This is a genomic window from Streptomyces sp. NBC_01003 (assembly GCF_045162695.1).
Classification (GTDB): Bacteria; Actinomycetota; Actinomycetes; order Streptomycetales; family Streptomycetaceae; genus Streptomyces.
Genome location: NZ_CP108707.1, coordinates 6,951,327 through 7,006,330 on the forward strand (window position 1 = coordinate 6,951,327; position 55,004 = coordinate 7,006,330).

At 71.5% G+C, this 55,004-nt stretch carries 57 protein-coding genes and 1 other RNA gene (2 of these 58 cut by a window edge); 21 read left to right on the forward strand and 37 right to left on the reverse strand.

Annotated features, from left to right (window positions below; all coding sequences use genetic code 11):
• Both OG698_RS31650 and OG698_RS31655 read left to right on the forward strand, forming a co-directional pair.
• Positions 1-357: the 3' end of a lipid-transfer protein gene (locus OG698_RS31650; RefSeq protein WP_399980381.1), read on the forward strand. It extends 834 nt beyond the left edge of the window; 357 of the gene's 1,191 nt are visible here — the last part of the coding sequence; its start codon lies beyond the left edge, outside the window; it ends in the stop codon at positions 355-357.
• A gap of 75 nt (positions 358-432) precedes the next feature.
• Positions 433-1,872, forward strand: coding sequence for a DHA2 family efflux MFS transporter permease subunit (locus OG698_RS31655; RefSeq protein WP_406107063.1), 1,440 nt, complete (start codon positions 433-435; stop codon positions 1,870-1,872).
• A gap of 15 nt (positions 1,873-1,887) precedes the next feature.
• On the opposite strand, the gene OG698_RS31660 is transcribed toward OG698_RS31655, so the two are convergent.
• From OG698_RS31660 to OG698_RS31675, 4 genes are read right to left on the reverse strand one after another with little or no spacing between them, the layout of a single operon-like run.
• Entirely contained in the window at positions 1,888-2,520 is a 633-nt protein-coding gene (locus OG698_RS31660) for a response regulator (RefSeq protein ID WP_399980568.1), read from the reverse strand.
• Between the two features lie 38 nt (positions 2,521-2,558).
• Positions 2,559-3,839, reverse strand: coding sequence for a sensor histidine kinase (locus OG698_RS31665; protein ID WP_406107064.1), 1,281 nt, complete (start codon positions 3,837-3,839; stop codon positions 2,559-2,561).
• A gap of 18 nt (positions 3,840-3,857) precedes the next feature.
• Positions 3,858-4,574, reverse strand: coding sequence for an ABC transporter permease (locus tag OG698_RS31670; RefSeq protein WP_406107066.1), 717 nt, complete (start codon positions 4,572-4,574; stop codon positions 3,858-3,860).
• On the reverse strand, positions 4,571-5,566 hold the full coding sequence (locus OG698_RS31675; protein ID WP_406107069.1) for an ATP-binding cassette domain-containing protein: 996 nt from the start codon (positions 5,564-5,566) through the stop codon (positions 4,571-4,573). The genes OG698_RS31670 and OG698_RS31675 overlap by 4 nt, the downstream gene beginning before the upstream one ends.
• Before the next feature lie 296 nt (positions 5,567-5,862).
• Between OG698_RS31675 and OG698_RS31680 the strand changes: the two genes are divergently transcribed.
• From OG698_RS31680 to OG698_RS31690, 3 genes are read left to right on the forward strand one after another with little or no spacing between them, the layout of a single operon-like run.
• Positions 5,863-6,717: a MaoC/PaaZ C-terminal domain-containing protein gene (locus OG698_RS31680; RefSeq protein WP_399980370.1), complete on the forward strand. Its 855-nt coding sequence runs from the start codon at positions 5,863-5,865 to the stop codon at positions 6,715-6,717.
• Between the two features lie 36 nt (positions 6,718-6,753).
• Entirely contained in the window at positions 6,754-7,830 is a 1,077-nt protein-coding gene (locus tag OG698_RS31685; protein WP_406107071.1) for a Zn-dependent alcohol dehydrogenase, read from the forward strand.
• Between the two features lie 19 nt (positions 7,831-7,849).
• A complete protein-coding gene (locus OG698_RS31690) occupies positions 7,850-8,800 on the forward strand; it encodes a 3-oxoacyl-ACP reductase (RefSeq protein ID WP_406107073.1) in 951 nt (316 codons plus the stop codon).
• 55 nt (positions 8,801-8,855) lie between these two features.
• Here the strand turns inward: OG698_RS31690 and OG698_RS31695 are convergent, their stop codons facing one another.
• The gene (locus OG698_RS31695; protein WP_406107075.1) at positions 8,856-9,014 is read right to left on the reverse strand and encodes a hypothetical protein; all 159 of its coding nucleotides are present in this window, start codon (positions 9,012-9,014) and stop codon (positions 8,856-8,858) included.
• Positions 9,015-9,060: 46 nt separating this feature from the next.
• Positions 9,061-10,608, reverse strand: coding sequence for a hypothetical protein (locus tag OG698_RS31700; protein WP_406107077.1), 1,548 nt, complete (start codon positions 10,606-10,608; stop codon positions 9,061-9,063).
• A gap of 219 nt (positions 10,609-10,827) precedes the next feature.
• Here OG698_RS31700 and OG698_RS31705 point away from each other — a divergent pair, with 219 nt between their 5' ends.
• The 4 genes from OG698_RS31705 to OG698_RS31720 all read left to right on the forward strand — a co-directional run bounded on the left by OG698_RS31705 (position 10,828) and on the right by OG698_RS31720 (position 14,866).
• Complete coding sequence (locus OG698_RS31705) at positions 10,828-11,889, forward strand: ABC transporter substrate-binding protein (RefSeq protein WP_406107079.1); 1,062 nt, start codon at positions 10,828-10,830, stop codon at positions 11,887-11,889.
• A gap of 129 nt (positions 11,890-12,018) precedes the next feature.
• Positions 12,019-12,876 (forward strand): Nif3-like dinuclear metal center hexameric protein, encoded by an 858-nt coding sequence (locus OG698_RS31710; RefSeq protein ID WP_406107081.1) that lies wholly within the window; start codon positions 12,019-12,021, stop codon positions 12,874-12,876.
• Positions 12,873-13,616, forward strand: coding sequence for a C4-type zinc ribbon domain-containing protein (locus tag OG698_RS31715; RefSeq protein WP_327580215.1), 744 nt, complete (start codon positions 12,873-12,875; stop codon positions 13,614-13,616). The genes OG698_RS31710 and OG698_RS31715 overlap by 4 nt, the downstream gene beginning before the upstream one ends.
• Positions 13,617-13,627: 11 nt before the next feature.
• Entirely contained in the window at positions 13,628-14,866 is a 1,239-nt protein-coding gene (locus OG698_RS31720; RefSeq protein WP_399980564.1) for a bifunctional RNase H/acid phosphatase, read from the forward strand.
• 24 nt (positions 14,867-14,890) lie between these two features.
• Here the strand turns inward: OG698_RS31720 and eda are convergent, their stop codons facing one another.
• Positions 14,891-15,511 carry a bifunctional 4-hydroxy-2-oxoglutarate aldolase/2-dehydro-3-deoxy-phosphogluconate aldolase gene (gene eda, locus OG698_RS31725; protein ID WP_406107083.1) on the reverse strand — a complete coding sequence of 207 codons (621 nt, stop codon included), beginning with the start codon at positions 15,509-15,511 and terminating at the stop codon, positions 14,891-14,893.
• A gap of 75 nt (positions 15,512-15,586) precedes the next feature.
• The gene (gene yaaA, locus OG698_RS31730; protein WP_406107085.1) at positions 15,587-16,393 is read right to left on the reverse strand and encodes a peroxide stress protein YaaA; all 807 of its coding nucleotides are present in this window, start codon (positions 16,391-16,393) and stop codon (positions 15,587-15,589) included.
• Between the two features lie 173 nt (positions 16,394-16,566).
• On the opposite strand from yaaA, the gene OG698_RS31735 reads away from it, so the two are divergent.
• The 3 genes from OG698_RS31735 (at position 16,567) to rnpB (ending at position 19,178) form a co-directional block, all read left to right on the forward strand.
• Positions 16,567-18,015: an RNB domain-containing ribonuclease gene (locus tag OG698_RS31735; protein WP_406107087.1), complete on the forward strand. Its 1,449-nt coding sequence runs from the start codon at positions 16,567-16,569 to the stop codon at positions 18,013-18,015.
• 120 nt (positions 18,016-18,135) lie between these two features.
• Complete coding sequence (locus OG698_RS31740; RefSeq protein ID WP_406111402.1) at positions 18,136-18,714, forward strand: Uma2 family endonuclease; 579 nt, start codon at positions 18,136-18,138, stop codon at positions 18,712-18,714.
• Positions 18,715-18,758: 44 nt separating this feature from the next.
• Positions 18,759-19,178, forward strand: an RNA gene (rnpB, locus tag OG698_RS31745) — RNase P RNA component class A.
• Positions 19,179-19,245: 67 nt separating this feature from the next.
• Here the strand turns inward: rnpB and OG698_RS31750 are convergent.
• The 19 genes from OG698_RS31750 to OG698_RS31840 all read right to left on the reverse strand — a co-directional run bounded on the left by OG698_RS31750 (position 19,246) and on the right by OG698_RS31840 (position 35,856).
• On the reverse strand, positions 19,246-20,049 hold the full coding sequence (locus OG698_RS31750; RefSeq protein ID WP_406107089.1) for a hypothetical protein: 804 nt from the start codon (positions 20,047-20,049) through the stop codon (positions 19,246-19,248).
• Positions 20,050-20,100: 51 nt separating this feature from the next.
• Positions 20,101-20,547, reverse strand: coding sequence for a hypothetical protein (locus OG698_RS31755; RefSeq protein WP_406107091.1), 447 nt, complete (start codon positions 20,545-20,547; stop codon positions 20,101-20,103).
• A gap of 71 nt (positions 20,548-20,618) precedes the next feature.
• Positions 20,619-21,908: an MCE family protein gene (locus tag OG698_RS31760; protein ID WP_406107093.1), complete on the reverse strand. Its 1,290-nt coding sequence runs from the start codon at positions 21,906-21,908 to the stop codon at positions 20,619-20,621.
• A complete protein-coding gene (locus tag OG698_RS31765) occupies positions 21,905-23,182 on the reverse strand; it encodes an MCE family protein (RefSeq protein WP_406107094.1) in 1,278 nt (425 codons plus the stop codon). The genes OG698_RS31760 and OG698_RS31765 overlap by 4 nt, the downstream gene beginning before the upstream one ends.
• Entirely contained in the window at positions 23,179-24,276 is a 1,098-nt protein-coding gene (locus tag OG698_RS31770; RefSeq protein WP_406111404.1) for an MCE family protein, read from the reverse strand. The genes OG698_RS31765 and OG698_RS31770 overlap by 4 nt, the downstream gene beginning before the upstream one ends.
• Before the next feature lie 23 nt (positions 24,277-24,299).
• A complete protein-coding gene (locus OG698_RS31775) occupies positions 24,300-25,325 on the reverse strand; it encodes an MCE family protein (protein WP_406111406.1) in 1,026 nt (341 codons plus the stop codon).
• Between the two features lie 236 nt (positions 25,326-25,561).
• Positions 25,562-26,599, reverse strand: a complete 1,038-nt coding sequence (locus OG698_RS31780; protein WP_326776029.1) for an MlaD family protein — start codon at positions 26,597-26,599, stop codon at positions 25,562-25,564.
• The gene (locus OG698_RS31785; RefSeq protein WP_406107096.1) at positions 26,596-27,840 is read right to left on the reverse strand and encodes an MCE family protein; all 1,245 of its coding nucleotides are present in this window, start codon (positions 27,838-27,840) and stop codon (positions 26,596-26,598) included. Before OG698_RS31785 ends, OG698_RS31780 begins: the two co-directional genes overlap by 4 nt.
• A gap of 5 nt (positions 27,841-27,845) precedes the next feature.
• Complete coding sequence (locus OG698_RS31790; protein WP_406107097.1) at positions 27,846-28,649, reverse strand: MlaE family ABC transporter permease; 804 nt, start codon at positions 28,647-28,649, stop codon at positions 27,846-27,848.
• Positions 28,650-28,652: 3 nt separating this feature from the next.
• Positions 28,653-29,423 carry an MlaE family ABC transporter permease gene (locus tag OG698_RS31795; RefSeq protein ID WP_406107099.1) on the reverse strand — a complete coding sequence of 257 codons (771 nt, stop codon included), beginning with the start codon at positions 29,421-29,423 and terminating at the stop codon, positions 28,653-28,655.
• A complete protein-coding gene (locus OG698_RS31800; protein WP_406107101.1) occupies positions 29,420-30,364 on the reverse strand; it encodes an ABC transporter ATP-binding protein in 945 nt (314 codons plus the stop codon). The genes OG698_RS31795 and OG698_RS31800 overlap by 4 nt, the downstream gene beginning before the upstream one ends.
• A gap of 115 nt (positions 30,365-30,479) precedes the next feature.
• Positions 30,480-31,505 carry an RNA polymerase sigma factor gene (locus OG698_RS31805; RefSeq protein WP_406107102.1) on the reverse strand — a complete coding sequence of 342 codons (1,026 nt, stop codon included), beginning with the start codon at positions 31,503-31,505 and terminating at the stop codon, positions 30,480-30,482.
• A gap of 238 nt (positions 31,506-31,743) precedes the next feature.
• The gene (locus OG698_RS31810) at positions 31,744-32,019 is read right to left on the reverse strand and encodes a DUF1876 domain-containing protein (protein ID WP_326776035.1); all 276 of its coding nucleotides are present in this window, start codon (positions 32,017-32,019) and stop codon (positions 31,744-31,746) included.
• 87 nt (positions 32,020-32,106) lie between these two features.
• Positions 32,107-32,961 carry a glycosyltransferase family 2 protein gene (locus tag OG698_RS31815; RefSeq protein WP_406111408.1) on the reverse strand — a complete coding sequence of 285 codons (855 nt, stop codon included), beginning with the start codon at positions 32,959-32,961 and terminating at the stop codon, positions 32,107-32,109.
• Positions 32,962-33,092: 131 nt separating this feature from the next.
• Positions 33,093-33,683, reverse strand: a complete 591-nt coding sequence (locus tag OG698_RS31820) for a GrpB family protein (RefSeq protein WP_406107103.1) — start codon at positions 33,681-33,683, stop codon at positions 33,093-33,095.
• Positions 33,683-34,240: an MOSC domain-containing protein gene (locus tag OG698_RS31825; RefSeq protein ID WP_406107105.1), complete on the reverse strand. Its 558-nt coding sequence runs from the start codon at positions 34,238-34,240 to the stop codon at positions 33,683-33,685. The genes OG698_RS31820 and OG698_RS31825 overlap by 1 nt, the downstream gene beginning before the upstream one ends.
• Positions 34,241-34,394: 154 nt before the next feature.
• Positions 34,395-34,910, reverse strand: a complete 516-nt coding sequence (locus OG698_RS31830) for an AAA family ATPase (RefSeq protein WP_399980339.1) — start codon at positions 34,908-34,910, stop codon at positions 34,395-34,397.
• Positions 34,907-35,272: a MazG-like family protein gene (locus OG698_RS31835; protein ID WP_100592035.1), complete on the reverse strand. Its 366-nt coding sequence runs from the start codon at positions 35,270-35,272 to the stop codon at positions 34,907-34,909. The genes OG698_RS31830 and OG698_RS31835 overlap by 4 nt, the downstream gene beginning before the upstream one ends.
• A 23-nt stretch (positions 35,273-35,295) precedes the next feature.
• Positions 35,296-35,856 (reverse strand): DoxX family protein, encoded by a 561-nt coding sequence (locus OG698_RS31840; protein ID WP_406107107.1) that lies wholly within the window; start codon positions 35,854-35,856, stop codon positions 35,296-35,298.
• A 214-nt stretch (positions 35,857-36,070) separates the two neighbouring features.
• Between OG698_RS31840 and OG698_RS31845 the strand changes: the two genes are divergently transcribed.
• Complete coding sequence (locus tag OG698_RS31845; RefSeq protein ID WP_399980334.1) at positions 36,071-36,394, forward strand: nuclear transport factor 2 family protein; 324 nt, start codon at positions 36,071-36,073, stop codon at positions 36,392-36,394.
• An 8-nt stretch (positions 36,395-36,402) separates the two neighbouring features.
• Here OG698_RS31845 and OG698_RS31850 read toward each other — a convergent pair whose 3' ends face one another.
• The 3 genes from OG698_RS31850 to OG698_RS31860 all read right to left on the reverse strand — a co-directional run bounded on the left by OG698_RS31850 (position 36,403) and on the right by OG698_RS31860 (position 38,748).
• Positions 36,403-37,281, reverse strand: a complete 879-nt coding sequence (locus OG698_RS31850) for a PhzF family phenazine biosynthesis protein (RefSeq protein WP_406107109.1) — start codon at positions 37,279-37,281, stop codon at positions 36,403-36,405.
• Positions 37,282-37,401: 120 nt separating this feature from the next.
• A complete protein-coding gene (locus OG698_RS31855; protein ID WP_406111409.1) occupies positions 37,402-37,863 on the reverse strand; it encodes a lamin tail domain-containing protein in 462 nt (153 codons plus the stop codon).
• A gap of 105 nt (positions 37,864-37,968) precedes the next feature.
• A complete protein-coding gene (locus OG698_RS31860) occupies positions 37,969-38,748 on the reverse strand; it encodes an SDR family oxidoreductase (RefSeq protein WP_406107111.1) in 780 nt (259 codons plus the stop codon).
• 134 nt (positions 38,749-38,882) lie between these two features.
• On the opposite strand from OG698_RS31860, the gene OG698_RS31865 reads away from it, so the two are divergent.
• Positions 38,883-40,532 carry an alkaline phosphatase D family protein gene (locus OG698_RS31865; protein WP_406107112.1) on the forward strand — a complete coding sequence of 550 codons (1,650 nt, stop codon included), beginning with the start codon at positions 38,883-38,885 and terminating at the stop codon, positions 40,530-40,532.
• Positions 40,533-40,680: 148 nt separating this feature from the next.
• Here OG698_RS31865 and OG698_RS31870 read toward each other — a convergent pair whose 3' ends face one another.
• On the reverse strand, positions 40,681-41,679 hold the full coding sequence (locus OG698_RS31870) for a Gfo/Idh/MocA family protein (protein WP_406107113.1): 999 nt from the start codon (positions 41,677-41,679) through the stop codon (positions 40,681-40,683).
• Positions 41,680-41,803: 124 nt separating this feature from the next.
• Here OG698_RS31870 and OG698_RS31875 point away from each other — a divergent pair, with 124 nt between their 5' ends.
• The 4 genes from OG698_RS31875 to OG698_RS31890 all read left to right on the forward strand — a co-directional run bounded on the left by OG698_RS31875 (position 41,804) and on the right by OG698_RS31890 (position 46,995).
• Positions 41,804-43,117: a multidrug effflux MFS transporter gene (locus OG698_RS31875; RefSeq protein WP_406111411.1), complete on the forward strand. Its 1,314-nt coding sequence runs from the start codon at positions 41,804-41,806 to the stop codon at positions 43,115-43,117.
• Complete coding sequence (locus OG698_RS31880) at positions 43,051-44,241, forward strand: serine hydrolase domain-containing protein (protein WP_406107115.1); 1,191 nt, start codon at positions 43,051-43,053, stop codon at positions 44,239-44,241. Before OG698_RS31875 ends, OG698_RS31880 begins: the two co-directional genes overlap by 67 nt.
• 31 nt (positions 44,242-44,272) lie before the next feature.
• A complete protein-coding gene (locus OG698_RS31885) occupies positions 44,273-45,289 on the forward strand; it encodes a small ribosomal subunit Rsm22 family protein (protein ID WP_406107117.1) in 1,017 nt (338 codons plus the stop codon).
• Positions 45,290-45,792: 503 nt separating this feature from the next.
• Complete coding sequence (locus OG698_RS31890) at positions 45,793-46,995, forward strand: IS110 family transposase (RefSeq protein WP_406103479.1); 1,203 nt, start codon at positions 45,793-45,795, stop codon at positions 46,993-46,995.
• A 35-nt stretch (positions 46,996-47,030) separates the two neighbouring features.
• Here the strand turns inward: OG698_RS31890 and OG698_RS31895 are convergent, their stop codons facing one another.
• Positions 47,031-47,213, reverse strand: coding sequence for a DUF6243 family protein (locus OG698_RS31895; RefSeq protein ID WP_399968634.1), 183 nt, complete (start codon positions 47,211-47,213; stop codon positions 47,031-47,033).
• A gap of 166 nt (positions 47,214-47,379) precedes the next feature.
• Here OG698_RS31895 and OG698_RS31900 point away from each other — a divergent pair, with 166 nt between their 5' ends.
• Positions 47,380-48,006: a TetR/AcrR family transcriptional regulator gene (locus OG698_RS31900; RefSeq protein ID WP_406107118.1), complete on the forward strand. Its 627-nt coding sequence runs from the start codon at positions 47,380-47,382 to the stop codon at positions 48,004-48,006.
• Here OG698_RS31900 and OG698_RS31905 read toward each other — a convergent pair.
• The gene (locus OG698_RS31905) at positions 47,993-48,838 is read right to left on the reverse strand and encodes a glycerophosphodiester phosphodiesterase (protein ID WP_406107119.1); all 846 of its coding nucleotides are present in this window, start codon (positions 48,836-48,838) and stop codon (positions 47,993-47,995) included. The genes OG698_RS31900 and OG698_RS31905 overlap by 14 nt on opposite strands.
• 180 nt (positions 48,839-49,018) lie before the next feature.
• Between OG698_RS31905 and OG698_RS31910 the strand changes: the two genes are divergently transcribed.
• Entirely contained in the window at positions 49,019-49,744 is a 726-nt protein-coding gene (locus OG698_RS31910; RefSeq protein WP_406111413.1) for a bifunctional DNA primase/polymerase, read from the forward strand.
• Positions 49,745-49,774: 30 nt separating this feature from the next.
• Here OG698_RS31910 and OG698_RS31915 read toward each other — a convergent pair whose 3' ends face one another.
• The 4 genes from OG698_RS31915 to efeO all read right to left on the reverse strand — a co-directional run bounded on the left by OG698_RS31915 (position 49,775) and on the right by efeO (position 54,167).
• The gene (locus OG698_RS31915) at positions 49,775-50,761 is read right to left on the reverse strand and encodes a hypothetical protein (protein WP_406107120.1); all 987 of its coding nucleotides are present in this window, start codon (positions 50,759-50,761) and stop codon (positions 49,775-49,777) included.
• 69 nt (positions 50,762-50,830) lie between these two features.
• Positions 50,831-51,688 (reverse strand): iron uptake transporter permease EfeU, encoded by an 858-nt coding sequence (gene efeU / locus OG698_RS31920; protein WP_406107121.1) that lies wholly within the window; start codon positions 51,686-51,688, stop codon positions 50,831-50,833.
• 7 nt (positions 51,689-51,695) lie between these two features.
• Positions 51,696-52,979 (reverse strand): iron uptake transporter deferrochelatase/peroxidase subunit, encoded by a 1,284-nt coding sequence (gene efeB / locus OG698_RS31925; RefSeq protein WP_406107122.1) that lies wholly within the window; start codon positions 52,977-52,979, stop codon positions 51,696-51,698.
• Between the two features lie 30 nt (positions 52,980-53,009).
• Positions 53,010-54,167, reverse strand: a complete 1,158-nt coding sequence (gene efeO / locus OG698_RS31930) for an iron uptake system protein EfeO (RefSeq protein ID WP_406107124.1) — start codon at positions 54,165-54,167, stop codon at positions 53,010-53,012.
• 207 nt (positions 54,168-54,374) lie between these two features.
• On the opposite strand from efeO, the gene OG698_RS31935 reads away from it, so the two are divergent.
• Positions 54,375-55,004: the 5' portion of a PhzF family phenazine biosynthesis protein gene (locus OG698_RS31935; protein WP_406107125.1), read on the forward strand. Its footprint extends 12 nt past the window's final position; the window shows 630 of its 642 coding nt (coding positions 1-630); its start codon is at positions 54,375-54,377; its stop codon lies beyond the right edge, outside the window.

Below are 55,004 nucleotides of genomic sequence, written 5' to 3' on the forward strand. Positions count from 1 at the left end.
TACGAGGACTCCGGGCTCGGCATCGAGGACGTCGACGTGATCGAGCTGCACGACTGCTTCTCCGTCAACGAACTGCTCACCTACGAGGCGCTCGGCATGTGCGCGCCGGGCGCCTCCGGCAAGCTCGTCGAGGAGGGCGCGACGACGTACGGCGGACGCTGGGTCGTGAACCCCTCCGGCGGCCTCATCTCCAAGGGCCACCCGCTCGGCGCGACCGGCATCGCGCAGGCGGCCGAACTGACCTGGCAGCTGAGGGGCGAGGCCGGCGCGCGCCAGGTCGCGGACGCCCGCGTGGGGCTCGCCCACAACATCGGACTGGGCGGCGCCGCCGTCGTGACCATGCTGCGCAGGTCCTAGTCCCGGCGTAGTCCCAGGGGACCAGTACCGGGTGCGCCGAAATCCTGATGTACGGACCGGCAGTGGGCTGAGACCATGACACTCATGCTCGAAGCCCCTGCCGACATCGCCATATCCCGCAAGGCCGCGCCGCCCACCTGGCTCATTGTGGCGGCCGCCTGCGCCGGACAGTTCCTCGTCGTCCTCGACGTCTCCGTCGTCAACGTCGCCCTGCCGTCCATGCGCGCGAACCTGGGGCTCAGCGCCACCGGGCTGCAATGGGTGGTCAACGCCTACTCGATCGCGTTCGCCGGGTTCATGCTGCTCGGCGGGCGGGCCGGCGACCTGTTCGGGCGCAAGCGGATGTTCCTCGTGGGGCTCGGGCTCTTCACGCTCGCCTCCCTCGCGGGCGGCCTCGCGCAGGAGGGCTGGCAGTTGCTCGCCGCCCGCGCCGTCCAGGGACTCGGCGCCGCGGTCCTCGCGCCGTCGACGCTCACCATCCTGACGTCCGCAGTCCCGGAGGGCGCCGCCCGCGCCCGGGCCATCGCGACCTGGACCGCCGTCGGGGCGGGCGGCGGCGCGGCCGGCGGCCTCGTCGGCGGCGTGCTCACCGAGGGCCTCGACTGGCGCTGGGTGCTGCTGATCAACGTCCCCCTGGGCGCCCTGGTGCTCACGGCCGCCGCCCGCTGGATCCAGGAGTCGAAGGCCGGCGGCGAGCGGCGCCTCGACCTGCCGGGCGCTGTCCTCGTCACGGCGGGCACCGCGACCCTCGCGTACGGGGTCGTGCAGACCGAGGCCGAGGGCTGGGGCGCCGCCGCGACCCTGGTGCCGCTCGGCGTCGCCCTGGCGCTGATCGTGACGTTCCTCGCCGTCGAGGCACGCACACGGCTCCCGCTGATGCCGCTCGGCCTGTTCCGGGTCCGTGCGGTCGCGGCGGCCAACGCGGCGATGTTCGTGTGCGGCATGGGCAGCTTCGCGATGTGGTTCTTCATGACCCTGTACGCGCAGAACGTCCTCGGCTACACCCCGATCGAGGCCGGCCTCGCTCTCGTGCCCAGCTCGCTCGCCGTCGTCGCCGGATCCAAGATCGCCCCGCGCCTGATGCGCGGCGCCGGCGCACGGGCCGTCGCCGTGTCCGGCGTCCTCATCACGGCCGCCGGGTTCACCTGGCAGTCGACGATGGGCCCGCACGGTGGTTACGTCACCGGGATCATGCTGCCGGGCATGGTGATGATGGCGGGCGCCGGACTCGCGATGACGCCCCTGGCCTCGCTCGCCACCTCGGGCGCCGCGCCCGGGGACGCCGGTCTGGTGTCCGGACTCGTCAACACCTCGCGGACGCTGGGCGGTTCGCTGGGCCTCGCGATCCTGTCCACCGTGGCGGCCGGCCGCTCCGCCGGGGGAACCGGGCCCGAGGACCTCACCAACGGGTACGCGGCCGCGTTCCGGTGGGGTGCGGGCATCCTCCTGGTGGCGGTGGTCCTGCTGGTGACGTGGATGCCGCGCGCGAAGGAAACCCGGCAGCCCGCGAGTTGAGCGGGTCGGAGGCCGTCACAGCCACCCCTGCTGGCGCGCCTCCCGCAACGCCTCCATGCGGTTACGGGTCCCTGTCTTGCCGATGGCCGAGGACAGATAGTTGCGCACCGTCGACTCCGACAGATGCAGCTTGCCCGCGATGTCGGAGACCGTCGCACCGTCCACCGACGCCTTCAGGACGTCGCACTCGCGGGCCGTCAGCGGGTTCGGGCCCGCGCTCAGCGCGGCCGCCGCGAGCGCCGGGTCGATGACCGTCTCGCCGCGCAGGACCCGCCGGACCGCCTCCGCGAGATCCTCCACCGGACCGTCCTTGACCAGGAATCCGGCCGCGCCCGCCTCCATCGCCCGGCGCAGATAGCCCGGCCTGCCGAACGTCGTCAGGATCAGGACCCGGCAGTCCGGGCACTCCTCACGCAGGTCCGCCGCCGCGTCCAGGCCGCTGCGGCCCGGCAGTTCGATGTCGAGGAGCGCCACGTCGGGCCGCGTCTCCAGCGCCGTTCCGACGATCGCGTCACCCCTCGCGACCTGTGCGACGACCTCGATGTCCGCCTCCAGGCCGAGCAGCAGCGCGAGAGCGCCCCGCATCATGCCCTGGTCCTCGGCGAGGAGCACTCGTACGGACTTCGCGGGGCGGTGGTCCTGGGGCATCTCGTTCACGGGCCCAGGGTAGAGCGCCCCGCGCGCCGTCACCCCGCGCGTTCCGGCTCCAGCATCGCGTCCGGCTCCGCTTCGCCCGGCAGGGCCGGGAGTTCGGCCGTCACCGTGAAGCCGCGCGCGGCCGGGCCCGCCTCCAGGGAGCCGCCGGCCGCGCCGAGCCGCTCGGTCAGGCCCCGCAGGCCCGTACCGCCGAGGCCCGGCTCCGGTGGCTCGGCGGCGGCGCCGCGGCCGTTGTCGTGCACGCGGAGCCGTACGTGTTCCGGGGTGCCGTCCACGGAGATCTCGCAGCGCGCCGCCCCGCTGTGGCGCACCGCGTTCGTGACCGCCTCCCGCACCACCCAGCCGAGCAGCGCCTCCGTCTGCGCGGCGAGCGGCGGGCCCGACTGGCGTACGACGGGCTCGATCCCGGCCGCCATGAGCGCCGAGCGGGCGCGGTCGAGCTCGGTGGTGAGACTGCCCTCGCGGTAGCCGGTGACGGCCTCGCGGATCTCGGTCAGCGCCTGCCGGCCGACGGACTCGATGTCCGACACCTGCGTGAGCGCCGCGTCGAGATCGCGGTGCGCGAGCCGGCGGGCCGCCTCCGACTTCACCACGATCACGGAAAGCGTGTGCCCGAGCAGGTCGTGCAGATCGCGGGAGAACCGCAGCCGCTCCTGCTCCACCGCGCGGTGCGCCAACTCCTCGCGGGCGGCGCGCAGTTCACGTACCGCCTCGGCCAGGGAGAGGATCGCGGCGGTCACCATCGTGGACAGGAACGTGCCGTACGCGATGTTGAGCGCGTCCCAGCCCTCCTCGAGACCGCCGATGGTCCCGGCGAGCGCGCTCAGGCCGAGGGCGACCTGGCCGAGACGGCGGCCCCGCACGACCGCGCCCGTCGCCAGGCCGAGCAGCGGGAAGAACATCAGCCAGCTGCCGCCGTAGGTGATCGCGAGCCCACAGGTGAGCAGGCCCATCGCGATCAGCGCCAGGAGCGTGTAGCGGGCCTCGCGCCGCCTCTTGTCGAATGCCTGGAACACGACCGAGATGTACAGGCTGTTGAAGACGAAGAGGCCGATGCCGCCGATCCAGGGGTTGGCCGTCTTGCCCTGGAGGAGGTTCGAGAAGGCGCCGAGCCCCATCAGGAGCCAGGGCAGCAGCGCGAATCCGTTCGGCGGCGGACCCATGGGCCCGCCCTCCGGCGTCCCGCTGTTCTTCGCGTCCTTGTCCCGGGCCCGCCACTCCGCCTTCCAGACGTCCCGGTCCGCCTTCCACTCCCGGCGGGCGTCCCGCAGCTCGAACATCCGGCAGGTGACTCGGTGCTTCCAGGCCATGGTTCCCCAGCTCCCCGTTCAGACGGTCCGCGCGGCCCTGCGGTACGACACCACAGCGTACGAACCGAAGGCCAGCAGCCAGGCGACGAGCACCGCGACAGCGGCGGCGGACGGCGCGTGACCGTCGGCGACGGCCGTGCCGAGCTGCGCGAACCGGTTCGTCGGCGTGTACGACGACACGGACTGCAGCCACCCGGGGAAGAGCGCGATCGGGAACCACAGGCCGCCGAGTACGGAGAGCCCCAGATTGCACACCATGTTCGCGACACCCGTGGTCTGCGCGGTCAGCCGGTAGCCGTTGCCGAGTCCGAGCAGGGTGAAGGGGATCGAGCCGAGCCACAGCAGCAGCGCGATGACGGCCCACTGCCACACGTCCAGCCGCACCCCGTTGACCAGGCCGCCCGCGAGGAGCACCGCCGCGATCGACGGCAGCACCGTCACCGACCCCGTCAGGGCCCGGCCCGTCACCACCTGGCGCGGCGTCATCGGGGTGACCCGCAGCTGCCGCAGCCATCCGATGGTCTTGTCCTCGGCGACCCCGCCGCCGGTGTTGAGGGCCGAGCCCACCGCGCCGTAGGCGGCCATGCCGACCATGGAGACGGTCCTCCACTCGGGGTCGTTCTCACCGAGGTTGGTGAACAGCAGGTACATCAGCACCGGCATCCCGACACCGAAGATCACGAACATGGTGTCACGCAGGGTCCTGCGCACTTCGAGCCTGATGTAGTCGATCATCGAACCGTCTCCAGATCCGTGTCGGAACCGCTGCCGGGACGGTTGTCCGAACCGCTGTCCGAACTGCTGTCGGTACCGCTGCCCGAACGGCCGTCCGCACCGCTCGTCAGTGCCATGAACGCGTCGTCGAGCGAGGCCGGGGCGACCTCAAGACCCCGGATCGCGTTCAGTCCGGCCAGCGCGATCACCGTCGCGTCCGAGTCGTCCGTACGCAGCCTGGCCCGGTCCCCCCGGATCTCCACGGCCGTCACGCCCGGCAGCAGCGACAGGCCCTCCGTGCCGCGCCCGGCCAGGTCGAACGAGACGAGGCTGCCGCCCGCGGCCCGTTTCAGCTCCTCGCCGCTGCCGACCGCGACGACCTTGCCGTGGTCGATGACCACGATGCGGTCGGCGTGCGCGTCGGCCTCCTCCAGGTAGTGCGTGGAGAAGAGCACCGTGTGGCCGCGCCGCGCGTAGGACCGCATCGACGCCCAGAACGCGTGCCGTGCCTCCACGTCGAGGGCGGCCGTCGGCTCGTCGAGCACGAGCAGGGCCGGGTTCCCGGCCAGGGCCACGGCGAACCGCACCCGCTGGGTCTGGCCGCCGGACAGCTTGTCGACGCGCCGCTGCGCGAGCTCCTCGATGCCGGCCAGTGCGAGCGCGTCGGCGACGGGCATCGGCGCCGGGTAGCGGCCCGCCACGAAGGAGACCAGCTCACGGACCGTGACCCGGGGGACCGCGCGGCCCTCCTGGAGCATCGCGCCGACCTGCCCGGCGCGCACCGCCTGCTCCGGCGTGGTGCCGAAGAGCGAGACCGTGCCCTCGTCCGGGGTGTCGAGGCCCAGCAGGAGGGCGATCGTGGAGGACTTGCCCGCGCCGTTGCGGCCGAGCAGGGCGACGGTCTCGCCGCGCCGGATCTCCAGATCGACCCCGTCGACGGCGCGCACCGCGCCGAATGTCTTGACCGCCCCCGTGAAGGACACGGCCACCGGTGTCCCGTCTGTCGTCGTCATGGCAAGGACGCTACGGGCCGGGGGCCGGGCGCGGCAGATGCCGGTTGTACGGAGCCGGGCAGTACAAATGTCACGGCCGCCCGGCCCGGCCGTCCGCCGACCGAATCTGACATGGCGTCAGGAGTCTTCCCAACTGCCGTGGTCTTGGCTATACATGGGATCGCCGGACTGGAACGCGTTCTAGAACGGGCGCGTGGCGTTCCACCAGAGTCCCTCCGGCCCAGCAACGACCTCGGTGCGACCGACGGTGCGGACGGCCGCACCGAGGTCTTTCCCGCACAAGGAGTCTCTGTCTGATGCCGATCGACGCAGCCAAGGCCGTAGCCGCCGAACCCCGGTCCGCCGAGATCACCTGGGACCACAAGGACATCCAGCTCTACCACCTCGGCCTCGGCGCGGGCACCCCCGCCACCGACCCCGACGAGCTGCGCTACACCCTTGAGTCCCGGCTGCACGTCCTGCCCAGCTTCGCCACCGTCGCAGGCGCCGGAATGGGCGTCGTCGGCGGCCTCTCGGCCCCCGGCATCGAGGTCAACCTCGCCCACGTCCTGCACGGCGGCCAGAGCGTCGAACTGCACCGCCCCATCCCCGTAAAGGGCAGTGCGACCTCCACCTCACGCGTCGCCGCCGTCTACGACAAGGGCAAGGCCGCCATCCTCGTCCTGCGCACCGAGGTCGCCGACGCGGACGGCCCGCTGTGGACCAGCGACGCGCAGATCTTCGTCCGCGGGGAGGGCGGCTTCGGCGGCGACCGCGGACCGTCCGCCCGCGTCGAGGCGCCCACCGGCGAGCCCGACCGCACCGTCGACCGCCCCGTCCGCGAGGACCAGGCACTCCTGTACCGGCTCTCCGGGGACTGGAACCCCCTGCACGCCGACCCGGAGTTCGCCAAGCTCGCCGGCTTCGACCGGCCCATCCTGCACGGTCTGTGCTCGTACGGCATGACGCTCAAGGCCGTCGTCGACACGCTCCTCGACGGCGACGTGTCCCGCGTGCGGTCCTACGCGACGCGGTTCACCGGGGTCGTCTTCCCGGGCGAGACGCTGCGGATCAGGATGTGGCGCTCCGAGGGCCGGATCCAGGTCACGGTCACCGCCGTCGAGCGGGACGAGGCGCCCGTACTCGCCGACACCATCGTCGAACACGCCTGACCCCATCGGGACCCTTCGGGAGAGGAGCCGCACGCCATGCGCGCAGCCGTACTGCACGAGATAGGCCAGGACAAACTCGAGGTACTCGACGACGTCGAGGCGGTGGGCTTCGGCCCCGGCAAGGTGAGGATCCGGGTCAGGGCCACCGGCCTGTGCCACTCCGACGTGTCCGCGATGAACGGCGTGCTGCCGCAGCCCGCCCCCTTCATCCCCGGCCACGAGGGCGCGGGTGAGATCCTCGACGTCGGCGACGGAGTCACGAACGTCAAGCCCGGCGACCGCGTCCTGGTGTGCTGGCTCCCGGCCTGCGGCGCCTGTCCGGCGTGCAAACGCGGCCAGACCCAGCTCTGCCTCGCCGGGTTCATGAACGCGGGCACCCCCAACTTCAAGCGTCCCGGCGGAGACGTCTTCGGCTTCGCGGGCACCGGCACCTTCACCGAGGAGGTCGTCGTCGACGCGGGCTGCGCCGTGCCCATCCCCGACGACGTGCCCTTCGACATCGCGGCCCTCATCGGCTGCGGCGTCACCACCGGGCTCGGCGCCGCCATCAACACCGCGGACGTGGCCACCGGTTCGTCCGTCGCCGTCATCGGCTGCGGCGGCGTCGGCATCTCCGCGATCCAGGGCGCCCGGCTCAAGGGCGCCGCGCAGATCGTCGCCGTGGACCCCGTCGAGTCGCGCCGCGAGGCCGCCCTCAAGTTCGGCGCCACCGAGGCCGTCGCACCCGACGCCCTCGGCGACGCCAAGCAGCGCATCACCGCGGGCGAGGGCTTCGACTACGTCTTCGAGGTCGTCGGCAAGTCCGCCACGGCCCGCACCGCCTACGAGACGACGCGGCGCGGCGGCACCCTGTGCATCGTCGGCGCGGGCGCCCTCGACGACTTCCTCCAGCTCAACATGTTCGAGCTGTTCTTCGACGAGAAGAAGATCCTGCCGTCCATGTACGGCGGCGGCGACGTCCTGACCTCCTACGAGCGGGCCATCGCCCTCTGGCGGGCCGGCCGCATCGACCTGGAGAGCCTCATCACGCACCGCGTGCAGCTCGCCGAGATCAACGAAGCCCTCGACCAGATGCGGACGGGCACCGCGCTGCGCACCTGCATCGAAATCTGAGAGAGGACCCCGATCCCCGATGGCATCAGAGTCACTGCCGCTTCAGGGCCTGTCCGCGATCGTCACCGGCGCGGGCCGCGGCCTCGGCCGGGCGGAGGCGCTCGAACTCGCCCGGCTCGGCGCGAGCGTCGTCGTGAACGACTTCGGACAGCCGGGCCGCGACGGCTCCGGCGGCGCCGACGCCACCCCGGCCGAGGAGGTCGCCGCCGAGATCCGGGCCGCGGGCGGGCAGGCCGTCGCCCACCTCGGCGACGTCGCCGACCACGAACAGGCCCGCGCACTCGTCCAGTTGGCCGTCGACACGTACGGAAAACTCGACATTCTCGTCAACAACGCGGGCATCCTGCGCGACCGCATGATCTTCTCGATGAGCGAGGACGAGTGGGACTCGGTCATCCGCGTCCACCTCAAGGGCCACTTCAACACGAGCCACTTCGCGTCCGTCCACTGGCGGGCACGCTCCAAGGCGGCGGGCGCGCCGGTCTACGGCCGCATCGTCAACACCTCGTCCGAGGCGTTCCTCGCCGGCTCGGCCGGACAGCCGAACTACGCGGCGGCCAAGGGCGGCATCGTCGGCCTGACGACCTCCTCGGCCCTCGCCCTCGGCAAGTACGGCGTCACCGCCAACGTCATCTGCCCCCGCGCCCGCACCCGTATGACCGAGGACGTCTTCGCGGGCTTCGCGGAGCCCGGCGCCGGCGAACTCGACCCGCTGGCCCTCGAACACGTGGCCCCGCTCGTCGGCTACCTCGCGTCCCCGGCCGCCGGGAACGTCAACGGCCAGCTGCTCGTCGTGCACGGCGGCATGGTCGCCGTCGTCGAACGCCCCAAGGTCTCCGCCAAGTTCGACACCGAGAAGGACGCGTTCAGTTACGAGGAGCTGGACGCGCTGCTCACCCCGCACTACGCGGACCGGCCGCCGAACGAGACATTCGCCGCGGCCGAGGTGCTCGGCCTCAAACACGCCTGACCCCATGACGGAGGGGCCCGGAACCATACGGTTCCGGGCCCCTCCGTCATGCCGTTCAGCCCTGTTCGGACTGCACCCTGCGGTGCCGGCCGTGCGGCGCCGCGTTCTCGTCCCGCGAGGACACACCACCACGGTGCCGGCCGGGACCGGCGGACCTGTCCGCCGCCTCCCTGGACTCCGCCGTGGTCATCTCCGCGTTCATCGTCTCGGCCATCGAACAACTCACCCCGTAACAAGATCCTTCAAACAGCCGGGCGAGTCTAACCGGCGGGTGCCGCCCGTGTCCCGGCGGCCGGCGCGCGTCGCTTGAGACCGGCTAGAGGAGCCTGCTGCAGCGGGACCGGACGGGCCGCCGCGGGCGGCTCAGGAACCGTCCGCGGAACCTGTTCCCCCTCTTCCTCCACGGGTTCCGGCACCGACATGCGCGCGATCCCGCAGGGCACCGACTCGGTGGCGTACGGCAGTTGCAGCTCACCGTCACGTGTCCAAGAGCCCGAGCCCGCCAACCATCCCTGCGGAGCCGCGAGTTGATGCATCTGGCGCCCGGCGGGCCGCCACAGACCCAGCCAGGTGCCCGCGGCGCCGTCGATCCGCAGCGCCACCGCACAGCTCTCCGGCATCAGCGTCTGACCCGGCTGGATCGCGAAGGGCGTCACCGCGCAGTCGGTCAGACGCAGGCACTCCGGGAAGCGAACCGGCAGCGTCGAGCCCAGCACGCCCCAACCCAGGCGTTCCCGGCCCGGCGACGGCGCGTCCGAACGGATCAGGAGCAGCCCGCTGTCCGGATCGGCGAGCACCAGGCGGTCCGCGCTGGACTCCGCGATCTGGAGCAGCGGCGTGACCTCGCCGCCCCGCCCCAGGTCCACCGCGACCGTCTTGACGGGACCCTCGTCGAGAGACCGGTCCAGGGCCAGCATCCGGCCCGAGCGGTCCAGCCACACCCCGCCCGAACAGCGCCCCGGAACCTCGGCCACGAACTCGGGCCCGAACGCCCCGCCCGCGACCATCCACACACCCGTCGACCGCTCGCCGACGGCGATGGCGTACGCGCATCTGCCGCCCGGCGCCGGCGGAAGCATCGTCAACTCCCCACCGCTCACGGCCCCGAGAAGCACCTCGCCCGTTCGCGGACCCGTCGGATACAGCAGGGAGAAGGAGTGCCGGCCGTCCACCACGCGCCGGATGAGCACGCGCCCGTCGCCCATCGGCACGACCTCGGTCCCGGGTTCCTCCGGCTGATTCCCCGGCAACGGCACCGCGTACGGCTCGGGCCCGTCCAGCGTCCACCGCTCGGGAAACCAGGACGTACCGTCACACGCGAGCCGCGCGGCGTAGGCCCCGTCGGCGGTGATGACACAGGCGGGGCGGGGGGTGGGGGGAGCGGGGTCGGGGGCGCTCGCGGGGCGCGGGGTGCTGTCCGGGGCTTGGGCGTTCGCCGGTCCTGGGCGGGGGGTCGGGGGTTGCGCGGTCGCCGGTCCCGGGCCGGGGTCCGGGGCCCGCCCGTACTCCGGTCCTGGGGTGCCGTCCTGTCGGGGACCGGCGGTCTGGGCTTGCCCGGACTCCGGGGCGGGCCGGTTCTCCGGCGGATTCCCGTACTCCGGGGCGGGCCCGCTCTCCGACGCACGTCCATACTCCGAGGCACGCTCGCGCTCCGGGGCTGCGCCCGGCTCCCGGTCCGGGGCTGCGCCCGGCTCCGGGTCCGGGTCCTGTCCGTTCTCCGGATCGTGTCCGCTGTCCGGGGCCGGTCCGCGCGCCGGGCCCGGTCCGCTCTCCGGCTCCGTCGTGGGCTCGATCGCCAAGGCCGTCATGGGGATCACTCACCTCCGGTTCGTCCGAGCCGAAGCTAGTTTTCGCACGCGCTGCCGTGGCACTCACGGCTCAGGCTTCACACCAAAGGGTGGCCATGTCCGTATCTGCCTGAAAGGGGTGGGTCGGATGTGCTGGCACGTCCGGAAGTGCCTGATGTTAGGTTTGCCTAACCGTATTTAGGCAGCCTGACGCCACGAAAGTTCGGAGCTGGAACACCCATGGCCCTGCGATCAAGCCCTCGCACCCGCGGCACCGCCGCCGTAGCCCTCGCCGTGGCCGCCGCCCTGTCGCTCGCGGCCTGCGGGTCGGGTGACTCGGACTCCGGCTCCTCCGCCGGCTCCGGCAAGTCCGACAACGGCAGCGGCTCCAAGGCCGTCGCCCAGGGCGGCGAGGACTTCGCCAAGGCGGCCTCGCGGACCGCGAAGATGGGCACGACCGCCAAGGCCGGTCAGTTCCCGCGCACCATCGAGCACGCCATGGGCAAGACCGAGCTCAAGGCGCAGCCCAAGCGGGTCGTCGTCCTCGACGTCGGCGAGCTCGACAACGTCGCGTCTCTCGGCATCAAGCCCGTCGGCTACGCCCCCACCGAGGGCGACGACGGCGTCCCCTCCTACCTGAAGAAGGCGGCGGGCACCCCCAAGGACGTCGGCACGATCAACTCCCTCAACCTGGAGGCGATCGCCAATCTCCACCCCGACCTGATCCTCGGCAGCGAGCTGCGCGCCGCCAAGCTCTACCCGCAGCTCTCCAAGATCGCCCCGACGGTCTTCTCCATCCGCCCCGGCTTCACGTGGAAGGAGAACTACCTCCTCAACGCGTCGGCCCTCGACAAGACCGCCGAGGCCAAGGCGAACCTCGCCGCGTACGAGAAGAAGGCGGAGAAGCTCGGCGAGGACATCGGCGAGAAGAAGCCCACCGTCACGATGCTGCGCTACATGCCCGGCATGATCCGCCTCTACGCGAAGGCGTCCTTCATCGGCACGATCCTCGACGACGCCGGCATCCCGCGCCCCAAGAACCAGCAGGTCGTGGACCTCGCCACCGAGGTCAGCCCGGAGAAGATCGACCAGGCCGACGCCGACTGGATCTTCACCGGTGTCTACGGCGACGCGAAGAAGACCGACCGCGCCACCGCCGAGGGCAACCCGCTGTGGAAGAAGCTCGGCGCCGTGAAGAGCGGACAGGCCAAGGACGTCCCGGACGAGACCTGGTACCTGGGGCTCGGCGTCACGGCCGCGAACCAGGTCCTCGGCGACCTGCGCGGTTACCTCGTCAAGTAGTCCGCCGCGCACCACACCAAGTAGCCGACTGTCCGTGGCCGGTAGCGGTACGTGAGTCCGTACCGCCCCCGGCCGCAGCCGAATGTGCGCCAGGGCCGACGGGGCATGGAGGGAAGGTAGCCTTTCACCGTGCCCCGTCTGTCTGAAGTCATCGCCGCGCTCGAGAAGCTGTGGCCCCCCGAGCGGGCCGAGTCGTGGGACGCGGTCGGCACGGTCGTCGGTGACCCCGACGCGGAGGTCTCCCGGGTCCTGTTCGCCGTGGACCCCGTCCAGGAGACCGTCGACGAGGCGGTGCAGCTGGGCGCGGACCTGCTGGTCACGCACCACCCGCTCTATCTGCGCGGCACGACGACCGTCGCCGCCACCACCTTCAAGGGCCGCGTCGTCCACACGCTGATCAAGAACGATGTCGCTCTGCACGTCGCGCACACCAACGCCGACCGTGCCGACCCGGGCGTCTCCGACGCGCTCGCGGGCGCCCTCGACCTCCGCGTCACCGGCCCCCTCGTACCGGACCCGACCGACCCCGCGGGCCGCCGCGGACTCGGCCGGATCTGCGAACTCGAACACCCACTCACCCTGCGCGAACTCGTGGGCCTGGCCGCCGACCGGCTGCCCGCCACCGCGCAGGGCATCCGCGTCTGCGGCGACCTCGACGCGACGATCCGCACGATCGCCGTCAGCGGCGGCTCCGGCGACAGCCTCTTCGCCGACGTGCGCGCCGCGGGCGTCGACGCGTTCCTCACCGCGGACCTGCGCCACCACCCCGCGTCCGAGGCACGTGAGCAGAGCCCCCTCGCGCTCCTCGACGCCGCCCACTGGGCCACCGAGCAGCCCTGGTGCGAGCTGGCGGCCGCCCAGCTCGACGAGATCTCCGACCGCAAGGGATGGGGACTTCGCGTCCACGTCTCGAAGACGGTCACCGACCCCTGGACCGCCCACGCGGCGTCCAACGCCACACCGATCCCAACTGGAGCCCCCAACTGAACGCCGCGCCCGCCGACCAGATCCGACTTCTCGACGTCCAGGCCCTGGACGTACGACTTTCGCAGCTCGCGCACAAGCGCAAGTCGCTGCCCGAGCACGCCGAGATCGAGTCGCTGAACAAGGACCTCACACAGCTGCGCGACCTGCACGTCGCCGCGCAGACGGAGGAGAGTGACTGCGCCCGCGAGCAGACCAAGGCCGAGCAGGACGTCGACCAGGTCCGCCAGCGCGCCGCCCGTGACCAGCAGCGCCTGGACTCCGGCGCCGTCACGTCCCCCAAGGACCTGGAGAACCTCCAGCGCGAGATCGCCTCGCTCGCCAAGCGCCAGGGCGACCTGGAGGACGTCGTCCTCGAGGTCATGGAGCGCCGCGAGTCCGCGCAGGAGCGCTTCGAGGAGCTGACCGGCCGGGTCGCCTCCGTCCAGGGCAAGATCGACGACGCGACGGCCCGCCGCGACGCCTCCTTCGAGGAGCTCGACGGCGAGACGGCCACGGCCACGAAGGAGCGCGGGATCGTCGCCGGCTCCGTCCCCGACGACCTGCTGAAGCTCTACGACAAGCTGCGCGTCAAGGAGGGCGGCGTCGGTGCGGCCCGCCTCTACCAGCGCCGCTGCGAGGGCTGCCAGCTGGAGCTGAACATCACCGAGCTGAACGAGGTGCGGGCCGCGGCGCCCGACTCCGTGGTGCGCTGCGAGAACTGCCACCGGATCCTGGTGCGCACGTCCGAGTCCGGCCTGTAGGAGCCTTCGTGGTGCGGGAGTTCATCGTCGAGGCCGACGGCGGTTCCCGGGGCAACCCGGGGCCCGCGGGCTACGGCTCGGTCGTCATCGACGCGGCGACGGGGGAGACCCTGGCGGAGGCCGCCGAGTACATCGGCATCGCCACGAACAACGTCGCCGAGTACCGGGGGCTCGTCGCCGGCCTGCGTGCCGCGCACGCCCTCGACCCGCAGGCGTCGGTGCACGTCCGGATGGACTCCAAGCTCGTCGTCGAGCAGATGTCGGGCCGCTGGAAGATCAAGCACCCCGACATGCGGCCCCTCGCCGCGGAGGCGGCCACGGTGCTGCCGGCGTCGCAGGTGACGTACGAGTGGATCCCGCGCGAGCGGAACAAGCACGCGGACCGGCTCGCCAACGAGGCGATGGACGCGGGCAAGCGGGGCAAGCAGTGGGAGGCCTCGCGCTCGACCGCCGAGCTCGATACGCCGCGTCCCCAGGCGGACCGGGGGGCTCCGCCCGGGGACGCGGCGGCCGGGGCAGCCAAGGCGCGGGCCGCGCTCGCGGGGACGCGGGGCACCGCGGACGCGCGGGCCGCGGGGAACGTGGCGGGCACCGCGTCCCAGGGCTGGTCGGCGGCGCCCGATCTCGGGGCGCCCGCCACCTTCGTACTCCTGAGGCACGGCGAGACCGCGCTCACGCCCGAGAAGCGGTTCTCCGGATCCGGCGGCAGTGACCCCGAACTGTCGGCGGCCGGACGCTCGCAGGCCGAGCGGGTCGCCGCCGCGCTCGCCGCGCGCGGCACCGTCCAGGCGATCGTGTCGTCGCCGCTCAAGCGGTGCCAGGAGACGGCGCGGACCGTCGCGGCCCGCCTCGGGCTCGACGTCCACATCGAAGAGGGCCTGCGCGAGACGGACTTCGGGGCGTGGGAGGGGCTGACCTTCGGGGAGGTCCGCGAGCGCTACCCGGACGACATGAACGCCTGGCTGGCCTCGTCGAAGGCCGAACCGACCGGCGGCGGCGAGAGCTTCGCGGCGGTCGCCCGCCGGGTCGCCGCGACGCGGGACCGGCTCGTCGGGCAGTACGCCGGACGCACGGTCCTCCTGGTCACGCACGTCACGCCGATCAAGACGTTCGTACGGCTCGCGCTCGGCGCGCCGCCGGAGTCACTGTTCCGGATGGAACTCTCGGCGGCGTCGCTGTCGGCGGTCGCGTACTACGGGGACGGCAACGCGAGCGTGCGCCTGCTCAACGAGACGGCGCACCTGCGCTGACGTCCGCGCTGCTTCAGGTCCGCGTTACTTGAGGCCGGCCGCTTCGCGGGCCAGCGTCTCGATCCGCGCCCAGTCCTTCGCCGCCACCGCGTCCTCGGGAAGCATCCAACTGCCGCCCACACAGCCGACGTTCTTGAGTGCCAGGTACGAGGGCGCCGAGCTGAGGGAGACACCGCCGGTCGGGCAGAACCGCGCCTGCGGTAGCGGACCGGCCAGCGACTTCAGATACGGCACACCGCCCGCGGCCTGTGCGGGGAAGAACTTCATCTCGCTCACCCCGCGCTCCAGGAGCGCCACGACCTCCGACGTCGTGGAGACGCCCGGCAGGAACGGCACGCCGGACTTCTTCATCGCGTCGAGCAGCGTGTCGGTCCAGCCGGGGCTGACCAGGAAGCGCGCTCCGGCCGCGACGGAGTCGGCGACGTTCTGCGGGGAGATGACCGTGCCCGCGCCGACGACGGCGTCCGGCACCTCGTCCGCGACGGCGCGGATCGCGTCGAGCGCGGCCGGTGTCCGCAGCGTCACCTCGATCGCCCGCAGGCCGCCCGCGACGAGCGCCCGCGCGAGCGGCACGGCGTCGGCGACGTCCTCCACGACGACGACGGGTACGACGGGGGCGAGATCGAGCACGGAGGAATCAGTCATGGGGCCATCCTGCCCCGGGCTGTGCAGCATGCGCAAAGGGCGTTGCGCATGCTGCAATGCACTGAGGGCTGGTGCTCAGTGGATCTGGGTCACCACGACGTCGAGCGCCCACGCCGTCCCCGCCTTCGCGGGCGCCTGCACCTCCACCACATGGCCGAGATCCCGCAGCGCCTCGACCAGCTCGGCCGGGCCCGCGGGCGTGGTGCCGGTCTCCAGGAGCGTGCGCACGATCCGGCCCTTCGTCGCCTTGTTGAAGTGCGACACGACCGAACGCTTCTCCACGCCGGTCACCGGGTCCGTCTGCGCGTGCAGCACCCGCACCGTCGCGGTACGCCCCGCGACCTCCCCCTTCGGCTTCCACGCACTCGTGTACGCGGACGACCTCAGGTCGAGCACGAGCCCGTCCCCGGCCGCCTCGGGAAGCACCTCGGCCATCGGCTTGCGCCAGTGCGCGCCGAGCGCCCCGAGCCCCGGCAACTTCACACCCATCGAGCAGCGGTACGAAGGAATCCGGTCGCTCACCCGCACCGCGCCCCACAGACCGGAGAAGACCAGCAGCGAACGCGTCGCCCGGCGCTTCGCCCCCGTGTCCAGGGTGGCGAGACCGAGTGCGTCGTAGAGGACACCCGTGTAGATCTCACCGGCGGGCCGCGCGCCGGCGGTGCGCAGCTCCACGTTCTTCGCGATCTCGCCGCGCAGCCCCTCGCTGAGGCCGAGCACCTCGCGCGCCTTGTCCTCGTCGGCGGCACACAGCTCGACCAGCTCGTCGAACACGGCCTGTCGCGCCCCGGCGAGCCCCGGCAGGGACAGCGACTCAGGCTTCAACGGGGCGCCGCGCCCCGACGGGGCCTTGCCTTCGGACGGCGGCAGCAGCACGAGCACGATCGGACTCCTCGGGACAGTGATGCGGATCAGGGGGTGCGGCCCCATCGAAAGCGTACGGAAGGGAAGGGGGTGCCGGGGAACACGGGGCGCGGCGGATCATGGGGCGCGGCAGTCCCGGGGGGCCGCGGTCACAGGGTGCCGACATCCCCGCCCCGTCCTACGCTCGGTGCATGCCCCGCCGTCATCTCCGTGTGACCGGCGCAGCCGAGGCTCCGCTGCGTGCCGCGCTGTGTGCACTGCGTACGACCCTGGACGTCCCCGGGGCCTTCCCGGCCGACGCCCTCGCGGAGGCGGAGCGGGCCGCGGCGGCCCCGCACCCGCCGGAACCGGGCGGCAAGGACGCCACCGACATCCCCTTCTTCACGATCGACCCGCCGACCTCCGTCGACCTCGACCAGGCGATGCACCTCTCGCGCCGTGACGGCGGCTACCGGGTCCGCTACGCCATCGCCGACGTCGCCGCGTACGTCACGCCCGGCGGCCCCCTCGACACCGAGGCCCACCGCCGCGTCACCACGCTCTACTTCCCCGACGAAAACGTCCCCCTGCACCCCACCGTGCTCAGCGAGGGCGCCGCCAGCCTGCTCCCCGGCCAGACCTGCCCCGCCGTCCTGTGGACGCTCGACCTCGACGCCGAGGGGCGCACCGTCGCCACCGACGTGGCCCGCGCCACCGTCCGCAGCCGCGCCAAGCTCGACTACGAGGGCGTGCAGAAGGCCGTCGACGACGGCACCGCCGAGGAACCCGTAGCGCTCCTGCGCGACATCGGGCGCCTGCGCGAACAGCTCGAGACCGAGCGCGGCGGCATCTCCCTCAACGTCCCGGAACAGGAGATCACCGAACGCGACGGCCGCTACGAGCTCGGCTACCGCGCCCCCCTGCCCGCCGACGGCTGGAACGCCCAGATCTCCCTGCTCACCGGCATGGCCGCCGCCGACCTCATGCTCGCCGCGGGCACCGGCATCCTGCGCACCCTGCCCGCCGCCCCCGACGGCGCCGTCGGCCGGCTGCGCCGCACGGCCCACGCCCTGCACATCGACTGGCCGCACCACGTCCCGTACGCCCAGCTCGTCCGTTCGCTCGACCCGAAGAAGCCGCACCACGCGGCCTTCCTCCAGGAGTGCACGACGCTCCTGCGCGGTGCCGGGTACACCGTGTTCAGCGGCGGCACGCTCCCCGACCTCACCGTCCACGCAGCCGTCGCCGCGCCCTACGCCCACTGCACGGCCCCGCTGCGCCGCCTCGCCGACCGCTACGCCTCGGAACTGTGCCTGGCCGCCTGCGCGGGCACGCCGCCCCCGGAGTGGGTGCTCGCCGCGCTGCCCGGCCTGCCGAAGGAGATGGCGGAGGGCACGCGCCGGGCCAACGCCGTCGAGCGCGGCTGCGTAGACATCATCGAGGCGGCGCTCCTCAAGGACCGGATCGGCGACATCTTCGAGGCGTGCGTCGTCGACGTGAAGGACCAGGAACCGGCCGTCGGCACCGTTCAGTTGACCGACCCCGCGGTCGTCGCCCGCATCGAGGGCGGCACGGCTCCGCTGCCGCTCGGGGAGCGGCTGCGGGTGCGGCTGACGCAGGCGGACCCGGGAGCGGCAAAGGTCCAGTTCGCTCCCGCGTAAGACCCCTCGCCCCGCGCTCATGTGCCACGATCGAGGGAAGAACTTCCGATCTCACGGACGGTGGATCCCCCGATGGCCGAGTCTGGCGAGCGACCGAGGGAGGGGCGTGACATGACGGCCATGGCGCACGAGCCGCACGAGTCGCTCACGCAAGCAGACGTCCTGCTCGAAGGCTTCCTTGCCCTGGACACCCCGGAGGGTTTCCGGGCGGAACTGATCGAGGGGGAAATCGTCGTGACGCCGCCGCCGGACGGGGACCACGAGGACTACATCAGCCTGATCGTGAAGCAGGTGATCAGGCGGTCCCAGGCCGACATGGACTTCTCCGGGAACAAGGGGCTCAAGCTGAACAGCGGGGGCGCTTGCCCCAAGAGCCATGTGATCCCGGACGGCACCTTCGCGCCCACCGAGCGAAGGCTCTTCAGAGGCGCCGAGCCCTGGATGCCCTGCGAAGGCGTAGCCCTGGTGGTCGAGGTCACCTCCACCAAGGCGCAGGCGGACCGAGAGGCCAAGCGCCGCTGCTACGCCCGTGGCGCCATTCCCCTCTACCTCCTCGTCGACCGCGAAGCCTCCTCGGTGACGCTCTTCCGAGACCCGGAGGGCAACGACTACCGGGAGCTGTGCACGCTGCCCTTCGGCAAGTCACTGACTCTCCCCGCCCCGTTCGACTTCGAGCTGGAGACCTCGGCGTTCGTCTGACCGGTGGGGCCTCCCGCGGCGGGTAGCATGGTCGGCACGGCAGACGAGCCGGGCGGACGGCCGCGTGAGGACCCTTTCACCAGGGTTTTCCCGAGGAACGTCCGGGCTCCACAGGGCAAGGTGGTGGCTAACGGCCACCCGGGGTGACCCGCGGGACAGTGCCACAGAAAACAGACCGCCGGGGACCGCAAGGCCCTCGGTAAGGGTGAAACGGTGGTGTAAGAGACCACCAGCGCCTGAGGTGACTCAGGCGGCTAGGTAAACCCCACCTGGAGCAAGGTCAAAAGGAGCCGCTTCCTCGCAAGAAGAGGCGGCTCTGCGCGGACGTTCGAGGGCTGCCCGCCCGAGTCCGCGGGTAGACCGCACGAGGCCCGTAGCAATGCGGGCCCTAGATGGATGGCCGTCTCCCCGGCCGCCGCGAGGCGACCGGGCGACAGAACCCGGCGTACAGCCCGACTCGTCTGCCTTCTGGGCTCTGAACAGGTCTTATGGCCTGGTCGGGGCCTTTTCCCGTGTGGGTGGAAGCCGAAGTCAGAGCGCGTCGACCGCGCTCACCTTCCAGCCGTCGGCCGTACGCGCCAGCGTCATGCGCACCCGGTTCATGTCCACGCGGGAGCCCGTGACCTGGGTGCTCGTCGTCACCTGGTTGACGAAGAGGAGGACCACGGCGTGGTCCGGCGAGGCCGAGACCACGGAGGCCGCCGGAGACCCGCCTTCGGGCCGCGTCACCGTCGCCTTCACCACCCCGTGGTACTTCCTGGCCGTCGGGCCGACCACCGTCGTCGTGGTCTTGCCGTATTCATCGCGGAAGTGGCCGGTGAGCCGGGCGCGCGCGGCACTGAAGTCGCGGTCCAGATGCCGGTAGTCGTACGACAGCACGACGGGTGCCGCCTGTCGCGCTGCGGTGAGCGCCTGCCCCCGTGCCTGTTCGGCCCGCGCTCCCTCCCAGTACCGCCACCCGAGCAAGGCGACAGCCACCAGCCCTGCCACGAGCAGGACGCACAAGGCCACGGTGAGCAGGCGCCGCCGACCGCGCCGCGTCGGCCCACCGGAGCCGGGCTCGCCCTCCTCCTGCGGTGAGTCGTCCCGGAAGGACTCCGGCGAGGGCTCGGGCGGGTCGTCCCAGCCGCCTTCCTCCGGGGACTCGATGAGCAGGGTGCGTCCCGCGTCCGGTGCCGCGCTGCGCCCCCGGGCCAACTCGTCAGTGGCCGCCCGGCCCGGCTCGTGGTGGCCGCGCTCCGCGCGCTTGGCCGCCGCGCGGGCGGCCGCTGTCATGGTGCGCCGGGTGCCGGAAGCGGCACCGGAGCCGCGGCTTCGGTTGGTCGTCTTCGCCACGGTATTGCTCCTCAAGGGTGGTACGGGTGGTACGGGTGGAGAGGGGGGCGGTCAGCCGACGAACTCGACGTCCGAGGTCAGCCAGCGGCCGTCCCGGTACACCAGGTCGAGCTGTAGCCGGTAGGTGCGCGCCTCGCCCCTGGGTGCGGCGGTGTTGGTCACTTTGCTGTCGGCGACCACCAGGACGCGCGCCGAGTGCGCGTCGGAGCGGACGATGCCCGCTTCGAGAACCTGGCCCTCGGACACGGACTTGTTCTCGGCGACCAGCTTGGTCAGCTGCTCGGTCTGCGCGGCGAACTGCTTCTTGAAGTCGCCGGTGGCGCCCTCGAGGACGTTCGCGCTGTCCCGGTCGTAGTGCCGGTAGTCGAGCGAGGTGAAGTTCAGCGCCGACTGGCGGGCCGCGGCCAGGAGATCCTGGCGGCGCTGTGCCCTGTCGTGCTGGTCGTAGAGCCCGAGGCTCAGCCAGATCGTCAGCGCGGTGGTGAGGACGGTCGTCATGGCGAGCCCCACCGTCCACGCCCTGCCCGACCGCGCCCTCGCCAACCGGGCCCCGATCGCCCGGGGCCTGCTCATGCCATCGGCCCGACGAGCAACCATTGCCACGACTCCTTTCCGAACACGGTCTGTTGGCCGCCCGTCGAGCCGATCTCGACGGGCTTTCCGTCCGGGCCGGTCGCCGTGCCGGTCTCCGGGTCATAAGGCGTGATGTACGGCGTGACGTACGCCGACTGGTCCGCACTGCCGGAACCGGCCGGCGCGCCGGGGGCGTTCTGCGCGCCCCGCACCGACGTCTTGCCGCCGCGCGGGGACGTGCAGCGCGCGTCGGTGTTCGCCTCGCGCGTCCTGGTGTCCGAGGGGTCGCGCCGCGCCGTCCCGTACCCCTGGGTGCACGGCGGCGGGTCGTCGGCGTTCACCACCAGGCCGAAGTGGGTGGTGCCGTCGCCCGGGACGACCGTGTAACTGCCCGCGACCAGCGCGGGGAAGGTGACCAGGGACTGCTCCACGCCGGGCAGGCGCGCCAGCGTGACCTGGCCACCGCTGATGAGATTGGCCAGCAGGACCGAAAGGCGTGGCCCGGTGGACTTCAGCAGTGAGTTCAGCTGCTGCGCGGCCGGCGTCGCGTTGCCGATCAGCTTGCGCAGGTCCCCGTCGCTCGACTTCAACTGTGCGGTGAGCGCGGCCAGGTCGTGCGCGAACGACTTGATGGACGAGCCCTGGTCGGCCTGCGTCTTGAGGACCTTCCGCGAGTCCTCGATGAGCGAGATCGTCTGGGGGAGCGAGCCGGACGCCGACTCGACGAGCGCGTTGCCCGAGTCCACCAGGCGGCTCAGGTTCGGACCGGTGCCGGAGAACGCCTTGTCCAACTCGTCGACGGTGACCCGCAGATCGTCCTTGCCGACCGAGTTCACCAGCCGGTCCAGGCTGAGGACGAGGTCCGTGGTGGGCAACGGCACGCGAGTGCGGGCGCGCGGGATGGAGCTGCCGTCGAGCAGATACGGACCGTGGGACGTGCGCGGCTGCAGATCGACGTACTGCTCGCCCACGGCCGAACGGTTCGCGACCACGGCGAGGGTGTTCGCGGGGATACGCCGCGTGCCGTCCTTGATGTCCAGGGACACCGACACCCCGCCCGAGCCGGTGAGGCGCAGCGCGCCGACGCGGCCCACCGGCACCCCGCGGTAGGTGACCTCGGCGCCGGGGAAGACGCCCCCGGAGTCGGCGAAGTCCGCCCGTACGGTGTAGCCGCGGCCCAGGATGCCGTCCGCCAGGCCGGTGTACGCGGCGCCGACGTACGACACCCCGACGGCGGTGACGGTGGCGAAGGCGAGCAACTGGGCCTTGACCGTGCGTGTGATCATGGCTGAACCCCCTTCAGCATCAGCTCGGCGAGCGCGAGATCTATCCCCTCGGGTAGCTCTCCTCGGGTCAGGTAGCTACTGGTGCACACCGGCGGGCACAGCGGACCGCCGCCGCCCGGAGGGGCCGACGGCAGGCTCGGTGAGCTCGGCAGCGGCGTGGGGGCCGGAGCACTCGGCAGGTCCGGGAGATCCGGGACATCCGGCAGATCGGGCAGTTCGGGGGTCTTGGGATCCCGGGAACCGCCGTGCCCCTTGCCGGGCTTGCCGGACCCGTCCGTCACGTTGCCGTAGATGTCTCTCAGGTCGAGATCCGCGGTGATGTCGAGGTTGACGTAGTCGCCCTTGACGGCGTCCACCACGTTGCGCGGGAACGGGTAAGTCGTCAGCAGTTCAAGGGAGTTGGGCAGGTTGTCGCCCGCTTTGTTCAGTTGCTGCAGGACCGGCCGCAGCTGCTTGAGGTTCGCGACCGTGTCGTCGTGTGAGGCCGTGACCACCTTGGAGCCCGTCTTCCCGAGCTTCGACAGGGCGGTGAGCATCTTCGTCAGATCGCGCCGCTGGTCGGCCAGGACCGTCAGTGCGGGCGGCATCGTGTCCACGGCCCGGGCGATCGTCTTCTTCTCCTTCCCGAGCCGGCCCGACAGCCGGTCTACGGCCTTGAGCGCGCGGACGATGTCCTTCCGCTGGTCGTCGAGACCGCCGATGAACGTGTTCAGCTCCTTGAGTAGTGACCGGAGCCGGTTCTCCCGGCCGTCCAAGGCCTTGTTCAACTCCACGGTGATCGTCTTGAGCTGGGCCACTCCGCCTCCGTTGAGCAGAGCGGACAGCGCGGACAGCACCTCCTCGATCTCCGGGTTGCGGCCGCTGCGGGACAGCGGGATGCGGTCGCCGTCGCGGAGCCGGCCCACCGCCGCCTTGCCGGGCGGGGCGGAGAGCGAGACGTACTTCTCGCCGAGGATGCTGGTCTGCCGCAGCCCGGCGAGCGCGTTGCCCGGCAGCTTCACGTCGTCGGCGATCCGCAGCCGTACGCGCGCGTGCCAGCCGTGCAGCTCCACCTTCTCGACGGCGCCCACGGTGACGTTGTTGACCTTCACCGCCGACTGCGGCACCAGGTCGAGGACGTCACGGAACTCGACGGTGACGTGGTACGCGTGGCCGTCGGCGGCGGCTCCGCCGGGCAGCTGGACGTCGTACCAGCCGTTGAACTGGCAGCCGGACAGCAGCAGCGAGCCGACCGCGGCCCACGCGATCGCCCCGGCCGTGCGTCGTATGCTCATGCGCTCGCCCCCAGGATTCCGCCGAGCGTCCGGTCGACCGTTCCCGTCACCGCGGGGCCCTTGGGCACCTTGGGCAGGGAGTCGAAGAGCTTCTTCAGCTCCTTGCAGTCGGGGTTCTTGCCGCCCTCGTCGCCGGTCGTCCTCAGCACGGAGCACAGCAGCGAGGCCGGATCCTGGGCCTGTTGCGCGTTGTTGCGAGTGTCGAGGGTGCCGGAGGACGGGTTGTAGGCGTTGTTCAGGTTCGACAGGCCCGTGGGAGCGACGTCCAACAGCTCCTCCAGAGCAGCCCGTTGGGTGACGAGCACCTTGGTCACCTTGCTCAGGCCCTTCACGTCCGAGGTCAGCGACTTCTTGTTCTTCTTCACGAAGTCCGACACGTCGCCGAGCGCGGTCCCCAGGTTCCGCAGCGCGTCCGCGAGGTCCTTGCGCTCGCCCGCGAGCTGCCCGGCGACCTCGGAGAGGCTCGTGTTGAACGACCGCACGCTCTTGTCGTCGGCGGCGAGCGCCGCCGTGAACACCTGAAGGTTCCGCACCGTGCCGAACAGGTCCGAGCGGCCGTCGGACAGGGTGGTGACGGCCTGCGAGAGGTCCTCGACCGTCCGGTGGAGGTTCGCGCCCTGGCCGTCGAGGTTGTCCGCGCTCACGCCGAGCAGTCGCGACAGGGAGCCGTCCTTGTTGGCGCCCTTGGGGCCGAGCGCGTCGGCCGTCGTGTGCAGACTGTCGAAGATGCGGTCCAGTTCGACCGGCACCGCCGTACGCGTCTCGGGGATGACGTCACCGTCCCGCAGCACCGCGCCCTTGCGGTACACCGGCAGCAGTTGCACGTAACGGTCGCTGACCACCGACGAGTTGATGATCGCGGCCTGCGCGTCCGCCGGGACCCTGCGGCCTTCCTCGTACGACAGCTCCACCCGCACCTGGTCGCCCTCCGGTGTGATCTTCTGGACCTCGCCGATCCGGACGCCGAGGACGCGGACGTCCGAGCCGGGGTAGATGCCGACGGTGCGCGGGAAGTACGCGGTGATGTGTACGGGCCGGGAGCGCGGCCACAGCACGTAGGTGAGGGAGGCGACGAGGGCGAGTGCGGTGACCATGGCCACGCGTCCCTTCAGGTTCTTCACTGCGTGCCTCCCGTCCGCGGCGCCACCGGGGCGGCGACCAGGTTCTGGACGTAGCTGTCGAACCAGCGGCCGTTGCCGAGGGTGTTGCTGAAGACCCGCACATAGGGCGCGAGCAGCTTGACGCTCCGGTCGAGGCTCGCCTGATTGCGTTCGAGCATCCGCACCACACGGTTCAGGCCCTTGAGCGCGGGCCCGATCTCCTTGTCGTTGTCGTCGACGAGGCCGGAGAGCTCGATGCCGAGCGCGACGGAGCTCTTCAGCAGCTTGTGGATCGCCTTGCGCCGCTTGCTGATCTCCTGGAACAGCTTGTCGCCGTCCTTGACCAGCGCGGAGAAGTCCTCGGAGCGCTCGGCCAGCACGCCCGTGACGCCGTTCGCGTGGTCGAGGAGTTCGCCCAGCGCCTGGTCGCGTGAGGCGACCGTCCGGGAGATCCTCGACAGGCCCTTGATGGACGCCCGTACCTCGGCGGGCGAGTCCTGGAAGGTGGTGGAGAGGGTGTCGAGGGCCGTGGCAAGCCGGTCGGTGTCGACCTTCTCCGTCGTGGTCGTGAGATCGCTGAACGCCTGCACGACGTCGTAGGCCGAAACCGTCCGCTTCAGCGGTATCTCGCTGCCGGGCGGCAGCTGCCCAGGTCCCTTGGGGGTCAGCGCGAGATACTTCGCGCCGAGGATGGTCTTGACGCGGATGGCGGCGCCGGTCCCGGTCCCGAACCCGGGATCGCCCTTGATCTTGAAGGTGACCTTGACGTGGCCACCGTCCAGGTCGACGTCCTCGACCTTGCCGACCTTGACGCCGGCGATGCGCACCTCGTCGCCGGGCTTGAGGCCGCCCGCCTCCGAGAAGGCCGCGCTGTACGTCTCGCCGTCGCCGATCAGCGGCAGGCTGTCGGCGTTGAACGCGGCCAAGGCCAGCAGTGCGAGGACGGTGAGGCCGACGGCTCCGATCACCACGGGGTTCCGCTCGCGGAACGGGATGAGGTGCGGACGACGGATCCGTATGCGGGGCAGCCTGGGCGGTTCGATGCGGACCTTGACCAGGGGTTCCGGGCGGCGGGGGCGGGGTGCCCGGCGTGGCAGGAGCCGTATTTTGGGGAGCTTGGGCGGTTCGATGCGGACCTTGACCAGGGGTTCCGGGCGGCGGGGGCGGGGTGCCCGGCGTGGCAGGAGCCGTATCTTCGGGAGCCTGGGCGGGTCGATGCGGACCTTGATCAGCGGCTCAGGGCGTGGCCTGCGGGCCCTGCGCGGAAGGAAGTGCCTCGTCATGCGCCGCACCTCGCCCTCGCCACGTGCAGCTCAGGGGTGAGCACCTGCTTCGTCTTCGGCAGCACGATCCGGCCGTCGAAGTCGCAGAGGTAGAAGTTGAACCACGAGCCGTAGGAGGCCGTCCCCGTCAGTGCGTTGAGCTTGTTCGGCAGCCGCTTCAGGACGCCCTCCACGGTGTTCTCGTTCTTGTTCAGCGTTCCGGTGAGATCGGTCAGCTGGGCGATGTCGTCCTTCAGGGGCGGACGGGCGTCCTTGAGCAGCCCTGAGGTGGCGTCGGTCAGGCCGCCGATGTTCACCAGCGACTGCCCGATGGGTTTGCGGTCGGCCGACAGACCGGAGACCAGCCGCCGCAGCTGCTTGAGGAGCCCGGAGAACCGGGCGCCGCGCTTGTCCAGCGTCTCGAGGACGGTGTTGAGGTTGTCGATCACCGAGCCGATCAGCTTGTCGCGGCCGGCCAGGGTCGTGGTGAGCGAAGCGGTGTGCACGAGCAGGCTGTTGACGGTGCCGCCCTCGCCCTGGAGTGTCCGGATGATCTCGGTGGCGAGCTGGTTGACGTCGTCGGGACTGAGCGCGGCGAACAGGGGCTTGAAGCCGTTCAGCAGCGCGTTGAGGTCCAGGGCGGGCTGGGTGCGCGACAGCGGGATCGTGGCCCCTGGCTTCAGCCCGGTACCGTCGCCCGCGCCCTCGGTCAGGGCGACGTAACGCTGGCCGACGAGGTTCCGGTAGCGGACGACCGCGCCGGTGCTGTGCAGCAGCGGACGGTCCGCGCCGACGGTGAAGGTGACCTCCGCAAGGGTCCGGTCCTTGATCCGGATGCCCTCGACCTCGCCGACCCGCACGCCGGCCACCCGGATGTCGTCGCCCTTCTCCAGTCCGGTGACGTCGCTGAACACCGCGCGATACGTGTGCTCGGGGGTGAAGGAGATGTTGACGATGGTGGCGGCGAGCAGCGCGGTCGCCAGGATCGTCACTACCGCGAAGAGGCTGAACTTGATCAGCGGGGCAGCGGCCTGCCGGGCTCCTGACGTCCTCATACGACGCTCACCGCCGTCCCGCGCGCCATCGGCCCGAACAACAGGGTCGCGACCGGCGGCACCCGGTCGGCGGGCACACCCATGACGGGCGCGACGAGCGAACCGACGGCGCGCTGCTCGGCCCGGGTGGCGGAGACGCCGGCCGGACCGGACGAACTCCCCTTCGCGGAACCGTCGTTGAGGTGGACCCCGGGCGCGGGCACCGTCGGATGCGGCAGGTCACGGCAGTTGGGCCCCGACCGGTCGCCGTAGCGGGGATACTCACCGGGTTGGTACGCCCCCTGCTGGCGCACGACTTCGAGGGTGATGTGCATCTTTCCGCCCTGGAAGGCCTGTTCGGAGGCTTTCTCCTCGCGGACCAGGCCCGCGAGGAGGCAGGGGTACTCGGGCGCGTAGCGGGCGAAGAGGCCGAGTGTGGGGCGGGAGACCCGGCCCAGGGTGATCAGCCGGTCGCCGTTCGCGTGGAGGAAGTCGTCCGCGGTGCCCGCGGCGGTGGCCGTCGTGGAGAGTGCGGCCGCGAGCCGGTCCCGCTGCTCGACGATGGTGCGGCTGGTGGTCACGGTGTTGCGCAGGATCTCCATCAGGTCGGGCGCCGCGTCGCCGTACACCTCGGCGACGTCGGCAAGGCGTGCGAAGTCCTCGGTGAGGGACGGCAGATGAGGATTGAGGCGGTGCAGATAGTCCTCCACGCGCGTGAGGTTGTCGCCGATCCGGTCGCCGCGCCCTTCGAGGGCGGTGGCGAACGCGGACAGCGTGGCGTTGAGCCGGCCGGGCCGCACGGTCCGCAGCAGCGGCAGCAGGTCGTTCATCAGCTGCTGGAGCTCGATGCCGACGCGGGTGCGGTCCTGCGTGATGACGTCCCCGGCGCGGATGGGCCGGGCCGACGAGTGCGCAGAGCGCGCGGGCGGGACCAGGTCGACGTACTTCTCGCCGAACAGCGTCTTGGGCAGCAGACGCGCGTGCACGTCGGAGGGGATGGACGCGACGTACTCCGGCATGAGCGCGATGTCGAGCGTCGCCTTCGACCCGTCGGCGCGCACCGCGCGCACCTCGCCGACCAGCAGCCCGCGCAGCTTGACGTCGGCGCGCGGATCTAGCTGGTTGCCGAGGTTGTCGGCCTCCAGCGTGATCCGCACGACCGACGTGAACACCTGCTGGTATACGGCGACGGACAAGGACAGCAGCAGCGCGAGCACAGCGAGGAACACGACGCCGTACAACCGCAGTCTCAGCACTCTCATACGACTCACCCCGCAATCCGTACGGTCGTGTTGGCGCCCCAGATCGCGAGCGACAGGAAGAAGTCCAGGACGTTGATCGCGACGATCGAGGTGCGTACCGCGCGGCCCACGGCGACGCCGACGCCCGCCGGGCCGCCGCTCGCGTAATAGCCGTAGAAGCAGTGCACGAGGATGATCAGGACGGCGAAGACGAGCACCTTCCCGAAGGACCACAGCACGTCGACCGGCGGCAGGTACTGCTGGAAATAGTGGTCGTACGTGCCCGCCGACTGCCCGTAGTAGCCGGTGGTGATGGTGCGGGCGGCGAAGTACGAGGACAGCAGCCCGACCACGTACAGCGGGATCACCGCGACGAAACCGGCGATCATCCGGGTGGTCACCAGGAACGGCAGCGAGGGGACGCCCATGACTTCGAGGGCGTCGGTCTCCTCGCTGATCCGCATCGCGCCGAGTTGAGCGGTGAACCCGGCGCCGACCGTCGCGGAGAGCGCGAGCCCGGCCACCAGGGGAGCGATCTCCCGGGTGTTGAAGTACGCCGAGAGGAACGCCACGAAGTTGGAGGTGCCGAGCTGGTTCAGGGCGGCGTACCCCTGCAGGCCCACCTCCGTGCCGGTGAAGAACGACAGGAAGGCGATGACACCGACCGTGCCGCCCACGACGGCGAGGGCACCGCGGCCGAAGCTCACCTCGGCGAGCAGCCGCAGGATCTCCTTCTTGTAGCGGCGAACCGTGCGGCCCGTCCACGCCAACGAGCGCCCGTAGAAGGAGAGTTGGCCGCCAAGTTCCTCCAGGGCTTTCAGTAGCGCCATGCCTCAGCCCCTCTGCGGAACGATTTGGAAGTACACGGCGGTCATCACGAAGTTGGTCACGAACAGCAACATGAAGGTGATCACTACCGACTGGTTCACCGCGTCGCCCACGCCCTTCGGTCCGCCCTTCGCCGTAAGTCCCTTGTACGAGGCGACGATCGCGGCGATCGCGCCGAACACGAGCGCCTTGATCTCCGCCGCCCACAGGTCGGAGAGCTGGGCGAGCGTGGTGAAGGAGGCGAGATAGGCGCCCGGAGTGCCGTTCTGCAGGACGACGTTGAAGAAGTAGCCGCCCGCGACGCCGACCACCGACACCAGGCCGTTGAGCAGCACCGCCACCACCATCGAGGCCAGGACCCGCGGGACGACAAGGCGGTGGATGGGGTCGATGCCGAGGACCTGCATCGCGTCGATCTCCTCGCGGATCTTCCGCGCCCCGAGATCCGCGCAGATCGCCGTGCCGCCGGCGCCCGCGATCAGCAGCGCGGTGACGATCGGCGAGGCCTCCCGCAGCACCGCGAGGACCGAGGCGGCCCCGGAGAAGGACTGGGCGCCGAGCTGCCGGGTCAGGCTGCCGATCTGCAGCGCGATGACCGCGCCGAACGGGATGGACACGAGGGCCGTCGGCAGGATCGTGACGCTCGCGACGAACCAGGCCTGCTGGATGAACTCCCGCGCCTGGAACGGCCGTCGGGGCACGGCCCGGACCACGTCCAGGGCCATCGCGAAGAGGTTTCCTGAGTGCCTGAGCGCCCCGGTCGGTGACAGGCTCATGCGTCCGCCGCCTCCTTGCGGTGCAGCTCGGCCTCGCGCCGCGCGATCGCCTCCCAGCGGGGCGGGCGGACGATGCCGGGGCCCGGCAGCAGGCGCGGCGTCATGTCGTTGCCGGCGTGACGGGCCTTGCGGTCCACGTCACCGAGCCGCGCCAGCTCCTGCTCGACCTGCGCGGCGTCCTTCTCCTCGGCCATCCCGATGGGGCCCTGCATCCGGCCGTTCAGGAACTGCCGTACGACCGGTTCGTCACTCGTCAGGAGCTTCTCCCGCGGCCCGAACACGACCAGTTCGCGGCGGAACAACAGGCCGATGTTGTCCGGCACTTGACGGGCCGAGGCGATGTCGTGCGTGACGATCAGGAAGGTCGCGTCGATCTGTGCGTTGAGGTCGACGATGAGTTGGTTGAGATACGCGACGCGCACCGGGTCGAGGCCCGAGTCCGGCTCGTCGAAGAGGATGATCTCCGGATCGAGGACCAGTGCCCGCGCGAGACCGGCCCGTTTGCGCATCCCGCCGGAGATCTCACCGGGCAGCTTCCCCTCCGAACCGATCAGCCCGACCAGGTCCATCTTCTCCAGCACGATGCGCCGGATCTGGCTCTCGGACTTACGGGTGTGCTCGCGCAGCGGGAAGGCGATGTTGTCGTACAGACTCATCGAGCCGAACAGCGCGCCGTCCTGGAACAGCACGCCGAAGAGCTTCCGCACCTCGTACAGCTCGTGCTCGCGCAGCTTGGTGATGTCCCGGCCCGCGATCTTCACGGAGCCCCGGTCCGGCTTCAGCAGTCCGACGAGCGTCTTGAGGAACACCGACTTGCCCGTGCCCGAGGGGCCGAGCATGACCGAGACCTCCCCGGCGGGCAGCGTCAGCGAGACGTCCTGCCAGACGACCTGGTGACCGAAGGACTTGGTCAGCCCTTCCACACAGATCTCGACACCCATCCGGTCCACCCTTCGCTCCGTGGAGCAGCTCCGACAACTGCTCTACGGGGAGGGGCGCGGCGTCCGTCGCGGTGGCGGCGGATTTTTTTCGAGGGTGCTGCGTCAGTGCGGGGTTCTACGGCAGAGCGGTTCGGGTCGGTACCTCGACGGGAGACTTCGGTACGGCCGGAAGCGTCGTCGGGACCGTGGACGCGGCCGGCGTATCGGGGAGCCCGGAAACACGCGGCAGTTCGGACACACCGGGAACGGCGGGGACGTCGGGGACGGGCGGTACCGGTGACAGCGAGGCGTCCGGCAACGACGGCACGGAGAGCGGCAGCAGCGACCGGTTGTGATCGCCGGGCGACTGACTCGGCCTCGTTGTGTGGAACGGCGACGCGGCCGACAGATCACGGGGCTTCGGCGTGACCGCCCGGCCGACGCCGTCCGGCCGCACGGCCTCCCTGACCGCCCGCTCCGTTCGGGACACGGAAGGCCGGGAAGCCGCGCCCCGCCCGTCCCCGCCATGGACGTACGGCAGTACACACCCCGCCACCACCAGGGTCGCGGCCGTCGAGGTCACCGCCACGGCCTGCGCGTGCCCGCCCGCGCGCAGCTTGCCACGGCCCCACAGGAACAGGGCGAGGCCCAGCGTTCCGGCCAGCGAGTTCCGCAGCGTGCGCCGGGCCCTGGCGAGCAGCGACTCCACGGTGCGATAGCTCAGCCCCATGCGTACGGCGACCTGGCCGACGTCGAGGTCCTCGGACTTCAGCCGGAGCGCCTCGGCCTGGCGCGCGGGCAGCTCCTCGCTGCGCACGGCCAGCCATCTGGCCTCGGCCCGGTCGCACACCGCCTCCTCGACGGGCACCGGACCCGGCGCGGTGAGCGTGGGGCTGCGGTGCACCTCGGCCTCACGGTTGACCTGGCGGTACCGGTCGACGCACAACCGCATGGTCACGGTCGTCAGCCAAGCTCCGAGGCGCTCGTCGTCCAGGTCGGGGCGCTCCGCGGCGCGCAGCATCGCCTCGTGCACCGCGTCCTCGGCGTCCTCCGGGCTCATCGACCTGCGCCGGGCCACCTTGAGCAGGTGCTCGCGGTGGCTCCACATGCGCTGCCAACGGTCGTCGGCCCCTCGCATCTCCGCGGGCATGTCCGTCGCCATGAGGGCCCCTTCGCGCTCATCCGCCGGTCTCGTGCCGTCCGGCGGGTGGCGACATTACCGCCCAGTATCCGCGCTTGTGGAGGGGGAGGAGCCCATCGAGTCCACACCGTTGCTGGTCAGTGGACCACCGCTTGCCGGTAAGCGGACCATCGACGGAGCGGCGGACAGGACCGCGCCTCGCCGTCACCGCGCCGAATCGCCCGGTGACGGGGAGGCGCCCACCGGAAAACCGGGACCCTCACCGCAATGTGTGCGACGTCCGGCCCGACGCCTCGTCGATCTCGTCGTGCGCCTTCGTCAGCATCTTCATCGCCAGCTCGTTGAGTGCCCTCGCTCCCGCAACCTCCTCGCCGACCCGCGGCTGGTTCACGTCAGAGGGGTGGCGGCTCGCGTAGCCATGGGCCCGTACCTCGCTCCCGTCGGGGAGCCGGACGAGCGCGGCGGCGCGCGTGCGGTGTGTGTCTTCCTCGAATTCCAGCTCGACATGCCATCCGACAGCGGTCTGTGCCGACATGGTGATCACCTCCGGGACTGCTAATTCCAGGGTGCGCCTGTCGGGTTCCCGACGCACCACGTCCCGCCCCGCCGCTTGCGAACCGGCTCAGATCACCGGCGGCCGCCCCAGACGCGTCATGCGCCACGCGGTGCGCCAGCGCATCGGCCGCCGGCCCCCGCACGGCGTGCGCACGCCCTCCACGAAGCCGCCCGCCCATGCGCGCAGACCGCCGGCGGACCGGGTGCGGGCGAGCGTGAGGAGGGTCCAGGTGCCGAGGTAGAGCGGGATCAGGGGGAGCGGGAGCCGGCGGCGGGCCAGCCAGACGCGGTTGCGGGCCGTCATGCGGTGGTAGACGGCGTGCCGGGCGGGCGAGGTCTTGGGGTGCTGGAGCAGGAGCGACGGCTCGTAGACGACCTTCCAGCCGGCGTCCAGGGCCCGCCAGGCCAGGTCGGTCTCCTCGTGCGTGAAGAAGAAGTCGGCGGGCCAGTCGCCGGTCTCGGCGAGCATCCGCATCGAGAACGCGTGGCCGCCGCCGAGGAACGCCGTCACCTCACCGCCCCGCATCGGGTCCTTCGCGCGCAGCCGCGGCACGTGGCGGCGCTGCGTCTCGCCGTGCTCGTCGGCGATGCGGAAGCCGACGATGCCGAGCCGCGGGTCGCCGGCGTACAGGTCGCGGACCGTACGGAAGACCTCCGCGTCGACGAGGAGCCCGTCGTCGTCGAGCTCGACCGCCACGTCCACGTCGCCGAAGCCGCGCAGCCGCGCCAGGGCGACGTTGCGGCCGCCGGGGCAGCCGAGGTTGTCGTCGAGTTCGACGGTCGTGACGGTGAAGGGCAGGCCGGAGCCGGTGAAGTCGGGCAGCGGCGAGCCGTTGCCGACGAGGACGACCCGCGTCGGCGGCACGTCCTGCTTCGCCACCGCGGCCAGGAGGGCGTCGACCTCCCTGGGCCTGTTGCCCATCGTCACGATCGCGACGCCCAGACGCGGCGGTTGCTCCACGGCCGACTCCCCATTCCTCGGACATCCCGGTGCGGTGCCCGCGATCGTATCCGTTCATCGGGAAGTCACCCGGCAGCCAGGGGGAGTTGGGATCAGGCGCCGGGTTCCGCCGTCCACCCCGTCCCGGCCGCCCAGGTCTCCGCGACCGCCACCACCAGGTCGACCACCGGGTCCTTCACGTCGGCGTAGGTGCCGGTGTCGGAGACCCGGGAGGCGAGGGCGTACTTGAAGTGGGCGTAGGCCGGGACCGCCTCCGGGTGGGTGCGGAACCAGTCGCGGAAGAGCAGGGCCAGGCGTTCGTTGGGGGAGCCCGCGAGGCGTACGTGCAGGTTGACCGGCTCGGCGGCCGTGCCGCGGCGGGACCAGAAGCGCTTGGCCCAGCGGGACGGTACGTCGTCCAGGCCCGCCGGTACGTGGTCCCGGCGATAGGGGGAGAGCCGGAAGCCGAGGTCCGCGAGGGGGCCCGCGAACGCGGCCTCCGCGTCGTCCAGGTCGGCGACGCTCACCTGGAGGTCGTAGACCGGCTTCGCCGCCATCCCCGGGATCGACGTGCTGCCGATGTGTTCCGCCCGCAGAGCCACCGGGCCGAGCGCGGCGCCGAGCTCGGCACACAGCGCGCGGCCCCGCTCCGGCCAGGCCGCGTCGTACGGGACGACGAGGGGGATCTCCGGCTCGGGCATCATCAGACGGCTTCCAGCGCGACGTGCGGCTCGGCCGGCAGGACCACGCGGATCGCGTCGCCGGGGCGCACCATGCCGCCGGTCCGCACCACGCTCATGATCCCGCCCTTGCGGACGATCGCCCCGTCCTCGTCGCGCCCGACGACCTGCTTGAGCAGCCCGTCCTGGAAGTGGTCGATCTGCAGGCACGGGTTGCGCAGGCCCGTGACCTCGACGACCGCGCCGCCCTCGCCCAGCTGCAGGAGCGTGCCGGCGGGCAGCGCGAGCAGGTCGATGCCGGTTGTCGTGACGTTCTCCCCGAGGTCGCCCGGAGCGACGTCGTGGCCCTGCTCGGCGACCTCGGCGAACAGCTCCTCGTGCATGAGGTGGACCTGCCGCAGGTTCGGCTGCGTCGGGTCCTTCGCGACGCGCGAGCGGTGCTTGACCGTGACGCCCGCGTGCACGTCGCCGTCCACGCCGAGCCCGGCGAGCAGCGTGATGCTATCCCGGTTCGGCTTCGTGAAGGAGTACGTCTCGTTGCTGCTCACCGCGATGACCGTGCCGCCGTCGAACCTGCCCATGCCAGGGCCCCCGTTTCCGCGCCGGTGATCGGTGCCCCGGCTGCCTGCTCCGCGATCCCGGCCGTCCGGACCGAGATCCACGCCGAGCCTAGGGCCTGCGCCGATCGATCGAGGCCACTGTGCGCGACCTGATCCGCCGGACAGGCCCTGGGCTTCAGCCGCGGCCCACCCGCTCGGCGATCTGCGCCGCCACATCGCTCGGCGCCCGCTCCGTCGTGTCGACGACCGTCGCCGCGCGCGACAGCCAGGGCAGCGCGTCGTGGTACGGCGCGATGTGCCGCAGGCGCCACGGGCGGATCCTCTCGGTGTCGCCGTTGATGCGCCGTGTCAGGGTGTCCGCGTCGGTGTGCAGGACGAAGTGTCGGACCGGGATCCCCGTCTCGGCGAGCCCGTCGCGGATCTGTGTCCAGTAGTCCTCGACGAGCACGGTCTGCGGGATCACCAGCGTCCCGCCGACGAAGCCGAGGACGTCCCGCGCGGTCGCCACGGTCAGGCTCCGCCAGGGCTCCCACTCCTGGAAGTTGTCGCACGGTACGTCGCCGATGACGTCCCGCAGCAGGTAGCCGACGTTCTCCGAGTCGAAGATCCGCGCGTCCGGCAGGAGCTTCACGAGCTCGTTCGACGTGGTGGTCTTGCCGGCGCCGAAGGTGCCGTTCAGCCAGACGATCACGAGGTGAGCGACCTCTCCGCCACCCGGCGCAGATGCGCCGCGAGCACCTCCGGGGCGTCCGGGGTCAGTGTGCGCAGGGCGACCAGGGCCGTCACCACCACGTCGCAGAGCTCCGACTCGACGTCCTGCCAGGAGTGGCTCTCGCCCTTGCGCGGGTTCTGCCCCGTCGCGCCGATGACCGCCTGGGCGACCTCGCCGACCTCCTCCGACAGCTTCAGCACCCGCAGGAGCAGGGCCTCGTCCGCGGTGCGGCGGTTGTGCGAGTCGAGCCAGGCGTGCAGCCCGTCGACGGTCTCCCACACGCTGTCGTACGTGGGCGGGGCGGGGTCGTGCCGGGCGCTGGGCCGCGTGGTGTCGGGCATACCCGCAGCCTGCCACGGACGGGCTACTCGTCGGTGCTGTCCATGGAATCCTCCTGCGGACCCGCCGCGCCCACCCGCTTGCTGCGCGACGCCACGACCGCGAGCGCCGCGGCGGCACTGCCCACGAGGGCGGCCGGGACCATCCAGTGCCGGTCCAGGGCGTGGCCGAGCGCATGGTCGAGGGAGTAGCGGCCCGCGCCGGTCACCGCGAGTCCGGCCGCGACGAAGCCGAGGAAGGCCGGGTACTCGTAGCCGCCGCCCTGGGCGAAGAAGCCGTTGGGCGCGTGCACCGCGACCGCGCCGGCCATCGTGCCCGCGGCGGCGGCCCCGCCGACAGGCGTGGCGAGGCCGAGGGCGAGCAGGACGCCGCCGCCCGCCTCGCCGACACCGGCGGCCAGGGCGCTCGCCTTCGGCGGGGCGAAGCCCATGGCCTCCATCCCGGCGGTTGTGGCGCGCAGGCCACCGCCGCCGAACCAGCCGAGCAGTTTCTGCGCTCCGTGCGCGGCGAGCACACCGCCCGTGCCCACGCGCAGCACGAGCAGTCCCAGGTCTTTGCGGTCCACACAAGGCTTGTGACAGGTCATGGTCCTACGGTGCTTGTGACAGGTCATGCTCCTACGGTCCGGCAGGCCGGGCCCCCGCACCCGGTGCGGGGGCCCGTTCGGGTGGCGTGTCCCGGGCCGCGGTGTGAGTCTGGGCCGGGGGCCCGGGCCCCGTGCGGCCGGGGTCCCGAACCGGCGACGAACGACCGGAAGGTCCGGCACCGTCGCGCCGGAAGGAGAGGCAGGAGACGGCGTCATGGCCATCCAGACAACGAAGCTCAGCGACCCGGCCGTCCGGGCCTTCGTCACCGCGGTGAACTCCCACGACCGGGAGGCATTCCGCGCCGCCCTCGCGCCCGGCGCGACGATGTCCGACGACGGGTCCGACCGGGACATCGACGAGTGGACCGGCCGCGAGATCTTCGACTCCAACGGGCACATGGAGATCGAGAAGGAGTCCTCGGGCGGCCTCGCCCTCACGGCCCTCTACCGCAACGACGCCTGGGGCGAGATGCGGACGAAGTGGCAGTTCGTCGTGGCGGGCGGCAAGGTGACCCGCTTCGAGACCGGCCAGGCGTAACTCCCCGGTCAGCCGGTGATCCGTACCGCCGCGCCGCTCACCCGGACTCGCGGGTCGCCCTCGCGCAGTGTCACCGTCAGCTCGCCCGGGCGGCCCATGTCCTCGCCCTGGTGGACGGTGAGGACCGCCTCGGAGGGGACGAGTCCGAGTGCGCGCGCGTACGCGCCGAACGCGGCCGCGGCTGCGCCCGTCGCCGGGTCCTCCACGACACCGCCGACCGGGAACGGGTCGCGGGCGTGGAAGACGAACTCCGAGGCGCGCCACACCAGTTGGACCGTGGTGAGATCGAGGCGGTGCATCAGGGCCTCGAGGCGCGCGAAGTCGTAGGAGAGGTCCGCGAGCCGCGCGCGTGTCGCGGCCGCGAGGACGAGGTGGCGGTTGCCCGCGTACGCGATGCGCGGCGGGAACGCCGGGTCGAGGTCGGCGGCGGGCCAGCCCAGCGCGGCGAGCGCCTCGGCCAGGTCGTCCGGCGCCACGTCGGTGATGTGCGGCTCGACGCTGGTGAGCGTCGCGCGCGGGGTGCCGTCGGCGCCCTGAATGACCGTCACCGGCACCTCGCCGGCCTGCGTGGCGAAGAAGTAGTCGCCGGGCCCGTGGAGCTCGCCGAGCGCCACGCCCGTCGCCACGGTGGCGTGCCCGCAGAACGAGACTTCGGCCTTGGGGCTGAAGTAGCGCACTGTGTACGAGCGCTGCGCGCCGCCGGGCGCCGGCGTGCTTTCGGGCGCCGGTGTCAGGAACGCCGTCTCGCTGTAACCGAGCCGCGCCGCGATCGCGAGCATCTGCTCGTCGTCGAGCGCACGTGCGTCGAGCACGACCCCGGCGGGGTTGCCGCCCTCGGGGTCCGTGGTGAAGGCGGTGTATCGCAGCACGTCGGCGTTGGTGTTCATGACAGGGGAGCGTAGCGCGGGCAGCCGCGGCGCGGCCCGGGTTCTCCTGCGGTCCCGTCGACAGGTCCCCCCTGCCTCCGGGCCGCGGAACGGCTGCCCGCCTTCCCCCTCGGAAATGGCTCAGTGGCAGCTGATCCCGCCGGGCCCGTCGCCCCACGAGCAGGAGTCGAGCTGGGAGCCGTTCGGCTTGATGAGGCGGGCCTTGTCGCCGGTGTTGTTCCAGACGTACGAGCCCCGGCCCCAGTAGCGCACGCCGGAGGCGTTGGTGCCCTTGCCGGTGCGGACCTTGACGGTCTTGCCGGCGCCGATGTTGTAGCTGCCGAAGGTGTACGTGTAGCCGGTGTTGTCCTTCAGCTTGTAGCCCTTGAGCTGGATCGCGGAGCGGGTGTTGTTGTGGATGTTCACCCACTCCGCGTTCAGCGAGGAGTTCGACCGGGTGTCGCTGCCGGGGCTGTCGTACTGGATGTAGCCCAGGTGCAGACCGCCCTGGTGAGCGGCCGCGGAGGCCGGGGACGCGGCGAGCAGGGAGACCGACAGGACGCCGGCTGCCAGGGCGGCGGAGGCCGTGGAACGTATGCGCAAAGTGTGCTCCGAATGTGAAGTTCCCATGGAGAGATGTTGAGCATACGGGCCGCGCTGCCCTGAATTAGGCCGGTAGGTCCCATTCCGCTTGTGGAGATTAATCTCTCAACCGCGCCCGATGTACGGCATGTTGGTCGCCAGGACCGTCGCGAACTGCACGTTCGCCTCCAGGGGCAGCTCGGCCATGTGCCGCACCGTGCGCGCCACGTCCGCGACATCCATCACCGGCTCCGGCGCCAGCGTTCCGTTCGCCTGGAGGGTCCCGGTCTGCATGCGCTCCGTCATGTCCGTCGCCGCGTTGCCGATGTCGATCTGGCCGCACGCGATCCGGTACGGACGCCCGTCCAGGGACAGCGACTTCGTCAGCCCGGTCAGCGCGTGCTTCGTCGTCGTGTACGCGGTCGAGCGCGGCCGCGGCGTGTGCGCCGAGATGGAGCCGTTGTTGATGATCCGGCCGCCCTGCGGGTCCTGCTCCTTCATCTGCCGGAACGCCGCCTGCGCGCACAGGAACGCGCCGTTGAGGTTCGTGTCGACGACATGGCGCCAGGCGTCGTACTCCAGGTCCTCGACCGGGACCGCGGGCCCGAACGTGCCCGCGTTGTTGAAGAGCAGGTCGAGGCGGCCGAACCGGTCGCGTACGGCGGCGAAGAGCGCGGCCACGTCGTCGGGGCTCGAGACGTCGGTCCGTACGGAGAGCGACCTGGCCGCGGCCTCGGGGGCGAGGGCCGCCGTCGCGTCCAGGGTCTCGGTGCGGCGGCCCGCGAGCGCCACCTGCCAGCCCGCGCGGAGCAGTTCGACGGCGACGGCCCGGCCGATGCCGGAGCCCGAGCCGGTCACCACGGCGGTCGGTTCGTGCGGTTCCGGGGCGTTGTTCTGAGCGTTCATGGCCCCGGAGCGTACGGTAGGAGGGGTCATGCGGAGATCACTCATCCGCCATGTGGCGGCCGTGCGCATGACAGGTCACGGTCGTCCCTCGGCACTCCAATTTCCTCTGACAACAAACGTCAGGGGAGGGTCACATGACAGCCGAAGGACGCCATCCGAGCCAGCACTCGGCCGAACTGCGTGCCGCGGCAGGCCACTTGGGCCGCCGCCGCTTTCTCACCGTCACGGGCGCCGCCGCAGCGCTCGCCTTCGCCACGAACCTGCCGGCCGCGGGCACCGCGAGCGCCGCCGAGTTCGACGCGCGGAAGATCACCGCCGACCCGTTCACGCTCGGTGTGGCGTCCGGCGACCCGTTGCCCGGCTCCGTCCTGCTGTGGACCCGCCTGGCCCCGTCCCCGTACGAGGCGGACAGCGGGCTGCCCGCCCAGCGCATTGCCGTCGAGTGGGAGCTCGCGCACGACGAGCGCTTCAGGCGCGTCGTCAGACGCGGTACGGCCACCGCGCACCCCGAGTTCAACCACTCCGTCCACGTCGAGGTCGAACACCTCGCGCCGGGCAGCGTGTACTACTACCGCTTCCGCACCGGCAAGTGGGTCAGCGGCACCGGCCGGACGCGCACGGCGCCCTCCGCCCACGCCCGCACCTCGGCCCTCACCCTCGCCGCGGTCTCCTGCCAGGCCTACCACGACGGCTACTTCACGGCCTACAAGCACCTCGCCGACGACGCCTCCGTGGACGTCGTCTTCCACCTCGGCGACTACCTCTACGAGTACGCCGTGAACTCCGCCGGCGGCGCCCGCGCCTACACGGGCGGCGACGTACTGCCCGCCCACTTCAACCGCGAGACCGTGACGCTGGAGGACTACCGGCTGCGGTACGCGCTCTACAAGTCCGACCCGGACCTGCGGGCCGCGCACGCCGCGCACCCCTTCGTCGTCACCTGGGACGACCACGAGACCGAGAACAACTACGCGGACGACATCGACGAACAGGACGGCCCGCCCGCCGAGTTCCTGCTCCGTCGCGCCTCCGCGTACCGCGCCTACTGGGAGAACCAGCCCCTGCGCCGCCCGCAGCTCCCGCAGGGCCCCGACGCCCAGATGTACCGGCGCCTGATCTGGGGCAAGCTGGCCCAGTTCGACATCCTCGACACCCGCCAGTACCGCTCCAACCAGGCGTACGGCGATGGGTCCCACGTCCCCGGTCCCGAGTCGGACGACCCGGCGCGCACCATCACCGGCGCCACACAGGAGCGGTGGCTCATCGACGGCTGGCGCCGCTCGAACGCCCTGTGGAACGTCGTCCCGCAGCAGGTCACCTTCTCGCAGCGCAAGCTCGACCTGAACGCGGCCGCCAAGGTGTCCATGGACGCGTGGGACGGCTACCGCGCCTCGCGCCGGCGGATCCTCGCCGGGGCCAGGGCGGCCCGGGTCGACAACCTGATGGTGCTCACCGGCGACGTGCACGTCGGCTACGCCTTCGACATCAAGGACAACTTCGACGACCCGTCGTCGAAGACCCTCGGCACGGAGATCGTCGCCACGTCCGTCAGCAGCGGCAAGGACGGCGCGGACAAGCCGGCGAACTGGGGCACGTACACCCAGGCCAACCCGCACCTGAAGTTCTACAACGGACGCCGCGGCTACGTAACGGTCGCCCTCGGCGAACACGAGGCCCGAGCCGACTTCAAGACGGTCCCGGCGGTGACCGTCCCGGGGGCCGGGATCAGCACGGCGGCGTCGTTCGTGACCGAGGTGGGCGACCAGGGTCTGCGCCCGGCGTAAGGCGGGCGGCTCCCCTCTGCCGGCCGCGGGCCGTCGCGGGCTGGTCGCGCAGTTCCCCGCGCCCCTGGAAGGGGCGCGGGGAACTGCGCACGGACGGACCACCGGGCCGCACCCGGCGACGAGGCCGCAGAGGGCGGACGGGACTCCGTCACCGTTCCCCGGGGTACCGCACGCCGACCCGCTCCCTGACGGAGTCCAGCGTGCGCATCACCGCCAAGGAACCCGCAAGCGGCACGAGCGGCGACTCCGTATCCCCGGCCCGCAGCCGGTGCATCACCTCACCCGCCTCATGCCGGAGGCTGTCGCGAGGTCCGTCCCCCGCCTCCGCCGTGAACTCCTGCGGCTCCCGCCCGTCGCGGTGCAGCACGAACCGGTCCGGGTAGAAGAAGCCGTGCGGAATGTCGATACGGCCCTGGGAGCCGGTAATCGACGCGGTGACCGGAGTACCCGCGTCGATCGAGCAGTTGAGCAGCGCGTGAGCACCGCTCTCCCACGAGAGCAGCATCCCCGTACGGAGATCAACGCCCTCGTCCGAGAGCACCGCTCTCGCAGTGACCTCCGACGGCTCACCGAGGATCAGGTGAGCGAAGGACACCGGGTACACGCCGAGATCGAGCAGCGCGCCCCCGCCCTGCGCCGGATCGCGCAGCCGGTGCGCGGGAGGGAAGGGCCCAGCCAGCCCGAAGTCGGCCTGCACCGTCCGGACTTCACCGACCGCACCGTCGTCGACCAGCGCCTTCAGCTTCCTGATCAGCGGATGGCAGTACATCCACATGGCCTCCATCAGGAAGAGGCCGCGGCTGCGGGCGAGCGTCACCAGCTCCTCCGCCTCGCGCGAGTTCAGCGTGAACGCCTTCTCGCACAGGACCGCCCGTCCCGCCTCCAGGCACAGCCCGGCGGCCGCGCGGTGCGCCGAGTGCGGGGTCGCGACGTACACGACATCCACGTCCTCGTCCTCGGCGAGCGAGGACCAGTCCCCGTACGCCCGCGGGATCCCGAACCGCTCGGCGAACGCCTTCGCCGAGGCGTCGGAGCGGGACGCCACGGCGACGACCTCCGCGTCCGGCATGTCGAGAAGGTTCGCCGTGAAGGACGCGGCGATGCCCCCGGTCGCCAGGACGCCCCACCGCACACGCTCACGTTCCACCACTGAAGGCCCCCTGCCAGGTTCCGGCCGCTGCCCTTGCCGGCACGTCACGAAATGTGGTCTCAACCAATGCACCTGAGCTGAGAGCATAGGTAATCGAATGAACGACCGGGAGGGGAACCGCATGCCGGACCAGGGCCGCCAGCACGCGTCCGTGCGCGAAGCGGAGCGCATACCCGAGGCACCACCCGTCGCGGGGCCTACGCTCACAGCCCGCCGCCGCACCGGTTTCCTGGTCACCCTCGTACTCGGCGGACTCACCGCCGTACCGCCGCTGTCCATGGACATGTACCTCCCGGCGCTCCCGGAGGTCACCGGCGCGCTGCACACCTCGGCCGCCACCGCCCAGCTCACCCTCACCGCCTGCCTCACCGGCATGGCGCTCGGGCAGCTCGCGGTCGGCCCGATGAGCGACAAGTGGGGCCGCAGGCGGCCCCTCCTCATCGGCCTCCTTCTCTACATCGCCGCCACCGCGATCTGCGCCCTCGCCCCCACGGCCCCGCTCCTCATCGGCTTCCGCCTGGTGCAGGGCCTCGCCGGGGCCGCCGGCATCGTGATCGCCCGGGCGGTCGTGCGCGACCTGTACGACGGCGTCGAGATGGCGCGCTTCTTCTCCACCCTCATGCTGATCTCCGGCGTCGCCCCGATCGCCGCGCCCCTCATCGGCGGCCAGGTCCTGCGGATCACGGACTGGCGCGGCATCTTCGTCGTCCTCACCGCCGTCGGCATCGCGCTGACCGCCCTCGTCTGGAAGGGCCTGCCCGAGACGCTCGCCCCCGAACGGCGGCACAGCGGGGGCACGGCCGAGGCGCTGCGCACCATGCGCGGCCTCCTCGCCGACCGGGTCTTCACCGGCTACATGATCGCGGGCGGCTTCGCCTTCGCCGCCCTCTTCGCCTACATCAGCGCATCGCCGTTCGTGGTCCAGGAGATCTACGGCGCCTCGCCCCAGACCTTCAGCCTCCTGTTCGGCATCAACTCCGTCGGCCTGATCGCCGTGGGCCAGATCAACGGCAAACTCCTCGTCGGCCGCGTCAGCCTCGACAAGGCGCTCGCCGTCGGCCTCTGCGTCATCGTGCTCGCCTCCGCCGCGCTCCTGCTCATGGCGACCGGCGTCTTCGGCGACGTGGGACTCGTACCGATCGCGGCGGGACTGTTCGTCCTCATGTCCGCGATGGGCCTCGCCATGCCCAACACCAACGCCCTCGCCCTGATGCGCACCCCGCACGCCGCGGGCTCCGCCTCCGCGCTCCTCGGCACCTCCTCCTTCCTGGTCGGCGCCATCGCCTCACCGCTCGTGGGCATCGCGGGCGAGGGCACCGCCGTCCCGATGGCCGTCGTCCAGCTGGCCTGCGCCCTGGCGGCCGTCGCATGCTTCTTGGGACTGTGCCGCCCCTGGCAGCACGGGACCGGGCCGACGCGGGAGGCGGAGCACTGAGTACCCCAAGACTGCGCCCCGGCACCCCCGAACGCGCCGGGCTCGACCCCGACGGGCTGCGCCGCCTCGTCCAGGACGTGCGCGAACTGCCCCGCGGGGCGCGTCCCTGGTGCGCGGGCGCCGTCGTCCTCGCGGGCCGCGGCCCGGTCGTCGCCGCGCACGAGGCGGCGGGCTGGGCGTCGCGGTACCTCGCCTACGACGAGACGGCCGACCGGGGCGTCGAGCTCCCGCCCGCGTCGCGCGTCCCCATGCGCCCCGACACGGCCTTCGACCTCGCCTCCCTCACCAAGCTCTTCACCACCGTCGCCGCCGTGCAGCAGCTGGAGCGCGGCACCCTCGGCATCGACGCGCGGGTGGGCGCCTACGTCCCCGAGTTCACCGCCGCCGCCGAGCACGACGTCACGATCCGCCAGCTCCTCACCCACACCTCGGGCCTGCGCCCCGAACTCCCGCTCTACGACTGCCCGGACGACGCGGCGCGCCTGACGGCCCTGCGCACCGAGGCCCCGTCGTCCCCGCCCGGCGCCTACCTCTACTCCGACCTCAACATGCTGCTGCTCCAGCAGGTCCTGGAGCGCATCGCGCAGCGCCCCCTCGACGTTCTCGTGCGCGACGGCATCACCCGGCCCCTCGGTATGACGGCGACGGGCTTCGGCCCGCACCTCGGGGCCGCCGCCACCGAGGACCAGCGCCGCCCCTGGGCCAAGGCCGACCGGGGCCTCCTGCGCGGCATCGTCCACGACGAGAACGCCTGGGCGCTGGGCGGCGTCGCCGGTCACGCGGGCCTCTTCTCCACGGCGTACGACCTCGCGGTCCTGTGCCGCACGCTGCTCAACGGCGGCTCGTACGGCACCGCCCGCATCCTCGGCCCCGACTACGTCGAGCTGATGCTGACGGCGCCCGGCCTCGGCTTCCAGGTCGACCAGCCCTGGTTCATGGGCGAACTCGCGGGACGCGGCGCGGCCGGACACTGCGGCTTCACCGGTACGTCGCTCGTCCTCGACCGCGCCACGGACACGTTCCTGATCCTTCTCGCGAACACGGTCCACCCGCGCCGCAGGCCCCCGCAGAACGGGCCGCGCGCCTCGGCGGCGACGCGTCTCGCGCGGGCCGTGGGCGCGTAGGCGGCCCCCGCCGCGACCGTAGAATCACGGGGTGAACGCCCCCCTGACCCCCTACTCGCCCGCCTCCCCGGCCGACACCCTGCGCGCGGCCCTCGCGGGGCTGCTCGACGGGCTGCCGCCCACGCAGGCGGCGCGCGCCGTCGAACGGCTGATCGCGAGCTACCGGGGGAGCACCCCGACGGACGCGCCGATCCTGCGGGACCGCGCCGACGTCGCCGCCTACGCCGCGTACCGGATGCCGGCCACCTTCGAGGCGGTCCGCTCGGCGCTCGGCGCGCTCGCCGACGCGGCGCCCGAGGGCTGGGCGCCCGGGAGCCAGGTCGACGTGGGCGGCGGGACGGGCGCCGCGGTCTGGGCCGTCGCCGACACCTGGGCCGGTGAGCGCCCGGTCACCGTCCTCGACTGGGCCGAGCCCGCGCTCGCCCTCGGACGTGAACTGGCCGGTTCCTGCGACCGGTTGACGTCCGCGCGGTGGCAGCGCTCCCGTATCGGAGCGGCGCTCACCATCGAGAGCACCGATCTCGTGACGGTCTCGTACGTCCTCAAGGAACTGACCGCGGACGACCGCCGCTCCGTGGTCGACGCCGCGGCCGCCGCCGCGAGCCCCGACGGGGCCGTGGTCGTCGTCGAGCCCGGCACCCCCGACGGCTACGAGCGGATCATCGAGGCGCGCCGGCGCTTGATCGACGCCGGATTCCACGTCGCCGCGCCCTGCCCCCACAGCGCGGCCTGCCCCATCGAGCCCGGCAGCGACTGGTGCCACTTCTCGGCCCGGGTCAGCCGGTCGTCGCTGCACCGCCAGGTCAAGGGCGGATCGCTCGCGTACGAGGACGAGAAGTTCAGCTATGTGGCCGCGACCCGTTTCGCCCCCGAGCGCCCCGCGGCCCGGATCACCCGCCGCCCCCAGATCCGCAAGGGCCAGGTACTCCTGGACCTGTGCGAGGCGGAGGGCGCGCTGGGCCGCGAAACGGTGACGAAGCGGCACGGGCCGCTGTACCGGGCGGCCCGCGACGCCGACTGGGGCGACGCCTGGCCTCCGGCCCCGTAGGGGTGCCGCTTGGTGTTCGGGGTGGGCGGCGGGTGGTCGTGGGCTGTTCGCGCAGTGTCCCGCGCCCCTGACGCGCCCACGCTCCCCAGGGGCGCGGGGAACTGCGCGGGCAACCACAGACACCCCGCACCCGGCAGACAAGATCAGGCCCGAGCTCCTGGCTGCGAAGCTCCGACCTGCAGCACTTGACGCTGCCGGCCCCGGCGCGCGCCGTCACGACCCCTCGCGCGCCGTCACGACCCCCGTTATGTTTTCCGCGGTCCTGCAAGAGGGCCGCTGGCCTCCGGGCCCGGCATGGCTGTTCCCCCCTGTCGAGGGCATGACCTGGGGGGTGGTGCTACCGGGCCCGAGAGGCGCCGTTGGAGACGCTGATGAGAGGTCCGACTACCGCCCCGCCGAGCGCAATGCCCGGCACCTGGTGGGCGGCAGGTCTGCATAACGTGGATGCGCGCACGACGCCAACGCCCCGGCCAGCACCGCACCAACCCGTTCGGGAGGACGGCGTGAACGACAGCGACGAGATAGGCGTCTTCCTCGGCCTGGACGTCGGCAAGAGCGCCCACCACGGCAATGGACTCACCCCTGCCGGCAAGAAGGTCTTCGACAAGCAACTTCCCAACACCGAACCGAAGTTGCGGCAGGTCTTCGACAAGCTCCGCGAAAAGTTCGGCACCGTCCTGGTCATCGTGGACCAGCCCGCCTCGATCGGCGCCCTGCCCCTGACGGTCGCCCGGGACACCGGCTGCAAGGTTGCCTATCTGCCCGGCCTGTCGATGCGGCGGATCGCCGACCTCTACCCCGGCGAGGCCAAGACCGACGCCCGCGACGCGGCCGTGATCGCGGACGCCGCCCGCACCATGCCCCACACCCTGCGCTCGCTCGAACTCACCGACGAGATCACCGCCGAGCTCACCGTCCTTGTCGGCTTCGACCAAGACCTCGCGGCCGAAGCCACCCGCACCAGCAACCGGATCCGCGGCCTGCTCACCCAGTTCCACCCCAGCCTGGAACGCGTGCTCGGGCCGCGCCTGGACCACCAGGCCGTCACCTGGCTGCTCGAACGCTACGGATCCCCGGCCGCACTGCGAAAGGCCGGACGCCGCAGGCTCGTTGAGGTCATCCGGCCCAAGGCGCCCCGCATGGCCACGCGCCTGATCGACGACGTCTTCGACGCGATCAACGAGCAGACCGTCGTCGTTCCCGGCACGGGCACCCTCGACATCGTCATCCCGTCCCTGGCCCGCTCGCTCGGCGCCGTCCACGAACAACGCCGCGCGGCAGAAGCCCAGATCAGCGCCCTGCTGGAGGCACACCCTCTTTCCGCGGTCCTGACCTCGATGCCGGGGATTGCGGTCAGGACCGCCGCCACACTGCTGGTCACCATCGGCGACGGCACCAGCTTCCCCACCGCCGCCCACCTCGCCTCCTACGCCGGACTCGCCCCGACCACCAAGTCGTCCGGGACCTCGATCCACGGCGAACACGCACCCCGCGGCGGCAACCGTCAGCTCAAACGCGCGATGTTCCTGTCCGCGTTCGCCGCCCTGCACGACCCCGCCTCCCGCACCTACTACGACAAATGCCGAGCCAGAGGAAAGACCCACACCCAAGCCCTCCTCCGCCTCGCCCGACAACGCATCAACGTGCTCTTCGCGATGCTCCGCGACGGCACCTTCTACGAACCAAGAACCCCACGCCTCGCTTGACGAAAGACATAGAGGCACCCCCCCCGTGCGCGCCGTCACGACTCCTCGCGGGCGACGCGTTCCTCCCGCAGCCTGCGCAGCAACTCCCGCTTCTGTGCTTGCGGGTCGAGCCCGCCGCCGACCCGGCCGCCGCGGCCCCCGCCGCGCAGGGACTTGCGGGAGAGGTTGCTGCGGGTGCCGCCGACGCCCAGCATGTTCCCGGATCCACCTCGGCTCATCGTGGTCTCCCTTCGATCTTCGAACGGCACTGTCCCGGGCGGGAGTTGAACCGCCCGGAGCGAGACGGTGCGTCTCGCCAACGACGTCCACTGTCGACGAGACGGATCGTCTTGTCAAGGAAATTGAGACGGTACGTCTCGCCTCGCGCGCTGATACATTCGGGCCATGGCCCAGAAGACCGCTCCCGACTCCAACCGCCGCAGCGAGCGCTCACGCCGCGCGATCTACGACGCCGCCCTCACTCTCGTCGCCGAGATCGGCTATCCCAAGACGACCATCGAGGGCATCGCCGCCCGCGCGGGCGTCGGCAAGCAGACGATCTACCGCTGGTGGTCCTCCAAGGCGGAAGTCCTCATGGAGGCCTTCGTCGACCTCGGCGTCCAGGCGGCGGAGGCGGCCGGAGCGGGCGACTGGGCGGAGGCGGACGGCATCCCGGACACCGGCGACATCGAGACCGACCTCAAGGTGGTCCTGCGCGCCACCGTCGACGAGCTGCTCGACCCCCGCTACGACGCCCCGGCCCGCGCCCTCGCCGCCGAGGGCGTCGCCAACCCGGCCTTCGGCGAGGAGTTCGTCGGCCGCCTCCTGCTGCCCTCGCTGGAGCTGTACGTACGCCGCCTGCGCGCCGCCCAGGACGCCGGCCAGATCCGCGCCGACGTGGACCCGTACATCGCCCGTGACCTGTTCTCCGCGCCACTCGCCCAGCGCTGGCTCCAGGGCACGGGCCCCCTCGACCACGCCTACGCCGACGCCGTCGTCGAGTACGCCCTCTACGGGCTCAGCCCCCGCTGACCCGCGCCCGCACGGCCGACGGGGTGCGGGCCAGCAGGCCCGGCGCGTCCGAGATCACGCCGTTGCAGCCGAGCCGCAGCACGCGGTCCCGCTGGCGCGGCGAGTCCACCGTGTGCGCCCACACCCGCGGGATCCCGGACCGCACGGCCCGCACGAGATCGGCGTCGCGCGCCTTGTAGTCCACGTCGAGCAGGTCGACGAACCGGGCCCAGCGCGCCGGGCGGTCCGTACGCATCTGGACCTCCGAGCGCCACAGCTGTGACGTGAGGCCCATGTCGTGGGCGCGCTGGGCGACGGCCGGGTCGTTGGAGTTCACGAACACCGACCGGGTGAGGCCCCGGCGCCGGATCATCGCGGCGATCCCGTCCAGGCTCCGCGGGTCCTTCGCCTCCAGCATCAGCACGGTGCGGCCGCCGAGACGGTCGAGGACCTCGGCGACCGTCGGCAGCGGCTCCGCGCGCCAGTGGCCCGGCAGTGAGGCCCTCGGACGCATCCGTACGCGCGCCCACTGCCGAGCGTCGATCCTGTTCACCGGGCCCGACGTGTACGTCGTGCGGTCCAGGGTCGGGTCGTGCATGACCACGATCGTGCCGTCGCGAAGCATCCGGGTGTCGAAGTCGAGTACCTGCGCGGTGCCGCGCTCAAAGGCGGCCGTCAGGCCCGACATGCTGTTCTCCGGGACTTCCAGGGCACCGCCGCGGTGCGCCGTGTAGACGAGGCGGGGGAGGCTGTCGACGGTCAGGGGACCGGCGCCCCACTCGACGGGGGAGAGGGCCAGCGGGGTGAGAACCAGGAGCCCGCCGAGGCCCGTCAGCGCAGTCCGTGTGACCATGCCGACCACGGTAGGCGGGCAAATCCCCGTAAAGCCGGTAATGACACCCGATTATCTTCCGCGCCTCGTATCGCTCGGCATCGCCCCGGGTACCCCGGATGTGGACTGTGGCAACCCGCGGCGCAGGATGGTGCGACCATGGGACATGCTTCTCGGTACTACGGCGAGGTGAGGGGATTGATGGGCGCGGAGTACGGCCGCCGGTCCGGCGGACAGGGCAGGATCTCCCAGTGGCTGCGCGCCAGGCGCCCCAAGGAGGCCGAGGGGGACGACGGCCGCGAGGCCCTTCTCCTGGCCGCCGCGGACGCGGGACTGCCGCTCGCACCCGCCGCGTACCCGACCGACTACCGGTGTTCGTGCAGCCGCATCGGCTGTCCCACGCCCGGCAGGCACCCCGTCTCGTTCGCCTGGCAGACGCAGTCCACGACGGACCGCGGCCAGATCGAGCGCTGGGCCCGGCATCAGCCGCAGGCCAACTTCATCACCGCGACCGGCATGGTCCACGACGTCCTCGACGTCCCGCTCGAGGCCGGCCGGGAGGCCCTCGAGCGCCTCCTCGCGGCCGGCATCGACGTGGGCCCCGTCGCCGAGTCCGGCGGCGACCGCATGCTCTTCTTCACCGCGACCCGCGGCACCCCCGAGGACGAGGACGAGTGGTGGCCCTGCGAGCTGGACTGCCACCCCGAGACGATGGACGAGCACCCCGGCCTGCGCTGGCACTGCCGCGGCTCGTACGTGCCCGTGCCGCCCGCCCGGCTCCCCGGTGACCTGACCGTCGACTGGCTGCGCGGCCTCGAACACCCGCTGCCGGACCCGCTCACCCTGCTCGAAGCCCTCACCGACGCCTGCGCACGCTACGTGGGCGAGGAAAAGGACTTCACGGCAGCCTGGCCCTCACGCGGCTGACGCGCGAGGGCATGCAGCTCACGGAGAGCGTCAGCTGCCCTTGGCGCCCGTCAGTCCTTCGAGCCGCGTCAGTATCTCGACGTCGCCGCCCTTGGCCGGGTCGACGGCGACCTGGTTCGAGATGCGCTCCAGCGTCAGCGACTGCTTGACGTCGCCCGTCATGAGCGCCTTCACGTTCTCGTTGTCGACCGTGATGCTCAGGCCCTTGGACGCCGTCTGCTTCTCGTAGTGGTGCGTGGCGAAGAACACCATCGCCCCGCCGTCCGCGGTCCGCAGACCCAGCGGCGCGTAGTCGCCAGATGTCATCGGCTCGTCGACGTACTGCCGGGCGAGACCCGGGCGGCTCGCGTTCTTCTCCCGCGTGGTCCGCCACTGCGACGTGTGCCGGCCCGGCGCGAAACCGTCCCCGCCGTCCTTCAGATACGTCGCGTACTTCCGGCTCATGTCCTGCGGCGCCACCGCGAGCCCCGCGGCGTCCGCCGTCACGGGCTGCGCCCAGCCGTCCTTGTCCTTCTTGAACTCGGGGACGTCACCGGGCGACATGAGCGTCAGATACGACACCTGCCACGGCCGGTTCACATCGTCGCGGGTGAAGACCAGCATCCACCGGAAGTCGCCGCCCCGGTTGGCCGTGGTGTTCGCGACGAACCAGCGGGGCCAGCCCGCCTTCTTGGGGATGGTGAACTCGGCGTCGGACAGCTCCAGGTCCGAGTGGTTCGGGTTGCCGTCGGGGTGATTGACGTGCCCGGCCTTCAGCTTGGCCGCGTCGATCGCGCCCAGCGCGCCCGTCACATGGTCCTCGTCGAGGGACCCGTCGTACGCCTTGTCGGCCTTGTTGTACGCGGCGGTGAAATCCTTCAGGGCGCGGGCGGCCTCGGCCTTGGTGGCCGCCGGGAGGACCTCCCGCTCCCCGTGCACCGTCACACACCCGCTCGCCGTCAGCGCCACGGCGGTCGCGAGGGACACCGCCGTCACCGGCTTCCTGAGACCACGAGGCCTGCGGAGGAGCTTGCTCATCGGTTTTCTTCACCTTCCCCTTCCCGGGCCCGAACCCTATCGGGGAGGGGAGTGGCGCGAGCGTCCGGATCAGGCTTTGGCGGACTCGGCAGGCGTCTGCGCCTCGGGCTTCGGCTTCCTGGACAGGAAACCGGACGGCGCGAAGAACACTGTGAGCGTCACGACCAAGTACAGCAGCCAGACGACGACTTGGAGGACCGTCGGATCGGGCTGGAAGTTGAACACGCCCTTCAGGAGCGTGCCGTACCAGCTGTCCGGCGGAATCGTCTCGCTGATGTCGAACGCCTTGCTGGACAGACCGCCCAGGAACTGCGCCTCCTGAAGGTCGTGCACGCCGTACGCGAGGACGCCCGCCGCCACGATCACCAGCATGCCGCCGGTCCACGTGAAGAACTTCGCCAGGTTGATCCGCAGGGCGCCCCGGTAGAACAGCCAGCCGAGGACGACAGCCGTCAACAGGCCCAGCAGGACGCCGATGAGCGGCCCGTGCGTGCCGTCGTTGGACGCGCGCACCGAAGCCCACACGAACAGGGCGGTCTCAAGCCCCTCACGGCCGACCGCGAGGAACGCCGTCGCCACCAGCGCAGCCGTACCCATCTGCAGCGCGGCGTCCAGCTTGCCGTGCAGCTCGGCCTTCAGATGCCGCGCCGTGCGCCGCATCCAGAAGACCATCCACGTCACCAGGCCCACGGCGACGATCGACAACGAACCGCCGAGCGCCTCCTGCGCCTCGAACGTCAGCTCCTGCGAGCCGAAGGTCAGCGCGAAACCGAAGCCGAGCGCCACGGCGACGGCGATGGCGATGCCGATCCAGATGGGGCGCAGCGCGTCACGCCGGTCCGTCTTCACCAGATACGCGATGAGGATGCAGACGACGAGGCTGGCCTCGAGTCCCTCGCGCAGACCGATCAGATAGTTGCCGAACATCGTGTCCTCATGCCTCCTTGGAGAACAGCGCCCGGCCCCACCAGTCGCCCGAGTCCCGGACGCCCGGCGGGACGGCGAAGACGGCCGAACCCACGTGCTGGATGTACTCGTTGAGCGCGTCACTGCGCGACAGGTTCCGCTGCACGCGGATGAACCCCTTGCGCACGTCCTTCTGGTAGGCCAGGAAGAACAGGCCGGCCTCCAGACGGCCGAGACCGTCCGTGCCGTCGGTGAAGGAGTAGCCGCGGCGCAGGATGGTCGCCCCCGCGTTGGAGTCGGGGTGCGCGAGCCGCACGTGCGCGTCCGGCTTCATCGCCTTCAGGAACGGCTCGTCGCGCTCCTTGGCCTTGCCGACCGGGGCGCCCTCGCCCTTGTCGCGGCCGAAGACGTCCTCCTGCTCCTGGAGCGACGTACGGTCCCAGGTCTCGATGTTCATACGGATGCGCCGGGCGACGAGGTACGAACCCCCGGTCATCCAGGCCGAGTCGGTGTCCGTGTCCTTGGCGCCGACCCACACGTGCTCATCGAGGCGGGCGGTCTCGGTGCCGGCGATGTTGCGGGTGCCGTCCTTGAAGCCCATCAGGTTGCGCGGGGTCTGCGCGTCCGGGGTCGTCGACGAGGTCTTGCCGAAGCCGAGCTGGGACCAGCGGATGGCGACCTTGCCGAAGCCGATCCTGGCGAGATTGCGGATGGCGTGCACGGCGATCTGAGGATCGTCGGCACAGGCCTGGATGCACAGATCGCCGTCGCTGCGGGCCTTGTCGAGATTGTCGCCGGGGAACTTCGGCAGGTCGACGAGGGCCTCGGGCCGCCGGTCCGCAAGTCCGAACTTCTCGAACAGGGAAGGGCCGAAGCCGATGGTGAGGGTGAGCCGGGAGGGCTTGAGGCCGAGCGCCTCGCCTGTGTCGTCCGGCGGCGCCTCGGGCAGCCCGCCGTACGCGCCCTCGCCCACCGCGTGCCCCTCGGTCATCCTGGACGCGGCCTTCGTCCAGTCCTTCAGGAGCTGCACGAACTCGTCGCGGTCGTCGGTCTTCACGTCGAACGACGCGAAGTGCAGACGGTCCTGGACGGCGGTGGCGATTCCGGCCTGGTGCGCGCCGTGGAACGACACGGCGCCGCCCGAGTCGGCGACCGGCTGCGGATCGTCGCCGGTCCGCGCCACGGCGACGGCGCCACCCGCGGCGGCGGCACCGAGCGCGAGCCCGGCCCCGCCCACCGCGAGCAGTGAACGACGCGACGGCGTGCGGGAGTTGTCTGATCCGACCGAGACATCGGCGGTGGTGTCCGTCATCCCTGACCCCTTACCTGTGTAACCGGAGGGCTACTTGACGACGACGGCGGCGGCGAGCTTGGACAGCGGCTCCGCGAGCGCGTTCACCGCGTCCGAGAGCTCCTTGCGGTCCGCCTTGCCGACCTTGTCGTAGGAGGTGAACTCGTAGGAGGTCTTGTCCTTGCGGTACTTGTCGAGCAGCGTGTCCAGGGCGGCGAACTGCTTGTCGAGCTCCTTCGTCAGCGCGGCGTCGTTCTCCGCGGCGACGGGCTTGAGCAGGTCGTACGCCTTCTCGGCACCCTCGACGTTGGCCTTGAAGTCGACGAGGTCGGTGTGCGAGTAGCGCTCCTCCTCGCCCGTGACCTTGCCGGTGGCGACCTCGTCGAGGAGCTCCTTGGCGCCGTTGGCCATGGAGGTCGGCGTGATGTCCGCCTTGCCGACGCGGGTCTGCCAGTCCTTGAGGTCCTTGTCGAGCTGCGTCGCCAGCTCCTTCTCCCGCGAGCCGATCTTCTTGTCCTGCCACAGCGCCTTCTCCAGGCGGTGCCAGCCGGTCCAGTCCGTCTTCGGGTCCTGCCCCTCCTCCAGGCCGTCCGCGCGGACGTCGACCTTCGGGTCGATGTCACCGAAGGACTCGGCGACGGGCTCGGTGCGCTCCCAGCCGATGCGGGACGGCGCGTACGCGGCCTGCGCGGCCTTCAGGTCGCCCTTGCGCACGGCGTCCGTGAACGTCGTGACCTTGGGCAGCGTCTCGTCGGCCTGCTCCTGCGCGTACGTCCGGTAGGCGGCGACGGCTTTGTCCAGACGGGCGTCACGCTTGACGGCCTTGCCGCCGGTGACGGTCACCTTCTGCCGGATGCCGTCGCCCTTCATGCCGGGCTTGCAGGCGATCTCGTACGAGCCGGCCTTCACCTCGGCGGTGAGCTTCTGCTTGGTGCCGGGACCGATGTTCTCGCGCTCACTGACGATCCGGTCGTCCGGGAACAGGACGTAGACCTCGGTGACCTTGGAGCCCTTGTTCTCTATGGAGAGCTCGACATGGCCGGCCGGGAACTCGGTCTTGGAGACGTCGCACTTGTCGTCCGTGGCGGTGACCGCGACGACGTGGTCGCCACCGGACTTGGCGTCGCTCTTCTGGGTGCAGCCCGTGACGGCGGCCAGGGTCGCCGCGGTGGCGGCGGCGGTGACAACAGTGAGTCGGACGGCTCGCATGCGGGCTCCAAGACGGTGAGGCACTGTGAGTGAGGCGGACCTAACTTAACCGAGGCTTACCTCAGTGCTACCCAGGGGTCCAGTGATTCAGCTCTCACGAAAATGACGCCGGTCGCGCCCCGGATACAAGCGACCCATGGGCGACCCGTAAAACGGCAAACAAAAGGCAAAAACCCGCCACCCCCCACCGAATGATTGACTGTCCCGGTGACGGACTACGACGTGCTCCGAGTCTTCTGCGGCCCTCATGGCGACCACGGCAATGAGCTGGGAGTCGTGCGAGAGGGAAGCGACGTCCCCGACGAGGACGGGCGACAGGCCCTGGCGGCGAAGCTGGGCTTCAGCGAGACGGTGTTCGTGGACGACCCCGAGCGCGGCGTCATCGACATCTACACGCCGACCATGCGCCTCCCCTTCGCCGGACACCCCTGCGTCGGCACTGCCTGGCTCCTGGACGTACCCGAACTGGTCACGCCCGCAGGCGTGGTGGGCACGCGCCTGGACGGCGAGTTCACCTGGATCGAGGCGCGACCGGAGTGGGCACCGCCTCGGACGCTGCGCGAGTACGCCTCGGCGTCAGAGGTGGAGGAACTCCAAGTCCCCCCGCCGGGCGAGTGGATCTACGCCTGGGCGTGGGAGGACGCGGCGGCAGGAAAGGTGAGGGCCCGAGCGTTCCCGGGCAGGAACGACGGCATCGACGAGGACGAGGCGACGGGAGCGGCGGCACTGCTGCTCACGGCACAACTGCACAGAGCCCTGAACATCACGCAGGGCAAAGGCTCTCAAATCCTCACGGCTCCCCAACCGGAAGGCCTGATCGAGGTGGGCGGCAGAGTC

Coding starts and splice junctions, on each gene's coding strand:
- OG698_RS31655 (WP_406107063.1), top strand. CDS start 433: ATGACACTCATGCTCGAAGCCCCTGCCGACATCGCCATATCCCGCAAG.
- OG698_RS31660 (WP_399980568.1), bottom strand. CDS start 2,520: ATGCCCCAGGACCACCGCCCCGCGAAGTCCGTACGAGTGCTCCTCGCC.
- OG698_RS31665 (WP_406107064.1), bottom strand. CDS start 3,839: ATGGCCTGGAAGCACCGAGTCACCTGCCGGATGTTCGAGCTGCGGGAC.
- OG698_RS31670 (WP_406107066.1), bottom strand. CDS start 4,574: ATGATCGACTACATCAGGCTCGAAGTGCGCAGGACCCTGCGTGACACC.
- OG698_RS31675 (WP_406107069.1), bottom strand. CDS start 5,566: ATGACGACGACAGACGGGACACCGGTGGCCGTGTCCTTCACGGGGGCG.
- OG698_RS31680 (WP_399980370.1), top strand. CDS start 5,863: ATGCCGATCGACGCAGCCAAGGCCGTAGCCGCCGAACCCCGGTCCGCC.
- OG698_RS31685 (WP_406107071.1), top strand. CDS start 6,754: ATGCGCGCAGCCGTACTGCACGAGATAGGCCAGGACAAACTCGAGGTA.
- OG698_RS31690 (WP_406107073.1), top strand. CDS start 7,850: ATGGCATCAGAGTCACTGCCGCTTCAGGGCCTGTCCGCGATCGTCACC.
- OG698_RS31695 (WP_406107075.1), bottom strand. CDS start 9,014: ATGGCCGAGACGATGAACGCGGAGATGACCACGGCGGAGTCCAGGGAG.
- OG698_RS31700 (WP_406107077.1), bottom strand. CDS start 10,608: ATGACGGCCTTGGCGATCGAGCCCACGACGGAGCCGGAGAGCGGACCG.
- OG698_RS31705 (WP_406107079.1), top strand. CDS start 10,828: ATGGCCCTGCGATCAAGCCCTCGCACCCGCGGCACCGCCGCCGTAGCC.
- eda (WP_406107083.1), bottom strand. CDS start 15,511: ATGACTGATTCCTCCGTGCTCGATCTCGCCCCCGTCGTACCCGTCGTC.
- OG698_RS31735 (WP_406107087.1), top strand. CDS start 16,567: ATGCCCCGCCGTCATCTCCGTGTGACCGGCGCAGCCGAGGCTCCGCTG.
- OG698_RS31740 (WP_406111402.1), top strand. CDS start 18,136: ATGGCGCACGAGCCGCACGAGTCGCTCACGCAAGCAGACGTCCTGCTC.
- OG698_RS31755 (WP_406107091.1), bottom strand. CDS start 20,547: ATGACGACCGTCCTCACCACCGCGCTGACGATCTGGCTGAGCCTCGGG.
- OG698_RS31760 (WP_406107093.1), bottom strand. CDS start 21,908: ATGATCACACGCACGGTCAAGGCCCAGTTGCTCGCCTTCGCCACCGTC.
- OG698_RS31765 (WP_406107094.1), bottom strand. CDS start 23,182: ATGAGCATACGACGCACGGCCGGGGCGATCGCGTGGGCCGCGGTCGGC.
- OG698_RS31770 (WP_406111404.1), bottom strand. CDS start 24,276: ATGGTCACCGCACTCGCCCTCGTCGCCTCCCTCACCTACGTGCTGTGG.
- OG698_RS31780 (WP_326776029.1), bottom strand. CDS start 26,599: ATGAGGACGTCAGGAGCCCGGCAGGCCGCTGCCCCGCTGATCAAGTTC.
- OG698_RS31785 (WP_406107096.1), bottom strand. CDS start 27,840: ATGAGAGTGCTGAGACTGCGGTTGTACGGCGTCGTGTTCCTCGCTGTG.
- OG698_RS31790 (WP_406107097.1), bottom strand. CDS start 28,649: ATGGCGCTACTGAAAGCCCTGGAGGAACTTGGCGGCCAACTCTCCTTC.
- OG698_RS31795 (WP_406107099.1), bottom strand. CDS start 29,423: ATGAGCCTGTCACCGACCGGGGCGCTCAGGCACTCAGGAAACCTCTTC.
- OG698_RS31800 (WP_406107101.1), bottom strand. CDS start 30,364: ATGGGTGTCGAGATCTGTGTGGAAGGGCTGACCAAGTCCTTCGGTCAC.
- OG698_RS31805 (WP_406107102.1), bottom strand. CDS start 31,505: ATGGCGACGGACATGCCCGCGGAGATGCGAGGGGCCGACGACCGTTGG.
- OG698_RS31810 (WP_326776035.1), bottom strand. CDS start 32,019: ATGTCGGCACAGACCGCTGTCGGATGGCATGTCGAGCTGGAATTCGAG.
- OG698_RS31815 (WP_406111408.1), bottom strand. CDS start 32,961: ATGGGCAACAGGCCCAGGGAGGTCGACGCCCTCCTGGCCGCGGTGGCG.
- OG698_RS31820 (WP_406107103.1), bottom strand. CDS start 33,683: ATGATGCCCGAGCCGGAGATCCCCCTCGTCGTCCCGTACGACGCGGCC.
- OG698_RS31825 (WP_406107105.1), bottom strand. CDS start 34,240: ATGGGCAGGTTCGACGGCGGCACGGTCATCGCGGTGAGCAGCAACGAG.
- OG698_RS31835 (WP_100592035.1), bottom strand. CDS start 35,272: ATGCCCGACACCACGCGGCCCAGCGCCCGGCACGACCCCGCCCCGCCC.
- OG698_RS31840 (WP_406107107.1), bottom strand. CDS start 35,856: ATGACCTGTCACAAGCCTTGTGTGGACCGCAAAGACCTGGGACTGCTC.
- OG698_RS31845 (WP_399980334.1), top strand. CDS start 36,071: ATGGCCATCCAGACAACGAAGCTCAGCGACCCGGCCGTCCGGGCCTTC.
- OG698_RS31850 (WP_406107109.1), bottom strand. CDS start 37,281: ATGAACACCAACGCCGACGTGCTGCGATACACCGCCTTCACCACGGAC.
- OG698_RS31860 (WP_406107111.1), bottom strand. CDS start 38,748: ATGAACGCTCAGAACAACGCCCCGGAACCGCACGAACCGACCGCCGTG.
- OG698_RS31865 (WP_406107112.1), top strand. CDS start 38,883: ATGACAGCCGAAGGACGCCATCCGAGCCAGCACTCGGCCGAACTGCGT.
- OG698_RS31875 (WP_406111411.1), top strand. CDS start 41,804: ATGCCGGACCAGGGCCGCCAGCACGCGTCCGTGCGCGAAGCGGAGCGC.
- OG698_RS31880 (WP_406107115.1), top strand. CDS start 43,051: ATGCTTCTTGGGACTGTGCCGCCCCTGGCAGCACGGGACCGGGCCGAC.
- OG698_RS31895 (WP_399968634.1), bottom strand. CDS start 47,213: ATGAGCCGAGGTGGATCCGGGAACATGCTGGGCGTCGGCGGCACCCGC.
- OG698_RS31900 (WP_406107118.1), top strand. CDS start 47,380: ATGGCCCAGAAGACCGCTCCCGACTCCAACCGCCGCAGCGAGCGCTCA.
- OG698_RS31905 (WP_406107119.1), bottom strand. CDS start 48,838: ATGGTCACACGGACTGCGCTGACGGGCCTCGGCGGGCTCCTGGTTCTC.
- OG698_RS31910 (WP_406111413.1), top strand. CDS start 49,019: ATGGGCGCGGAGTACGGCCGCCGGTCCGGCGGACAGGGCAGGATCTCC.
- OG698_RS31915 (WP_406107120.1), bottom strand. CDS start 50,761: ATGAGCAAGCTCCTCCGCAGGCCTCGTGGTCTCAGGAAGCCGGTGACG.
- efeU (WP_406107121.1), bottom strand. CDS start 51,688: ATGTTCGGCAACTATCTGATCGGTCTGCGCGAGGGACTCGAGGCCAGC.
- efeB (WP_406107122.1), bottom strand. CDS start 52,979: ATGACGGACACCACCGCCGATGTCTCGGTCGGATCAGACAACTCCCGC.
- efeO (WP_406107124.1), bottom strand. CDS start 54,167: ATGCGAGCCGTCCGACTCACTGTTGTCACCGCCGCCGCCACCGCGGCG.